Source organism: Rhizobium sp. Root274 (assembly GCF_001429245.1).
Classification (GTDB): Bacteria; Pseudomonadota; Alphaproteobacteria; order Rhizobiales; family Rhizobiaceae; genus Allorhizobium.
Genome location: NZ_LMJE01000007.1, coordinates 617,808 through 672,417, shown reverse-complemented (window position 1 = coordinate 672,417; position 54,610 = coordinate 617,808). Strand labels below are relative to the sequence as shown.

General features: G+C 61.5%; 59 protein-coding genes and 1 tRNA gene (2 of these 60 only partly in view). 27 read left to right on the top strand and 33 right to left on the bottom strand.

The features are described 5' to 3' along the window. The 5 genes from ASE36_RS12210 to ASE36_RS12190 form a co-directional block, all read right to left on the bottom strand. Positions 1–481 carry the 5' end (the start) of an ABC transporter substrate-binding protein gene (locus tag ASE36_RS12210; RefSeq protein WP_062279666.1) on the bottom strand. It extends 512 nt beyond the left edge of the window, so the window shows 481 of its 993 coding nt (coding positions 1–481); the start codon lies at positions 479–481; its stop codon lies beyond the left edge, outside the window. Positions 482–511: 30 nt separating this feature from the next. Next, positions 512–1,378, bottom strand: a complete 867-nt coding sequence (locus ASE36_RS12205) for an ABC transporter permease (RefSeq protein WP_062279664.1) — start codon at positions 1,376–1,378, stop codon at positions 512–514. Beyond that, positions 1,375–2,259: an ABC transporter permease gene (locus tag ASE36_RS12200; protein WP_062279662.1), complete on the bottom strand. Its 885-nt coding sequence runs from the start codon at positions 2,257–2,259 to the stop codon at positions 1,375–1,377. Before ASE36_RS12200 ends, ASE36_RS12205 begins: the two co-directional genes overlap by 4 nt. A 2-nt stretch (positions 2,260–2,261) precedes the next feature. Continuing rightward, positions 2,262–2,597 carry a hypothetical protein gene (locus ASE36_RS12195; RefSeq protein WP_062279660.1) on the bottom strand — a complete coding sequence of 112 codons (336 nt, stop codon included), beginning with the start codon at positions 2,595–2,597 and terminating at the stop codon, positions 2,262–2,264. A 252-nt stretch (positions 2,598–2,849) separates the two neighbouring features. Next, the gene (locus ASE36_RS12190; RefSeq protein WP_062281303.1) at positions 2,850–3,638 is read right to left on the bottom strand and encodes an ABC transporter ATP-binding protein; all 789 of its coding nucleotides are present in this window, start codon (positions 3,636–3,638) and stop codon (positions 2,850–2,852) included. Between the two features lie 121 nt (positions 3,639–3,759). On the opposite strand from ASE36_RS12190, the gene ASE36_RS12185 reads away from it, so the two are divergent. Further along, positions 3,760–4,173, top strand: coding sequence for a cupin domain-containing protein (locus ASE36_RS12185; RefSeq protein ID WP_062279658.1), 414 nt, complete (start codon positions 3,760–3,762; stop codon positions 4,171–4,173). A 344-nt stretch (positions 4,174–4,517) separates the two neighbouring features. Here ASE36_RS12185 and hydA read toward each other — a convergent pair whose 3' ends face one another. From hydA to ASE36_RS12170, 3 genes are all read right to left on the bottom strand, one after another. Further along, on the bottom strand, positions 4,518–5,975 hold the full coding sequence (gene hydA / locus ASE36_RS12180; protein ID WP_062279656.1) for a dihydropyrimidinase: 1,458 nt from the start codon (positions 5,973–5,975) through the stop codon (positions 4,518–4,520). A gap of 337 nt (positions 5,976–6,312) precedes the next feature. Then, positions 6,313–6,732 (bottom strand): endonuclease domain-containing protein, encoded by a 420-nt coding sequence (locus ASE36_RS12175; protein ID WP_062279654.1) that lies wholly within the window; start codon positions 6,730–6,732, stop codon positions 6,313–6,315. Positions 6,733–6,947: 215 nt separating this feature from the next. Then, positions 6,948–8,201 (bottom strand): Zn-dependent hydrolase, encoded by a 1,254-nt coding sequence (locus ASE36_RS12170; protein ID WP_062279652.1) that lies wholly within the window; start codon positions 8,199–8,201, stop codon positions 6,948–6,950. Between the two features lie 289 nt (positions 8,202–8,490). Here ASE36_RS12170 and ASE36_RS12165 point away from each other — a divergent pair, with 289 nt between their 5' ends. Continuing rightward, positions 8,491–9,144, top strand: coding sequence for a TetR family transcriptional regulator C-terminal domain-containing protein (locus ASE36_RS12165; protein ID WP_062279650.1), 654 nt, complete (start codon positions 8,491–8,493; stop codon positions 9,142–9,144). Here the strand turns inward: ASE36_RS12165 and ASE36_RS12160 are convergent. Then, a complete protein-coding gene (locus ASE36_RS12160) occupies positions 9,134–10,075 on the bottom strand; it encodes a DMT family transporter (RefSeq protein ID WP_062279648.1) in 942 nt (313 codons plus the stop codon). The two genes, ASE36_RS12165 and ASE36_RS12160, sit on opposite strands and share 11 nt — an antisense overlap. 144 nt (positions 10,076–10,219) lie before the next feature. Between ASE36_RS12160 and ASE36_RS12155 the strand changes: the two genes are divergently transcribed. Next, complete coding sequence (locus ASE36_RS12155) at positions 10,220–10,861, top strand: exopolysaccharide biosynthesis protein (RefSeq protein ID WP_062279646.1); 642 nt, start codon at positions 10,220–10,222, stop codon at positions 10,859–10,861. Positions 10,862–10,890: 29 nt separating this feature from the next. Here ASE36_RS12155 and ASE36_RS12150 read toward each other — a convergent pair whose 3' ends face one another. From ASE36_RS12150 to ASE36_RS12140, 3 genes are all read right to left on the bottom strand, one after another. Further along, positions 10,891–13,578 carry an EAL domain-containing protein gene (locus ASE36_RS12150; protein WP_062279644.1) on the bottom strand — a complete coding sequence of 896 codons (2,688 nt, stop codon included), beginning with the start codon at positions 13,576–13,578 and terminating at the stop codon, positions 10,891–10,893. Positions 13,579–13,745: 167 nt separating this feature from the next. Then, positions 13,746–15,059, bottom strand: a complete 1,314-nt coding sequence (gene preA, locus ASE36_RS12145; RefSeq protein ID WP_062279642.1) for an NAD-dependent dihydropyrimidine dehydrogenase subunit PreA — start codon at positions 15,057–15,059, stop codon at positions 13,746–13,748. A gap of 26 nt (positions 15,060–15,085) precedes the next feature. Next, the gene (locus tag ASE36_RS12140; protein ID WP_062279640.1) at positions 15,086–16,447 is read right to left on the bottom strand and encodes an NAD(P)-dependent oxidoreductase; all 1,362 of its coding nucleotides are present in this window, start codon (positions 16,445–16,447) and stop codon (positions 15,086–15,088) included. Between the two features lie 301 nt (positions 16,448–16,748). Between ASE36_RS12140 and ASE36_RS12135 the strand changes: the two genes are divergently transcribed. From ASE36_RS12135 to ASE36_RS12125, 3 genes are read left to right on the top strand one after another with little or no spacing between them, the layout of a single operon-like run. Continuing rightward, positions 16,749–17,144 (top strand): DUF2325 domain-containing protein, encoded by a 396-nt coding sequence (locus tag ASE36_RS12135; RefSeq protein ID WP_062281300.1) that lies wholly within the window; start codon positions 16,749–16,751, stop codon positions 17,142–17,144. Continuing rightward, positions 17,141–17,407, top strand: a complete 267-nt coding sequence (locus tag ASE36_RS12130) for a hypothetical protein (RefSeq protein WP_062279638.1) — start codon at positions 17,141–17,143, stop codon at positions 17,405–17,407. Before ASE36_RS12135 ends, ASE36_RS12130 begins: the two co-directional genes overlap by 4 nt. A 46-nt stretch (positions 17,408–17,453) precedes the next feature. Beyond that, positions 17,454–17,840 carry a glyoxalase gene (locus tag ASE36_RS12125; RefSeq protein WP_062279636.1) on the top strand — a complete coding sequence of 129 codons (387 nt, stop codon included), beginning with the start codon at positions 17,454–17,456 and terminating at the stop codon, positions 17,838–17,840. Between the two features lie 46 nt (positions 17,841–17,886). On the opposite strand, the gene ASE36_RS12120 is transcribed toward ASE36_RS12125, so the two are convergent. Then, entirely contained in the window at positions 17,887–18,249 is a 363-nt protein-coding gene (locus ASE36_RS12120) for a DUF423 domain-containing protein (protein ID WP_062279634.1), read from the bottom strand. Between the two features lie 5 nt (positions 18,250–18,254). After that, positions 18,255–18,644 (bottom strand): group II truncated hemoglobin, encoded by a 390-nt coding sequence (locus ASE36_RS12115; RefSeq protein WP_062279632.1) that lies wholly within the window; start codon positions 18,642–18,644, stop codon positions 18,255–18,257. 229 nt (positions 18,645–18,873) lie between these two features. On the opposite strand from ASE36_RS12115, the gene ASE36_RS12110 reads away from it, so the two are divergent. Continuing rightward, positions 18,874–20,496: an ABC-F family ATP-binding cassette domain-containing protein gene (locus tag ASE36_RS12110; protein ID WP_062279630.1), complete on the top strand. Its 1,623-nt coding sequence runs from the start codon at positions 18,874–18,876 to the stop codon at positions 20,494–20,496. 102 nt (positions 20,497–20,598) lie between these two features. Here ASE36_RS12110 and ASE36_RS12105 read toward each other — a convergent pair. Next, positions 20,599–20,675, bottom strand: a tRNA-Arg gene (locus ASE36_RS12105). A 306-nt stretch (positions 20,676–20,981) separates the two neighbouring features. On the opposite strand from ASE36_RS12105, the gene ASE36_RS12100 reads away from it, so the two are divergent. After that, positions 20,982–21,479: a MarR family winged helix-turn-helix transcriptional regulator gene (locus ASE36_RS12100; RefSeq protein ID WP_244474728.1), complete on the top strand. Its 498-nt coding sequence runs from the start codon at positions 20,982–20,984 to the stop codon at positions 21,477–21,479. Between the two features lie 27 nt (positions 21,480–21,506). Here ASE36_RS12100 and ASE36_RS12095 read toward each other — a convergent pair whose 3' ends face one another. The 4 genes from ASE36_RS12095 to ASE36_RS12080 all read right to left on the bottom strand — a co-directional run bounded on the left by ASE36_RS12095 (position 21,507) and on the right by ASE36_RS12080 (position 25,325). Continuing rightward, positions 21,507–21,959: a hypothetical protein gene (locus ASE36_RS12095; protein ID WP_062279628.1), complete on the bottom strand. Its 453-nt coding sequence runs from the start codon at positions 21,957–21,959 to the stop codon at positions 21,507–21,509. A 168-nt stretch (positions 21,960–22,127) separates the two neighbouring features. Continuing rightward, a complete protein-coding gene (locus tag ASE36_RS12090) occupies positions 22,128–22,952 on the bottom strand; it encodes a transglutaminase family protein (RefSeq protein ID WP_062279625.1) in 825 nt (274 codons plus the stop codon). Positions 22,953–22,966: 14 nt separating this feature from the next. Continuing rightward, on the bottom strand, positions 22,967–23,908 hold the full coding sequence (locus ASE36_RS12085) for an alpha-E domain-containing protein (RefSeq protein WP_062281295.1): 942 nt from the start codon (positions 23,906–23,908) through the stop codon (positions 22,967–22,969). A gap of 7 nt (positions 23,909–23,915) precedes the next feature. After that, the gene (locus ASE36_RS12080; protein WP_062279623.1) at positions 23,916–25,325 is read right to left on the bottom strand and encodes a circularly permuted type 2 ATP-grasp protein; all 1,410 of its coding nucleotides are present in this window, start codon (positions 25,323–25,325) and stop codon (positions 23,916–23,918) included. On the opposite strand from ASE36_RS12080, the gene ASE36_RS22780 reads away from it, so the two are divergent. Together ASE36_RS22780 and ASE36_RS12075 are read left to right on the top strand one after the other, a co-directional pair. Further along, positions 25,294–25,659 (top strand): hypothetical protein, encoded by a 366-nt coding sequence (locus ASE36_RS22780; RefSeq protein ID WP_162244208.1) that lies wholly within the window; start codon positions 25,294–25,296, stop codon positions 25,657–25,659. The two genes, ASE36_RS12080 and ASE36_RS22780, sit on opposite strands and share 32 nt — an antisense overlap. Positions 25,660–25,713: 54 nt before the next feature. Next, complete coding sequence (locus ASE36_RS12075; protein WP_062281292.1) at positions 25,714–26,598, top strand: DMT family transporter; 885 nt, start codon at positions 25,714–25,716, stop codon at positions 26,596–26,598. Positions 26,599–26,691: 93 nt separating this feature from the next. On the opposite strand, the gene ASE36_RS12070 is transcribed toward ASE36_RS12075, so the two are convergent. The 4 genes from ASE36_RS12070 to ASE36_RS12055 form a co-directional block, all read right to left on the bottom strand. After that, positions 26,692–28,116, bottom strand: coding sequence for a DEAD/DEAH box helicase (locus ASE36_RS12070; protein WP_082511036.1), 1,425 nt, complete (start codon positions 28,114–28,116; stop codon positions 26,692–26,694). Between the two features lie 315 nt (positions 28,117–28,431). Then, entirely contained in the window at positions 28,432–29,805 is a 1,374-nt protein-coding gene (locus ASE36_RS12065; RefSeq protein ID WP_062279621.1) for a sensor histidine kinase, read from the bottom strand. Beyond that, positions 29,802–30,467 (bottom strand): response regulator transcription factor, encoded by a 666-nt coding sequence (locus ASE36_RS12060; protein ID WP_062279619.1) that lies wholly within the window; start codon positions 30,465–30,467, stop codon positions 29,802–29,804. Before ASE36_RS12060 ends, ASE36_RS12065 begins: the two co-directional genes overlap by 4 nt. Beyond that, the gene (locus tag ASE36_RS12055) at positions 30,467–30,823 is read right to left on the bottom strand and encodes a PepSY domain-containing protein (protein ID WP_062279617.1); all 357 of its coding nucleotides are present in this window, start codon (positions 30,821–30,823) and stop codon (positions 30,467–30,469) included. Before ASE36_RS12055 ends, ASE36_RS12060 begins: the two co-directional genes overlap by 1 nt. A 133-nt stretch (positions 30,824–30,956) precedes the next feature. Between ASE36_RS12055 and ASE36_RS12050 the strand changes: the two genes are divergently transcribed. Next, a complete protein-coding gene (locus tag ASE36_RS12050; RefSeq protein ID WP_062279615.1) occupies positions 30,957–31,217 on the top strand; it encodes a PepSY domain-containing protein in 261 nt (86 codons plus the stop codon). Next, a complete protein-coding gene (locus ASE36_RS12045; RefSeq protein ID WP_082511034.1) occupies positions 31,217–31,792 on the top strand; it encodes a cytochrome b/b6 domain-containing protein in 576 nt (191 codons plus the stop codon). The genes ASE36_RS12050 and ASE36_RS12045 overlap by 1 nt, the downstream gene beginning before the upstream one ends. Positions 31,793–31,828: 36 nt before the next feature. On the opposite strand, the gene ASE36_RS12040 is transcribed toward ASE36_RS12045, so the two are convergent. The 3 genes from ASE36_RS12040 to ASE36_RS12030 are packed head-to-tail and all read right to left on the bottom strand — an operon-like array spanning position 31,829 to position 33,549. Next, positions 31,829–32,131: a DUF1905 domain-containing protein gene (locus ASE36_RS12040; protein ID WP_062279613.1), complete on the bottom strand. Its 303-nt coding sequence runs from the start codon at positions 32,129–32,131 to the stop codon at positions 31,829–31,831. Continuing rightward, the gene (locus ASE36_RS12035; RefSeq protein WP_062279611.1) at positions 32,128–33,243 is read right to left on the bottom strand and encodes a DNA alkylation repair protein; all 1,116 of its coding nucleotides are present in this window, start codon (positions 33,241–33,243) and stop codon (positions 32,128–32,130) included. Before ASE36_RS12035 ends, ASE36_RS12040 begins: the two co-directional genes overlap by 4 nt. Before the next feature lie 6 nt (positions 33,244–33,249). Beyond that, on the bottom strand, positions 33,250–33,549 hold the full coding sequence (locus tag ASE36_RS12030; RefSeq protein ID WP_062279609.1) for a hypothetical protein: 300 nt from the start codon (positions 33,547–33,549) through the stop codon (positions 33,250–33,252). A gap of 84 nt (positions 33,550–33,633) precedes the next feature. On the opposite strand from ASE36_RS12030, the gene ASE36_RS12025 reads away from it, so the two are divergent. Next, the gene (locus ASE36_RS12025; RefSeq protein WP_062279607.1) at positions 33,634–34,311 is read left to right on the top strand and encodes a helix-turn-helix transcriptional regulator; all 678 of its coding nucleotides are present in this window, start codon (positions 33,634–33,636) and stop codon (positions 34,309–34,311) included. Between the two features lie 4 nt (positions 34,312–34,315). Here ASE36_RS12025 and ASE36_RS12020 read toward each other — a convergent pair whose 3' ends face one another. Continuing rightward, positions 34,316–35,902, bottom strand: a complete 1,587-nt coding sequence (locus ASE36_RS12020) for a trimethylamine methyltransferase family protein (protein ID WP_062279605.1) — start codon at positions 35,900–35,902, stop codon at positions 34,316–34,318. A 238-nt stretch (positions 35,903–36,140) separates the two neighbouring features. On the opposite strand from ASE36_RS12020, the gene ASE36_RS12015 reads away from it, so the two are divergent. Further along, positions 36,141–40,157: a response regulator gene (locus ASE36_RS12015; protein ID WP_062279603.1), complete on the top strand. Its 4,017-nt coding sequence runs from the start codon at positions 36,141–36,143 to the stop codon at positions 40,155–40,157. Here ASE36_RS12015 and mnmD read toward each other — a convergent pair. Beyond that, positions 40,154–40,909, bottom strand: a complete 756-nt coding sequence (mnmD, locus tag ASE36_RS12010) for a tRNA (5-methylaminomethyl-2-thiouridine)(34)-methyltransferase MnmD (protein WP_062279601.1) — start codon at positions 40,907–40,909, stop codon at positions 40,154–40,156. The two genes, ASE36_RS12015 and mnmD, sit on opposite strands and share 4 nt — an antisense overlap. 3 nt (positions 40,910–40,912) lie before the next feature. Here mnmD and ASE36_RS12005 point away from each other — a divergent pair, with 3 nt between their 5' ends. The 3 genes from ASE36_RS12005 to puuE all read left to right on the top strand — a co-directional run bounded on the left by ASE36_RS12005 (position 40,913) and on the right by puuE (position 43,986). After that, a complete protein-coding gene (locus ASE36_RS12005) occupies positions 40,913–42,094 on the top strand; it encodes an NAD(P)/FAD-dependent oxidoreductase (RefSeq protein ID WP_062279599.1) in 1,182 nt (393 codons plus the stop codon). Between the two features lie 172 nt (positions 42,095–42,266). Further along, positions 42,267–42,974 carry a DUF1045 domain-containing protein gene (locus ASE36_RS12000; protein WP_062281281.1) on the top strand — a complete coding sequence of 236 codons (708 nt, stop codon included), beginning with the start codon at positions 42,267–42,269 and terminating at the stop codon, positions 42,972–42,974. 91 nt (positions 42,975–43,065) lie between these two features. Continuing rightward, entirely contained in the window at positions 43,066–43,986 is a 921-nt protein-coding gene (puuE, locus tag ASE36_RS11995; protein ID WP_062279597.1) for an allantoinase PuuE, read from the top strand. 12 nt (positions 43,987–43,998) lie between these two features. Here puuE and ASE36_RS11990 read toward each other — a convergent pair whose 3' ends face one another. Further along, positions 43,999–44,871 (bottom strand): DUF707 domain-containing protein, encoded by an 873-nt coding sequence (locus tag ASE36_RS11990; RefSeq protein WP_062279595.1) that lies wholly within the window; start codon positions 44,869–44,871, stop codon positions 43,999–44,001. Between the two features lie 237 nt (positions 44,872–45,108). Here ASE36_RS11990 and ASE36_RS11985 point away from each other — a divergent pair, with 237 nt between their 5' ends. Beyond that, entirely contained in the window at positions 45,109–45,966 is an 858-nt protein-coding gene (locus ASE36_RS11985) for an urea carboxylase-associated family protein (protein ID WP_062279593.1), read from the top strand. Between the two features lie 17 nt (positions 45,967–45,983). On the opposite strand, the gene ASE36_RS11980 is transcribed toward ASE36_RS11985, so the two are convergent. Then, a complete protein-coding gene (locus ASE36_RS11980; RefSeq protein WP_062279590.1) occupies positions 45,984–47,384 on the bottom strand; it encodes an MFS transporter in 1,401 nt (466 codons plus the stop codon). 68 nt (positions 47,385–47,452) lie between these two features. Here ASE36_RS11980 and ASE36_RS11975 point away from each other — a divergent pair, with 68 nt between their 5' ends. After that, complete coding sequence (locus tag ASE36_RS11975; RefSeq protein ID WP_082511031.1) at positions 47,453–47,938, top strand: helix-turn-helix domain-containing protein; 486 nt, start codon at positions 47,453–47,455, stop codon at positions 47,936–47,938. Between the two features lie 6 nt (positions 47,939–47,944). On the opposite strand, the gene ASE36_RS11970 is transcribed toward ASE36_RS11975, so the two are convergent. Next, positions 47,945–48,991, bottom strand: a complete 1,047-nt coding sequence (locus tag ASE36_RS11970) for an NAD(P)-dependent alcohol dehydrogenase (protein ID WP_062279587.1) — start codon at positions 48,989–48,991, stop codon at positions 47,945–47,947. 232 nt (positions 48,992–49,223) lie between these two features. On the opposite strand from ASE36_RS11970, the gene uraD reads away from it, so the two are divergent. Next, positions 49,224–49,721 (top strand): 2-oxo-4-hydroxy-4-carboxy-5-ureidoimidazoline decarboxylase, encoded by a 498-nt coding sequence (gene uraD / locus ASE36_RS11965; RefSeq protein WP_062279586.1) that lies wholly within the window; start codon positions 49,224–49,226, stop codon positions 49,719–49,721. 1 nt (position 49,722) lies between these two features. After that, a complete protein-coding gene (gene alc / locus ASE36_RS11960) occupies positions 49,723–50,745 on the top strand; it encodes an allantoicase (RefSeq protein ID WP_062279584.1) in 1,023 nt (340 codons plus the stop codon). Between the two features lie 150 nt (positions 50,746–50,895). Here alc and ASE36_RS11955 read toward each other — a convergent pair whose 3' ends face one another. Both ASE36_RS11955 and ASE36_RS11950 read right to left on the bottom strand, forming a co-directional pair. Next, complete coding sequence (locus ASE36_RS11955; RefSeq protein ID WP_062279582.1) at positions 50,896–51,075, bottom strand: DUF2735 domain-containing protein; 180 nt, start codon at positions 51,073–51,075, stop codon at positions 50,896–50,898. Positions 51,076–51,213: 138 nt separating this feature from the next. Continuing rightward, on the bottom strand, positions 51,214–51,480 hold the full coding sequence (locus ASE36_RS11950) for a hypothetical protein (RefSeq protein ID WP_156378637.1): 267 nt from the start codon (positions 51,478–51,480) through the stop codon (positions 51,214–51,216). On the opposite strand from ASE36_RS11950, the gene ASE36_RS11945 reads away from it, so the two are divergent. From ASE36_RS11945 to ASE36_RS11920, 6 genes are all read left to right on the top strand, one after another. Further along, complete coding sequence (locus tag ASE36_RS11945) at positions 51,473–52,513, top strand: glutamine synthetase beta-grasp domain-containing protein (RefSeq protein ID WP_062279579.1); 1,041 nt, start codon at positions 51,473–51,475, stop codon at positions 52,511–52,513. The genes ASE36_RS11950 and ASE36_RS11945 overlap by 8 nt on opposite strands. A 126-nt stretch (positions 52,514–52,639) precedes the next feature. Then, positions 52,640–52,933, top strand: coding sequence for a nucleotidyltransferase family protein (locus ASE36_RS11940; protein ID WP_062281278.1), 294 nt, complete (start codon positions 52,640–52,642; stop codon positions 52,931–52,933). Continuing rightward, on the top strand, positions 52,930–53,295 hold the full coding sequence (locus tag ASE36_RS22210) for a DUF86 domain-containing protein (RefSeq protein WP_062279577.1): 366 nt from the start codon (positions 52,930–52,932) through the stop codon (positions 53,293–53,295). Before ASE36_RS11940 ends, ASE36_RS22210 begins: the two co-directional genes overlap by 4 nt. Beyond that, positions 53,292–53,801, top strand: a complete 510-nt coding sequence (locus ASE36_RS11930) for an ureidoglycolate lyase (protein ID WP_062279575.1) — start codon at positions 53,292–53,294, stop codon at positions 53,799–53,801. The genes ASE36_RS22210 and ASE36_RS11930 overlap by 4 nt, the downstream gene beginning before the upstream one ends. Then, entirely contained in the window at positions 53,798–54,154 is a 357-nt protein-coding gene (uraH, locus tag ASE36_RS11925; protein ID WP_062279573.1) for a hydroxyisourate hydrolase, read from the top strand. Before ASE36_RS11930 ends, uraH begins: the two co-directional genes overlap by 4 nt. Next, a protein-coding gene (locus ASE36_RS11920; RefSeq protein WP_062279571.1) for a metallophosphoesterase family protein crosses the window boundary here: on the top strand, positions 54,154–54,610 show its 5' portion. 293 nt of this gene lie beyond the right edge of the window; 457 of the gene's 750 nt are visible here — the first part of the coding sequence; it begins with the start codon at positions 54,154–54,156; its stop codon lies beyond the right edge, outside the window. Before uraH ends, ASE36_RS11920 begins: the two co-directional genes overlap by 1 nt.

The following is a 54,610-nucleotide window of genomic DNA, read 5'->3' as shown; positions in this document are numbered from 1 at the left end:
TCACACCTTCCGGTGAACCATCGGTCTTGATGCCGAGCGTCGCCATCCAGGAGAGGAAGGGGTATTCGTTGCCGAAGAACCAGACGCCGAGCGTCTTGCCCTTGAAATCCTCCGGCTTGGTGATGCCGGTTTCCTTAAGGCAGGTCAGCATCATGCCCGAGGACTTGAAGGGCTGGGCGATGTTGACGAGCGGCACGCCCTTTTCGCGGGTGGCGAGGGCAGACGGCATCCAGTCGACGATCACGTCAGCGCCGCCGCCGGCAAGAACCTGCGGGGGAGCGATATCCGGACCGCCCGGCTTGATTTCGACGTCGAGGCCTTCCTCTTCGTAGAAGCCCTTGTCCTTGGCGACGTAATAACCGGCGAACTGGGCCTGCGTTACCCATTTCAGCTGGAGGGTCACCTTGTCAGCGGCGGCGGCCTGCAGGGCGGTCAGCGAGACCGCTGCGCCGAGCAGAAGGGAGGCAAGTTTGATTGTCATTTCAGTTCCCTCTTTTGTTTTTGGTTCAGTTCACGCCCGTCCACCACGGACGGACGGATGCCAGAAGGTGACCCGGCGTTCTGCCAGTGCCACCAATCCGTAGAAGACCGAGCCGGCGAGTGCGGCAACCGCAATCTCGGCCCAGACCATGTCGACATTCGAGCGTCCGACCTCGGTCGAGATCCGGAAGCCCATGCCGACAATCGGGGTGCCGAAGAATTCTGCAACGATGGCCCCGATCAGAGCCAGAGTCGAGTTGATCTTCAAGGCATTGAAGATGAAAGGCCATGCGGCGGGAAGGCGCAAGCGCACCAGCGTCTGCCACCAGGAGGCGGCATAGGTGTGCATCAGGTCGCGTTCCATGTGGCTGGCGGCGGCCAGTCCCTGCACGGTGTTCACCAGCATCGGGAAGAAGGTCATGATCACGACGACGGCCACCTTGGACTGCCAGTCGAAGCCGAACCACATGACCATGATCGGGGCGATGCCGACCACGGGAAGGGCTGAGACGAAATTGCCGATCGGCAGCAGGCCCTTCTGCAGGAAGGGCGAGCGGTCGATCAGGATTGCGACGATGAAGCCGAGGCCGCAGCCGGCGACGTAACCCGTGATCACGGATTTCAGGAAGGTCTGCTGGAAATCGGCCCAGAGGATGTGGGTGGAGGTAAGGATGCGGGCCCAGATCATCGAGGGAGCCGGAAGCAGGATCGAGGGGATCTCAAAGCCGCGAACCACGCATTCCCATATGACGAGCAGGGTGACGCCGAAGATCAGGGGGACGATAAGGCCAATGGCCCGACGAGCCGACGGATCTTTCGGGCGCTGAGCTACAAGCCACTGGTTCAGGCCCCAGGCGCCCAGCCAGAAGACGAGGGCGAAGACGAGATAAGCGTTCATGGCTTGACCCCCATGCGTGCTAGGACCCTTGTGTGGGCCATGCCGACGATCGAGACGAGCAGGGCAGCAAGCCCTGCTGCCATGAAGAGGGCAGCCCAAATCTGGATGGTCTGGCCGTAGTAGGAGCCCGAGAGAAGACGGGCGCCGAGGCCCGCCACAGCACCGGTCGGCAGCTCACCGACGATGGCGCCCACGAGCGAGATCGCGATTGCCACCTTCAGCGAGGTGAAGAGATAAGGCATGGAGGCCGGCCAGCGCAGCTTCCAGAAGGTCTGGGAGGGGCTGGCATTGTAGGTATGCATCAGGTCGAGCAGCAGCATGTCGGGGCTGCGCAGGCCCTTCACCATGCCGACGACGATTGGGAAGAAGGAAAGATAAGTGGAAATCAAAGCCTTCGGCATCAATCCGGAGATCCCGATCGAATTCAACACGACGATGATCATCGGCGCGATCGCGAGGATCGGAATGGTCTGGGAGGCGATGACCCAGGGCATCAGCGACTTGTCCATGGCGCGGTTGTGCACAATGGCAATGGCAAGCACAATGCCGAGCACGGTGCCCATGCCGAAACCCATCAGGGTTGCGGAGAGCGTGATCCAGGCATGGTAGACGAGGCTGCGCTTGGAGGTGACGGCCTTGTTGATGGTGGTGTCCCAAAGTTCGGCGACGATCTGGTGTGGCGCCGGCAGGATCGGACGCTCCTGCGCGAACGTGCGTTCGACCACCTGGCTGAAGGTGATCTCTTCACCGGCACGGGCCGCCTGGTCGCGGACGAAGGGTGCGTTCAGGTAGACGACGAAGACGTGCCAGATGACGAGGATCGCGATGATCACCGTCAGAACCGGCAGGATGCTGTCGCTTGAACGGGATGCTTTGGCCATAATCAGACGCCTCCCTTCGCCGGAAAGAGCATGAGCGCAATCGATACGACGCCGAGCGCCACACCGACCGACTGGAGCGTGGTCAGACGTTCGCCAAACAGGAAAAAGGCGATGACGTTGATCAGCAGGAGCTGGGCAACCGAGGAGGCGGAGATGGCGAGCCCGAGACCACCCTCGCGCATGAGTTTCACCATCATCAGATTGCCGATGCAATAAAGCGCGAGCGAGGCCACGAGCACCCAAAGCTTGCCGCTGTCGACATAGGCGCGGGAAACGGTGGCGGCACCGAGAAAGGTTGCCATGGCGGCGCCAAGCCAGAGGAGGAAGGTGGGGTTCATGGGGTGAGCCCTCGGGTCGAGAGTGCATTACCCCCCTCTGTCACTCCGTGACATCTCCCCCACAGGGGGGGAGAGCAGAGGCTGGCGTTGTGCCACAGGAGCGAGAAGGCGGCCGCATCCCGGTCTCCCCCCTTGTGGGGGAGATGCCCGGCAGGGCAGAGGGGGGTAACCGAGTCCTCTGCTATAAAGCGGCCTCTCCCCGCCTGCGGGGAGAGGGGCAGGGTGAGGGGCATCCTTGCCACAAGCACAACACTATTCCTCATAGCTATGCCCCGCCTTCAAACCCTCGCGCACCCGATGTGCAATCTCCAGAAATTCCGGCGTCTCGCGGATGTCGAGCGGGCGTTCCTTCGGCAGGGTCGACTCGATGATATCGGTCACGCGGCCCGGACGTGGGCTCATGACGACGATCTTGGTCGAGAGGTAGACGGCCTCGGGGATCGAGTGGGTGACGAAGCAGATCGTCTTGTTGGTGCGATCCCAGAGTTTCAGCAGTTCGGAGTTGAGGTGGTCGCGGACGATTTCGTCGAGGGCACCGAAGGGCTCGTCCATCAGCAGCAGGTCGGCATCGAAGGCGAGCGCGCGGGCGATCGAGGCGCGTTGCTGCATACCGCCCGACAGCTGCCAGGGATATTTCTTGGCAAAGCCCGAAAGGTTGACCAGTTCCAGCGTCTGTTCAATGCGCTTCTTCTTTTCCGCCGCACTGTAGCCCATGATCTCCAGCGGCAGGGCGATGTTCTTCTCGATGGTGCGCCAGGGATAGAGGGCGGCGGCTTGAAAGACATAGCCGTAGGAGCGCGCCTTGCGGGCCTCTTCGGGCGTCATGCCATTCACCGTGATCTCGCCGCCGGTGTGTTTTTCCAGATCAGCGATGACGCGCAGAAACGTGGTTTTGCCGCAGCCGGAGGGGCCGATGAAGGAAACGAAATCACCCTTCTTCACCTCCAGGTTGACGTTGGACAGGGCATTGACGGGCCCGTCATCGGTCTGAAACGTCAGACTGAGATCCCTGGCGGATACGACGGAAGTGGGTGCATTCATCGAGCGGAACCAATCGGGTTTCTTGCAAAGGCGAAAGGCCTCTTGCATGCTGTCGGACGGAGGCCGGTTGCAACCGGCAGAGAGGGAAGGGCGGCAGTGCCGCAGACGAGAGGATCAGACCATGGATGCATCATCGACACCCACCTGCCGGATCGTGAAGCCCGGCCATACCTATGAGGGCAAGCAGGGGCTGAGTTACTTCGAGGGGATCGCCGCTGAGACCGTCGGCGCCAAGGGCATCTGCATGCATGTACTGACCATGCCGCCGGGTGCCCGCGCCAAGGCGCATCTGCACGAGAGCCACGAAACGGCGATCTACATGCTCTCCGGTCAGGCGCATACCTGGTATGGCGAGCGGCTGGAGAACCATGTGATCGTGCATGCGGGCGAACTGTTCTACATTCCGGCCGGCGTGCCACATCTGCCGGCGAACCTGTCCAATGCGCCTTGCACGGCGATCATTGCGCGCACCGATCCGAACGAGCAGGAGAGCGTGGTGTTGCTGCCGGAACTGGATGGGTTGGTGGAGGTGTGACGCCTCGTCTCTGACGTTGGCGCTTGGGTTACCCCCCTCTGCCCTGCCGTGCATCTCCCCCTCAAGGGGGGAGATCGGTTGGGGCAGGTGCCGAAGCCTCACCCTCCCCTTGAGGGGGAGGGTCGGAGCGGAGCTCCGGGGTGGGGTGATGCGTAAAGCGTCAGCGTGCCCCAGCGACGTCGAACTCGTCGCCGGTGTCACCCCCACTCGCCGCGTTGCGGCGACCTCCCACCTCAAGGGGGAGGTGGGACGTGAGCACTCCGCGGCCACTCTCCCCCCTTGTGGGGGAGATGTCACGAAGTGACAGAGGGGGGTCGCCGCAAACGCCAACACCATAGACTTGCTCACACCCCCGTCGCCGGAATGCCGGTGCGTTCCACCTTGCGCGGCGCGACCAGTTCTTTCCACGTCGACAGCGCCTTGTTGACCGCCGTGAACGGCTCGCGACGCACGAACTTGCCGTGGCCCTCACGGGTCTTCACCGCGCTTTCCTCGATCGCGACATAGCCGCGGGTCAGCGTGTAGCGCGGCAGGCCCGTCACTTCCTTGCCCTCGAAAACATTGTAGTCGATCGACGACTGCTGGGTCTTGGCGGAGATGGTCTTCGAACGCTTCGGATCCCAGACCACGAGGTCGGCATCGGCGCCGACCAGGACGGCGCCCTTCTTCGGATAGATGTTGAGGATCTTGGCGATGTTGGTCGAGGTGACCGCGACGAATTCGTTCATCGTCAGGCGGCCGGTCGCAACGCCATAGGTCCAGAGCATCGGCATGCGGTCTTCAAGGCCGCCGGTGCCGTTCGGGATCTTGGCGAAGTTGCCGACGCCAAAACGCTTCTGTTCGCTGGTGAAGGCGCAGTGGTCGGTGGCGACGACCGAGAGCGAGCCCGACTGGAGCCCTGCCCAGAGGGAATCCTGATGCTGTTTGTTGCGGAACGGGGGTGACATGACGCGGCGGGCGGCGTGGTCCCAGTCCTTGTTGAAATATTCGCTTTCGTCGAGCGTCAGATGCTGGATCAGCGGCTCGCCATAGACGCGCATACCCTTCTGGCGGGCGCGGCGAATGGCTTCATGCGCCTGTTCGCAGGAGGTGTGCACGACATAGAGCGGAACGCCCGCCATATCGGCCAGCATGATGGCACGGTTGGTGGCTTCGCCCTCGACCTCCGGCGGACGGGAATAGGCATGGGCCTCCGGTCCGTTATTGCCTTCGGCCAAGAGCTTCGCCGTCATCGAGGCGACGACATCGCCGTTTTCGGCGTGCACAAGGGGAAGTGCGCCGAGTTCGGCGCAGCGCTGAAAGGAGGCGAACATCTCGTCGTCATTCACCATCAGCGCGCCCTTGTAGGCCATGAAATGCTTGAAGGTGTTGATGCCGCGATTCTGAACGACCGTCTTCATTTCGTCGAAGACCCGCTCGTTCCAGCCGGTGATCGCCATGTGGAAGGAATAGTCTGCTGTCGCACGCGAGGTCTTGTTGTCCCACATGGTGAGCGCATCGAGCAGGGATTGGTCCGGGCCCGGAAGACAGAAATCGACGACCATGGTCGTGCCGCCAGCGAGGCCGGCGCGGGTTCCGCTTTCGAAGTCGTCGGCGGAATAGGTACCCATGAAGGGCATTTCGAGATGCACATGCGGATCAATGCCACCGGGCATGACGTAACAGCCGCTTGCGTCCAATACGGTGTCACCGGAGAGGTTGGGGCCGATGTCGACGATGACCCCGCCCTCGATCTTCACGTCGGCCTTGTAGGTCAGATCGGCGGTGACGATCGTTCCGCCTTTGATGACTGTGGTGGTCATTTGCTCTCTCCCCGTATCGTGTTCTTGATGCTTGCGCGGTTGGTTAGCGTTTGTCCTCTCAGCATGTCGTGTTTGTCGCTTGCCGATAGCTTCCGCGTTTTGGCTTTCGCCTGCGGCGCCCCCTCATCCGGCGCTACGCGCCACCTTCTCCCCGCTGGGGAGAAGAGGTGACGCAGACGTAGCGCACCTCGATCTTCTGTTCGGACGCTGCGGTGAAGTGAGCGAATACCGGGGTCCGACGAGGTCGTCGCGCGCTCCCTCTTCTCTCCAGCGGGGAGAAGGTGGCCCGAAGGGCCGGATGAGGGGGCGCGAAGCGAAGGCCGTGGCAGCATGACGGTCACCGGTCCCCTCGTGAAGCTGGCGAAAACCGGATCGCGTCGCAACGTTCGACGATCTGACCTTGCAGAACGGCGAGAATTGTATCGAGGACAGCGCTGCGCCCCTGCAGGACCTCGGCGTTCCAGAACCGCAGAACGGAGTAACCCTGTCGGTTCAGCCACTCGGTTCGCCGGTCGTCGCGTTCGTTTTGCGCATGTTGGCTACCGTCGAGTTCCATCACCAACCGCTGTTCGTGGCAAACAAAATCAACAATATAGACGCCAATCGGCATCTGGCGACTGAACTTGTAGCCATTCAGCCGGCGATTGCGGATGTCGCCCCAGAGACGGTATTCGGCCTCGGTGTCGTTGGTGCGAAGGTTGCGGGCCGGGACTGTTTTTCCGGGCAACCTTTTGGTCGGATCTTGCGGGTGTGTCATGGCCGTTCGGCCCCCCTCATCCGGCGCTACGCGCCACCTTCTCCCCGAGCGGGAGAAGAGGTCACGCTGACGTCGTGCGCTCCATCCAGCGAATGCTGCGGTTCGGCAAATGGTGATGTCAACCTTGTCCCGTGTGGTTGCGTGGAGCTCCCTCTTCTCCCCAGCGGGGAGAAGGTGGCGCGTAGCGCCGGATGAGGGGGCGCGAAGCGAGTTCATCACCCGACAATCTCCGCCGTCTCCAGCACGGCGCGCAGCAGCACGTCTGCGCCTGCCGTTGCCCATTCCTTGGAAATCTCCTCCGCCTCGTTATGGCTCAAGCCGCCGACGCAGGGGCACATGATCATGGTGGCGGGCGCGACCTTCGCTGCCCAGCAGGCGTCGTGGCCGGCGCCGGAGATGATGTTCATGTGGCTATAGCCCAGATCTTCCGCCGCCTTGCGGACGGAGGAGACGAGCTTCGGATCGAAGGTGACCGGATCGAAATGGCCGACGGCTTCGACTGAGCAGCCGACGCCGAGGGCGGAACAGATTTCGGCTGCTTCCTTTTCGATACGGGCGCGCATGCCGTCGAGCTTTGCCTGTTCGGGCGAGCGGATGTCCACGGTGAAGATGACCGTGCCGGGCAGGACATTGCGGGAATTGGGCGAGAAATTCACCTGACCGACACCGCCGACGCAGCCGGGCTGGTTGTCGATGGCTACCGTCTGGACCATTTCCATGATGCGGGCCATGGCGAGACCGGCATTGACGCGGCGGTTCATCGGGGTGGATCCGGTATGGGCTTCCTTGCCGGTCAGGGTGAATTCCAGCCACCAGAGGCCCTGACAATGCGTCACCACGCCGATCTGCTTGTCCTCGGCCTCGAGGATCGGGCCCTGTTCGATGTGATATTCGAAATAGGCATGCATCTTTCTGGCGCCGACCTCTTCGTCGCCCAGCCAGCCGATGCGCTTCAGCTCGTCGCCGAAGGTCTTGCCGTCCATGTCCTTGCGGCCATAGGCGTAGTCCTGTGTCAGCACACCGGCAAAGACGCCGGAGGCGAGCATGGCGGGGGCGAAACGGGCGCCTTCCTCGTTCGTCCAGTTGGTGACGACAACAGGGTGCTTCGTCCGGATGTTGAGGTCGTTCATTGATCTGACGGCTTCGAGGCCTGCGAGGACGCCGAGCACGCCGTCATACTTGCCGCCGGTCGGCTGGGTGTCGAGGTGGCTGCCGATATAGACGGGAAGCGCGTCCGGATCCGTGCCGGCGCGGGTCATGAACATGTTGCCCATGGTGTCGACGCCCATGGAAAGCCCGGCATCCTCGCACCAGCGCTGGAACAGGCGGCGGCCTTCGGCATCTTCGTCCGTCAGGGTCTGGCGATTGTTGCCGCCAGCAATGCCGGGGCCGATCTTCGCCATCTCCATGAGCATGTCCCACAGCCGATCGCCGTTCACGCGAAGGTTCGTGCCGGATTGCGCCGTCATTGCAGATCCTCACCTGTTTATCGAGAGCTGGATCTTCCGCCCAACTCCCTTGTTCCCGAGGTCAACAACAGCGGCTTAATGTTTGTCTTTTTCCGCTGTCGTATCGGCAGTTGCCTTTATTTGACATCTGTCCAATAATTTGACCGACTGGTAAAACATTACAACTTCCATCACGGCACTCAAGACGAAATCGGCAAAATTCTGCGACAAAATATCGAGCAGATGCCCAGATTTTGAGCTTCAATTTTGCCGAGCGATTTCAGCAAGCTAGGCGGGGAACAGTTCGAACATGGCGATACCGAGGGCGGCGCAGACCCAGAGGCGGACGCGGATCCAGGAGGAGAAGGAAGAGCTTATTCTGGAAGCGGCGCTTGAGGTTTTCTCGCAGCGCGGATTCCACGGTTCGACGATCGACCAGATCGCCGAGGTCGCGGGCATGTCAAAGCCGAACTTGCTCTATTATTTCCGCACAAAGGAGGCCATGCACCGGGCGCTGATCGACCGCGTGCTGGAGAACTGGCTCGAGCCTTTGCAGGCCTTCGATGCTGATGGCGATCCGGAAGAGGAGATTCGCTCCTATATCCGGCGCAAGCTGGAAATGGCGCGGGAGTTTCCGCGCGAAAGCCGGCTGTTTGCCAATGAAGTGCTGCAGGGTGCGCCGCATATCATGTCGGTGCTGGAAGGGCCTTTGAAGGATCTCGTCGACGAGAAGGCCGAGGTCATCCGCGCCTGGATTTCGGCCGGAAAGGTGCGTGATTGCGATCCGCATCACATGATCTTCTCAATCTGGTCGACGACCCAGCATTATGCGGATTTCGACGTGCAGGTGCAGGCCGTGCTCGGGAGCGCGCGCAATGGCACCGACCGCTTCGAGGCGGCTGCGCTATTTCTGGAAAGCCTTTTCGTGAGCGGACTGATCCTGAAGCCGTCCGTCAGTCCCTGAGCAGTCCCATCACCAACAGGCCGGCCGCCGTCACAAGGGCCCCGAGGAACACGGCGGGGCTTGCCCAGCCGTGACCCAGCAGGCCTTCCAGCAGGATGATGAAGGTGGGCGTCAAATAGCCGTAGCCTAGTACCTTGGGGGCCGGCAGGCGCATGGATGCGTATTGCAGAAGCATGAAGGTGATGGCCGTCGTGACGATCGAGAGATAGGCGATCGTCGCCCAGACCGTGCCGGGCAGGGCGGCGAAATCGGTTTCAGCGAGCGGCACGGCACCGGTTGGCAGCAGCCATGGGATGGTGAAGACGACAACCCAGAAGCCGAAGGCCACCGGGTTCTCACCCTGGCCGAACTTGCGGATTAAGGGGACATAGGCGCCGTGGCAGATGACGCCGACGAAATAGATCAATTCTCCACGACCCACATCGAGGGAGAGGATGGCGCCGATATCGGCCCGGAAGATGACCCAGATAGCGCCAAGGGCCGCGATCACCAGGGCGATCATGACATCCGGCCTCGTCTTCTGGCCGATGAAGACGAGGGCGAAGCCGGCTGATATCAGAGGCATCAGGGTAAAGACGGCGCCGGTCTGGACGGGGCTGGTGAATTCGAGCGCCGCAAACATCGTCAACATGTAGATCGCGATGAGACCGCCCAGCAGGGCATAGCGCCAGACGCCACGCGGCTTTGTGAAGGGTACCCGCAGCACGCCGAAGGTGAGGATACCCATGACGACCATGGTCATCAGGTAGCGCCAGAGCGTCAGCGGGCCGGCTTCGAGATGCTGGGCCGCCATGCCGCCGAAGGAGAAGGAACCCGCGATCAGCGCTGCGAAGAGCAGCATCGCCGCATGGGCCAGAAGCTTTTCGCGACCTTTGGCATGGACAGTATGACGATTGGCGGGGGCGGCAGAAAGGTCGGGGTTTTCGGTCATGCTCAATCTCGGGGCCCGGGTCGTCGTCATCCCTAATGGCGTGACTTGACCGGCCCGGCATTCTCATTCATCTGCGGCTTGAGGTGCCGCCGCATTGCGTCGCCTCTGACAGATTCCTCCCGGAGTTAATCGAAAGCGACCCTGATGACAACGAAGATCGGCTTCCAGGATACAGACCGAAGCACCAGTGCGGTGTTGGAAGAGGTGATCGCGTCGATGGATGGCGAGCACGTCACGCTCAGGCAGATCCTGCAGACAATGGGGGAAAGCGGGCTTCTGCTGCTGTGCGGACTTCTGGCGCTTCCCTTCCTGGTTCCGGTGTCGATCCCCGGCGTTTCCACCGTCTTCGGCGCAGGCATCGTGCTCATCGGCGTGGCGATCACCTTCAATCGCTTTCCCTGGCTTCCGAACAAGGTCGCGGACCGCCAGCTCGACACTAGCCGTCTGGTGCCGGTTCTGGAGCGGGGCCTGACGATCCTGCGCAAGGTCGATCGCTATGTGCGGCCGCGCCTGCTCGGGCTCACGACCGGTGCTGTGGTGAACCGGATCAACGGACTGGTGCTGACGGCAGCCGGCATTCTTTTGATGATGCCGCTTTCCTTCATCCCGTTTTCCAACACGCTGCCGGGGGTGGCGATCCTGCTGCTCTCCACCGGGATTTCGCAGCGGGACGGAGCGGTGGTGGCTGCGGGGCATCTGATGGTGGTGTTGACGCTCATCTATTTCGGTGCGCTTGCCTATGCAGCCATGGCCGCCGGCCAGAGCCTGAACCTGTTCGGCGGCTGAGGGTTTCTTGCAGCAGATCCCGATACGCATCACGCAATGCGGGGTATCGGAATATCGCGGCTCTGTGCATGGCGCTGGGCGAATTCGGCAAAGGCGTCCGCGCTCATTGGCCGGGCAAGAGCGTAGCCCTGCAGGGTGTGGCAGCCGAGATCGCGCAGGATTGCCGCATGCTCCATTGTCTCGACGCCTTCGGCCACAATGCCGATGCCGAAGGAGCGACCGATATCGACGATCGAACTGATCAGGCGGCGCTGGGTGGCGTTGGTGACAATCGGGGCGACGAGCTGGCGGTCGATCTTCAGCCGGCTCGGCGACAGCTTGATCAGCGACAGGATCGAGGCATAGCCGGTGCCGAAATCGTCGATTTCGATAGCGATACCATGCGCTCTGATCCGTTCGAGGCTTTCAGCCACGGCATCGGCCTTGTCATCGAAGGAGATCGATTCCAGCAGCTCGAAGGACAGGCTGCCCGGCTGCAGCGACAGGGTCTCCAGCCTGTCGATCAACTTGTCCTCGAACAGGCGCTGCGCCGAGATGTTGACCGAGACATGCTCGATCCCAAGGCCCAGGGCCTTCCAGCGTGACAGCTGGGCGAGGGCCTGCTCCAGAATGGTGGCGTCGATCTGTGCGACGACGTTGAGGCTCTCGGCAATATCGAGGAACTTATCGGGTGTAAGAATGCCCTTTTTCGGGTGGTTCCAGCGGGCGAGCGCTTCGGCGCCGTTGATCTCCAGCGTATTGGCATCGAACTGCGGCTGATACCAGGCGACGAAATCTTCCTCGCCGAGCGAGCGCAGGATGGCATCGGCCGTCTGCTTCACGTTGATCGTGCGAGCGCGCAGACTGTCGTTGAAATGCTCGACGCGGTTGCGGCCTCGGCGCTTGGCCTCGTAGAGGGCAATGTCGGCATTGACCAGCAGTTGTTCGGACGGAATGGCGGCTTCCGGCTGCGTGGCGATGCCGATCGAGGCGCCGACGCGGCATTCGTGACCATTGTAGACGATGGGCTGGTTGATCGCAGCGACCATCCGCTCGCCGAGCGCGGAGGATTCATCCGAGCGCAGATGTCTGGCGCAGACAACGACGAATTCGTCTCCGCCGATGCGGGCAACGAAATCCTGCGGACCGACGCATTGCTTCAACTCGTCGGCGACATGGCGCAGGATCGCGTCGCCGGCGCCGTGACCAAGGGTATCATTGATTTCCTTGAAACGGTCGAGGTCGAGATGCAGCACCGTCAGGTGCTGTCGCTCGGTCCCGTCCTTCGGGAAGGTTGCCAGCGTCTGATCGAGGAAGCGACGGTTGGGCAGGCCCGTCAAGGCATCGTGCAGCGAATTGTACTCCATGCGGCGGCGGGCGGTATCAAGGGCGGCGTTCTGCTGCTCAGTCTGCCGCTGCGCCTCGCGCAGTTCCTCCTGAAGGGTAACATCCGCGCTGACATCCCAGTTGACGCCGAGCACGCTGATGGCCCCTTGCGGGTTGCGGAAGGCCGTGCCGACGGCACGGATATGGCGGATTTCGCCACTTTCGCGAAAGATCCTGAACTGGGTCTCATAGTTCGTTCCCTGCTCGATCGCTTGCGCAAGGCAATTGTCGGCGTGAACGAGATCATCGGGGTGAACGCAGGACTTCCAGACATCGTAACAGGTGCGGACATTGCGATCGACGCCGTAGAGCTGGAACATGCGGTCATCCCACTGGATATCGCCGGAGGCGAGATCGAGTTCCCAGATGCCGATGCTGGAGGTTTCAAGCGCAAGACCCAAGCGGTGCGATACCGCTCTCAGTTGCTCCTCCCGTTCGCGCAGGGCGCCGTAGTTTTTCTGCCGCTCCGACATGAGCAGCGCAACCCAGATGACCGTCGCGCAGATCATGGTCGCGACCAGGAGAACCATCAGGCGCAGAAAGTTTGATCGGGGTGTCCCCTTGTTCCAGCCTTCGGATGGAATTGCGGCAATCGTCCACTGATCGTTGCCGAGGTCGATCACCATGCGGACCGGGTCGTTGTCGAGCACGTAGTGGTCGCCGAAGATGATCGACGAGCGGGTGGGATCGGCGTTTTTCTTGGCGACGACGAGACGCAAGGGGAGATCATTGGCGAGCAACCCGCTGTCGTCATAAAGACGCGGCAAATCGATGACGCCGACCAGACCTCCCCAGAAGCGAGGCTCGCCAACATCGTTGATCATGCCGATGGGCAGCGTGACCAGCAGCCCCTGGGAACCATTGTTTAGCGGAGTGGGTCCTTGGATGACCGTCTCTCCGCTTCTCAACGCGCGCAGCAATCTGGCTTCCTCCGGATTGGCTAGGAGGCGCCTGCCGATGAAGCCGCGATTGCGCTCGTAAGGATAGACGAATGCGTTAACCAGATCCGGGGCTGCCACGATGTTGCGGATCTGTGAGGGGTTCTCCAGCAGGTTTTCGGAGAGCGTGCTGAAGCGGTATTGCGAGACATAGGGGTCGGTGCTGATGACGGCGACGACACCCTGGAGCAGCCGGATATTGGCGTTGATATTGCCTTCCAGCTTCGTCCGGATCAGGCCTAGCTGTTCCTGCACGGCGCTGCGGCTGTATTCGCGATCAATCTGGCGTTGCTGGCTGTCTGCATAAAACGCGAGCACCGCCACGGCGAGAAGCACCAGGACGCTCGGAATGATGATCTGCAGACGGTTGCGCCAACCGTCACGCGCAGCCGAATTGTTCGTCTTTCCCGTCATATTGCCGACGCCCGTTTAGGATGAACCCTCAAAATTGAGGGTTGTGCAGACCTTCACAGACATTGTCGGCGTCAATGGCTAAAGATTCCCTGAATCCCGCACCGAAACAACGCAATTTGGGGCAGTTTGCCCGGTCCATTAATGGATCGGGCAAACTTGTTTTTTCATTATTCTGCGGCCTGGGCGGCCATGGGGTTGTTTGGATGCGTTGTCCAGTTGGCATAGACCGGCTCGACGGGCCGGCCGGTGCGCTGGTCCATCGTCCCTGCTTCCAGGCCCACCATGGTGATGCAGTTCTCGACGGGACAGACGTTGACGCAGAGGTTGCAGCCGACGCATTCGTCTTCCATGACCTCGAAGTGGCGGATGCCATCGACCATGCTGGTGATCGCCTGGTGGGACGTGTCCTCGCAGGCGATGTGGCAGCGGCCGCATTTGATGCAGGCATCCTGATCAATGCGGGCCTTGGCAATGTAATTTAGGTTGAGATACTGCCAGTCGGTGACGTTTGGGACAGCGCGGCCGCAGATGTCGTCAAGGCTCTGATGGCCCTTGGCGTCCATCCAGTCGTTGAGACCAGAAATCATCTCCTGGACGATCTTGAAGCCATAGGTCATGGCCGCCGTGCAGACCTGGACGTTGCCGGCGCCGAGTACGAGGAATTCGGCCGCATCCCGCCAGGTGGTGACGCCGCCGATGCCTGATATCGGCAGGCCGTGGGTTTCCGGATCACGGGCGATCTCGGCCACCATGTTGAGCGCGATCGGCTTCACCGCCGGGCCGCAATAACCGCCATGCGTCCCCTTGCCGCCGACGGTGGGCGAGGGGGCAAAGCTGTCGAGATCGACCGACACGATGGAGTTGATCGTGTTTATCAGCGAGACGGCATCCGTGCCGCCGGCTTTTGCCGCGCGGGCGGGCTTGCGGATGTCGGCGATATTAGGTGTCAGCTTGGTGATGACGGGCATGCGGGTGTATTGCTTGCACCAGCGCACGACCATTTCGATGTATTCCGGCACCTGACCGACGGCAGCGCCCATGCCGCGTTCGGACATGCCGTGCGGACAGCCGAAGTTGAGTTCGATGCCGTCGGCGCCGGTCTCTTCGACCAGCGGCAGGATCGCCTTCCACTCTTCCTCGACGCAGGGGACCATGATCGAGGCGACAAGCGCCCGGTCCGGCCAGTTCATCTTGACCTGTTTCATCTCCTGCAGATTGATCTGCAGCGGACGGTCGGTGATCAGCTCGATATTGTTCAAGCCGAGGAGGCGGCGGTCCGCGCCCCAAATCGCGCCGTAACGCGGGCCGTTGACGTTGACGACCGGTGGCCCCTCGGAGCCAAGCGTCTTCCAGACGACGCCGCCCCAGCCCGCCTTGAAGGCGCGCTCGACATTGTAGGCCTTGTCGGTCGGCGGGGCGGAAGCCAGCCAGAAGGGGTTGGGCGACTTGATGCCGACGAAATTATTCCTGAGATCAGCCATTGTTCAAATCCTCTCGAGAGCGTGCGTCATGCGACGGCTGTTGCGCCCGCCGTCTGAACGGCGAGAGAGCGGTTGATGCTTTCGGCCGCGTCACGGCCCATGGCGACGGCAGAGACCGTCAGGTCCTGACCACCGAAGGCGCAGTCGCCGCCGGCCCAGACACCGGGAATCGAGGTGCGGCCCTCGGCATCGATGGCGATCTTGCCGCCTTCGATCTTCAGACCATCCAGACCCTGGGCGTCGAGCTTCTGGCCGATCGCGACCAAAATCTGATCCGCCTTGATCTCGGTCGTGTGGCCAGTACCCTTCATCATGCCGTTTTCGAGATGGGTGTATTCGAAGGTGATCGCCGAACAGTGGCCGCTGTGATGGGCCACCTCCTTCGGCTGCAGCCAATGGCGGATGTGGACGCCTTTCGAGGTCGCGAGATCCTGTTCGAAGTCCGAGGCGTTCATGTGCTCCTTGCCGCGGCGGTAGCAGATCGTGACGTTCTCGGCGCCCAGCAGCTTCGCCTGGACGGCGGCATCGATTGCGGTCATGCCGCCGCCGATGACGACGACGTCACGGCCGACAGGAACGTCGGCTTTGCTATCCGCCTGGCGCAGATGGGCGATGAATTCGACCGCATCGAGCACGCCGTTGATGCCGGCACCCGGAATGTTCAGTCCATTGACGTTGCCGAGACCGGCGCCGATGAAGACGGCATCATGCTTGGCCTGGAGGTCGGCGAGCTTGAAATCGACGCCCATTTCCTGGCCGTCCAGCACGTCGATATTGCCGAGTGATAGGATGTAGTCGACTTCCTTCTGGGCAAAATCATTGGGGGTCTTGTAGGCGGCGATGCCGTATTCATTGAGGCCGCCGGCCTTTTCCTTGGCTTCGTAGATGGTGATCTGGTGGCCATGCAGGGCAAGGCGATGGGCGGCGGCAAGACCGGCGGGGCCGGCACCGACGATGCCGACCGTTTTGCCGCTCGAGGCTGCCGGGCGATAGAACTGACGGCCTTCATCGATGGCGATGTCGGTGGCGTAGCGTTGCAGGCGGCCGATTTCGACGGGGCGTTCCTCGGCCGTGTTGCGCACACAGGCTTCTTCGCAGAGCGTTTCGGTGGGACAGACGCGAGCGCACATGCCGCCGAGGATGTTCTGGTCGAAGATGGTCTTGGCGGCGCCGAGCGGATTGCCAGTCGATATCTGCCGGATGAACATCGGGATATCGATGGCGGTGGGACAGGCCGTCATGCACGGCGCGTCGTAACAGAAGTAGCAACGATCGGAGGCGACAAGCGCCTCGTGCTCGCCCAGGCGGGGATGCAGGTCGGAGAAATTCTTCGCATAATCGGCAGCGTCAAGCCGCCCGGCCTTCAGGCCCGGTTCCAGTCTTCGCATCGCAGTTCCCTCTTTTATATTCGAAGCGATGCAGTGAAGCGTAATCCAGGTTCAAACTTTTATCAAACGGTAAAAATTTACTTCCGACGCCGGGAAAATCCCGGAAATGCTGGGTTTTGACTGATGTCAAATGAAGTGGCGAGGCGCAGGCTGATGGCCGGTTCAACGCCGCTCTTGTTCGGTGAAAACATGAGAAGTCGGTTCCACTTAATACTTTACTCCCTTTGTCATGTTTTGTATGGCTAACGGATCGGCGGAAACGACCGAGTCCAGCGACGGCCGTTCAGGGAGACAGGGCATCATGGCGAAAAAGAATAAGCGTGCGCAACAGAAGCCTTCGAGTGCCGTTGCCAGCACCCAACAGGCACAGCGTCAGCAGCCCGACGTCAAGAGTTTCCTCTATGTCGGCGGACGTGATTGCCAGGTGGCGCACCTTCGCCAGATCGCGAATAATTTTGGTGCGGAACTAATTCACCATGACGGGGGTTTACGTGAAGCGGTATCGCGGATCGACACGGTGTTGCCCTCCGTCGACTGCGTCTTCTGCCCGATCGACTGTATCAGTCACGATGCGTGTTTGCGCGTGAAGAGCGGTTGCAAGAAGTTCGGCAAGACTTTCATTCCGCTGCGAAACGGCTCGAAATCCAGTCTTGAGCGCGCATTGCAGACACTCAATGAAAGGAATTCGAACGGATGAGCAGGGACGATTTCGACAAGGGCGCGATCGGCTCGTTCCACGAGCTTGCGCGTCAGCGCGGCGAGGGGCTTCTGCCAGAGCTTGCCGAGGCAATGTTGCAACGCTTGCCAGAAAGTGAAGTGATGAAATGCGAAATCATCACTTTGCCGCTCTTGCATGAACGAAAATCCGCTACCATGTACGCAGCAGTGAACCGGGCCCCCGCCCTCGTCATCGAATTTCCCGCGCCGCGATGGCAGCGGAACGCCAACGCCAAGTCGTAGTCGTTTCGTTTGTCGGTTACATGCGGGAAGAAGAGGAACTTGCCGCATGAATGCACAGCAACCCGCAGCGAGGTCGATCCTCAACGCCGTGCCGATCCTGCCTTCCTTGAATTTTTCGGAAACACGAAACTTTTACGTCGATACGCTCGGCTTCGAGGATGTCGGTCTGGATGGGCTCGATTATCTCGTTGTCCGGCGCGGCGGCATGGAACTGCATTTCTGGCTGAGTGACGATCCGCTCCAGTGCCAGAACAGTTCCGTCTTCTTCCGCGCCAACGCCCCTGGCGAGATCTACCGTGACTTCTGTGATCGCGGGATCGAGGCGATCCGCCCGTCTGACACCTGCGGCGGCGAAATGCGCTTCCATGTGCGCGATCCGCACGGAAATCTCCTGATGTTCGGCGGCACACCTTTGAGCGCCGTATCTCACTGAGTTATTTCGCGGCGTTAGCGCCCCGCCCTGATCTTCTGCTGGACCTTCATGGGCGGCGCAGTGCCGCTCCGCCGGCCAACAGCAGCCATGAGGCGATCAGGGTCAGACCTCCTGTGGGTGCGGCCATGGGAAACAATCCGCTGCCGAGGAAATGACGGGCGACGAGATCGCCCGAAAACAGCAGCGTTCCGATGATCATGCCAAGTGCTACAAGGCCTGCCGCCCTGATCTTGTCCCCGGCGAGTGAGAGTGCGAGAAGCGCCGGTGCATGGGCAAGGCAGATGGTCGATGCCGGACGCAGCAGAGCTTCGCCGCCGGCATGGCTTGCTGCTGCCGCCAGACCCACGCCCGCTGCACCGATCAGGCCGGCGCCCAGGGCCGACCAGCGGGTCTCTGCACGGTTGGCCATCCACTTCACTCCTTGTTCTGCATGTGAAAAGCGAGCTTTTCGACCGGCGGCCAGATGATCTCCCGCAATTTCGGATTTTCGATCGTCTCGTCCATCGCCTGGCGGAAGCAGAGCAGCCACTCGTCGCGCTCCACCGGCCCGATCTCGGCGACGAAATGGCGCCGCCGCAGCATGGGATGACCGCGCTTTTCCATGTAGATCGGCGGCCCGCCGAGATAGCCGGTCAGATATTCGTAGAATTTCTCCGCGCTGCCAGAGAGATCCGGCGGGTGCACCGCCCGGCAATGGGCAGCATCTGGGAGGGTATCCATCAGTTCATAAAAGCGGTCTGTGAGCGCGCGGACCGTCGCGTCGCCGCCGATCGCTTCATAAAGGGTGATGGTGTCTTCGCTCATGTCCGATATCCCAAGCCGTTGCGGTCTTTTCGCCCGTTCAAGCGTTCCTGGCAATGGGCGGCTTTCCTCTGTGTCAATCAAACGCATCTCGACTTGCGGATCGTCAGGTGACGTGGAGCAGACAGCTCGCGCGGCTCTGACAAAAGCCATCGCGTGCGACGCAACAAATGCGGGACAATCGGCCCTTGCCATGCCATAAGGGCGCCGAATTCCAGCAGGCGCCCATCCCATGATCCGTATCGAAAACATTTCCAAGCAGCTCAGCCACCGCATCCTCTTCATCGAGGCATCCGCCGCGCTCAATCGGGGCGAGAAGATCGGCCTGGTCGGTCCGAACGGGGCGGGCAAGACCTCGCTTTTCCGGATGATCATCGGACATGAACTGCCGGATGAGGGCCAGGTCTCCGTCGATAAGGGCGTGTCGATCGGCTATTTCAATCAGGATGTCGGCGAAATGTCGGGTCGCTCGGCGGTGGCCGAAGTGATGGATGGGGCAGGGCCGGTCAGCGAAGTGGCCGCCGAACTGCGGGAACTCGAAGCCGCGATGGTCGATCCCGATCGCATGGACGAGATGGACGCCATCATCGAGCGCTACGGCGAGGTTCAGGCGCGCTACGAAGAGCTCGACGGCTATGCGCTCGACGGCCGAGCCCGTGAAGTTCTCGCCGGCCTCTCCTTTTCCGAGGCGATGATGGACGGCGATGTCGGCGCGCTCTCCGGCGGCTGGAAGATGCGCGTGGCGCTGGCCCGCATTCTCCTGATGCGCCCCGACGTCATGCTGCTCGACGAACCGTCGAACCATCTCGATCTCGAAAGCCTGATCTGGCTCGAGCAGTTCCTCAAAGGCTATGAGGGCGCGCTGCTGATGACCTCGCACGACCGCGAGTTCATGAACCGCATCGTCAACAAGATCATCGAGATCGATGCCGGCCAGCTCAACAGCTATTCCGGCGATTACGAATTCTACGAGGGCCAGCGGGCGCAGAACGAGAAGCAGCAGCAGGCGCAGTTCGAGCGGCAGCAGGCGATGCTGGCCAAGGAAATCAAGTTCATCGAACGTTTCAAGGCGCGGGCATCCCATGCCTCCCAGGTGCAGAGCCGGGTGAAGAAGCTGGAAAAGATCGACCGCGTCGAGCCGCCAAAACGCCGCCAGGTCGTCGCCTTCGAATTCCAGCCGGCGCCACGATCCGGCGAAGACGTGGTGGCGGTCAAGAATGTCTCCAAGCGCTATGGCGACAAGGTGATTTACGACGGCTTCGATTTCATGGTCCGCCGCAAGGAGCGCTGGTGCATCATGGGCATCAACGGCGCCGGAAAATCGACGCTCCTGAAGCTCGTTGCCGGAGATTCAAAGCCGGACGAAGGGACGGTCTCGATCGGCGCCAGCGTCAAGATGGGCTATTTCGCCCAGCATGCGATGGATGTGCTCGACGGCGAGATGACCATCTTCGAAATGCTGGAGACGACGTTTCCGCGCGCCGGCCAGGCACCGCTTCGCGCCCTTGCCGGCTGCTTCGGCTTTTCCGGCGATGATATCGACAAGCGGGTGCGAGTCCTCTCCGGTGGCGAAAAGGCGCGCCTCGTCATGGCGATCATGCTGTTCGACCCGCCGAACCTCTTGGTGCTCGACGAGCCGACGAACCACCTCGACCTCGACACCAAGGAAATGTTGATCAAGGCGCTGTCACAGTTCGAAGGCACCATGCTCTTCGTCAGCCACGACCGCCATTTTCTGGCAGCGCTCTCGAACCGCGTGCTGGAGATCACCCAGGACGGCGTGTTCCAGTATGGGGGTGGTTATACTGAGTATGTCGAGCGCACGGGGCATGAGGCGCCTGGTCTGAGGGGGTGAATACCATGAGCGGGTATCGCGCTGCGATATCCGCTTAAAGATGACCGGCCCCACAAAAACGCCTATGTCTTCCGACACCCATTGTCTTGGATTTGTTGAGAATGGCGCACCCGACAGGATTCGAACCTGTGACCTTTGGAATCGGAATCCAACACTCTATCCAGCTGAGCTACGGGTGCTTCCGACGGGCGAGGTTGACTCGCCCGTTCCGAAAGCGGTCATAGCGTAGTCGGCGGCGGCCTTCAATCGCAAAAAGCGGGAGGGGGCGCCTTTCTGGCGAAGCGGGCTTCGTGATTCTCGGAAATGGCCGTTCAGCGGTCAAATATCCAGAAATGGCCCCTCCAAACCTCTCTAAATTCTGGAAAATGGCTGAATAATGATCAAAATCAGGGAATTCCGGATCGGTCTTGGCTCGTGCCGTCTTGTGGTGTCACTTTTTACCGTTAAGATCGTCAAGAATTGGAGGTAACCGCCGACAAACGGTGGTGCCGGGGGCAGCAAACAATGGCGAAGCAATGCCGGAACTGGTGAATGACGAATTTGTACCGAACCCGTTGAAGCTCGACTTCTCCGTGATGGAGGATGCGGTCGGGTATCGGCTGAGGCGCGCTCAGCTGGCGGTGTTCCAGCATTTCAACGAGGCTTTTTCATCGAAGGGTCTGCGGCCGACGGATTTTGCCGTCTTGTTGCTGCTCACCCATAACGAGGGCGCCAAGCAGAGCGAGGTGGCCGAGGCTCTGGGCATTCAAAGGGCGAATTTCGTCGCAATCGTCGATGGGCTGGAGAACAAGGGCTTCATCGAACGGCGCAAGTCCGAAACGGACCGCCGGGTGCAGTCGCTCTACATGACGCCGGCCGGTGCCGATTATCTGCAGGAACTGATGCCGATCTGGAACGATCACGAGAAATGGGTGCTCGACCAGCTGGGCGGGGTGGCCGAACGCGACAGCGTCAATCGGCTGTTGAGGCGGTTCTACGACTAAGCCCACCCAGGCAGTTTTCAGTCTATATCAGCGGCAGCGGAGCAGGGCCTCGTCGACCAGAAGGTTGGCGATCTTCATGCGCGTGGTCGCCTGGTCGCGGAAATCGGCATGAATGCGGTCGGGGTGATTAAGGCGCGCAAAGGCGCGACGCTTCTCGTTTAGCGTTTCCCGATCGTCGGCCGGGGTGATGGCGAGATCGGCGATGATCTCATCGATCGAGAGCCGGCCCAGCCAGTTCGGGGGTGTCGGCTCCGGCGGTGCAGGAGGCGGTTCCGCCTCGGGCTCCTCTCCCATCAGAAAGAGATAGGCCTCGCGCCTGCGGGTCTCGTCTTCCGGTGCAACAGACACCCGCTCCGGCGCAAAGCTTGCCCCAAGACCGTCAATGCGGAAGTGCGGCTCGCGCGGACGCAGGTCTTCCTCTGGCTCTTCCTCGGCAAGCCGGTCGACGACGGACTGGAACAGGGATTTGCCAAACAGCATCGGCGGCCTTCGGAAGCGCCCGGCCGGGTTCGGCGGGCTGGTGCAACAGAGCCCAGACTTCAAGCATGTGGGGATGGCGCCGGGCTTGCGCCGGAGAGCCGGTGCGATCCCGGTTCGATCCGGAGGATCGTGCCGCCTGCCTGTTTCCCCGGTGGAGCCGCGTCTCGATCAGCTCTGCGACTGGCTCTGGCTTTGCGCTTTGTCTTCCACCACCACCTTGACTGTCAGATCTTCGGCAGCAAGTCCCATGCGCAGGCCGGAGACGGGCGCCGCATCGACATAGGACAGACCTGTGGCGATACGCACATAGCGGGTGTCCGGACAATGATTGTTGGCGGCGTCGAAGCCGACCCAGCCGAGGCCGGGCAGATGCACCTCCGCCCAGGCATGGGTCGCCGTCTGCTCGATGCGGTCGTCCATCATCAGGTAACCCGAAACATAACGGGCCGGCAGGTTCAACAGCCGGGCGGCGGCGATGAAGACATGGGCGTGGTCCTGGCAGACGCCGCGCCCGGCTTCCAGCGCCTGTTCAGCGGTGGTTTCGGTGCCGGTCGAGCCGGTCTCGTAGGCGACGGCGGCATGCAGCTTGCCCATCAGGTCGTGCATTTTTGCCAGTTCGTTTTCGCCTGAAAGGCTGCGCATCAATTCGCGGGTCAGCTTTCCCGGTTTGGTGAGCGGCGTCTCGCGCAGATAGAGCCAGAGCGGGACATAACCGATATGCTGGCCAAAGACGCCTGCCCGGTCTTGCGTCTCGACCTCGCCGCTTGCGACGATATGGACGCTGCGGCTTGGGCCTTCGGTGGAGACGAGATGGGTGTGGTTGCCGAACTGGTCGTTGAAACCGGCCTCGATTGTTGCGCCGTCGACGGCGATGTCCCAGGCCAGAACCTTCTGGCCCGGTCCGGTGACCGGGGTCAGGCGCAGCCGCTGCAGCGAATATTGCACCGGGTCGTCATAGCGATACTCGGTGGTATGGGTAATGCGCAAACGCATGGGCTCGTTCCTGCTCAGCTGTAGAACCGGTAACCCTCGGTGATTTCACTGCCCAGCTTGTTGTTGCTGGCGATGAAACCGTCGAGGAATTCGTGCAGTCCCTGGTCCATGATTGTGCCGATCGTGGTCGACTTCAGCGTCTTGACGACGCTGTCCGCCGTCTCGTGTGCCGCCAGCCTGTGATCGTAATCCCTGGCGAGATAACCGAGGTTCGAGGTGATCTTCTCGTAGCAATAGGCGAGCGAACGCGGCATCTGGCCGTTGAGAATCAGGAAGTCGGCGATGTTGGCCGCCTTGTACTCGCCGTCATAGACCCAGCGATAGGAGCGATGGGCCGAGACCGAGCGCAGGATCGATTCCCACTGCATGTTGTCGAGCGAGGAGCCGACATGGGTGATCGCTGGCAAGAGCACGTAGTATTTGACGTCGAGAATGCGGCTGGTGTTGTCGGCGCGTTCGATGAAGGTGCCGATGCGGGCGAAGTTGTAGATCTCGTTTCTGAGCATCGAGCCGTGAAAGGCGCCGCGGATGAGGCCGGCGCGGCGCTTGACCGTGTCGATGACTTCCGGAAGGTCAGCCGATTTCAGCTTGCGGGCGAGCATCTGCTTGAGCTCGATCCAGCATTCGTTGGTCGCTTCCCAGGTTTCGCGGGTGAGTGCCGTGCGCACCATGCGGGCATTGTTGCGGCCGGCGTCGATGCAGGACATGACGCTTGAGGGATTGGCCGGGTCGCGCAGCATGAAATCGATCGCATCCGAGGCGGTGACCTTGCCGTGGCGTTCGGCAAAGAGCGGCCGCACGTCGGCGCTGTTCAGGACCGCATCCCAGTCCTCGTCCGAGGCGCCTGAGCGGGTGAGGGACATTCTCAAGCCCGCATCAACGAGACGGGCGATGTTTTCGGCCCTTTCGATGTAGCGGAACATCCAGAAAAGACCGTTGGCAGTTCTTCCGAGCATGACCATGTCAGTCCTCCAATACCCAGGTGTCCTTGGTGCCGCCGCCCTGGCTGGAATTGACCACGAGCGAACCCTGCTTCAGGGCCACGCGGGTCAGGCCGCCGGGAATGATCTGCACCTTGTCGGAGACGAGGACATAAGGACGAAGGTCGACATGGCGCGGCGCGATCCCCTTATTGACGAGGATCGGCACCGTTGACAGCGACAGCGTCGGCTGGGCGATGTAGTTCGAGGGGCGGGCCTTCAGCTTTTCGGCAAAGTCGGCGCGTTCCTTCTTCGAGGCCGTCGGGCCGACCAGCATGCCGTAGCCGCCGGAGCCGTGGACTTCCTTGACCACGAGTTCTTCCAGATGCTCCAGCACGTATTTCAGGCTGTCTGCCTCCGAGCAGCGCCAGGTCGGCACGTTCTCGAGAAGCGCCTTGCGACCGGTGTAGAATTCGACGATCTCCGGCATGTAGCTGTAGATCGCCTTGTCGTCCGAGATGCCGGTGCCGGGCGCATTGGCGATGGTGATGTTGCCGGCGCGGTAGACATCCATGATGCCGGGCACGCCGAGACAGCTGTCCGGTCGGAAGGTCAAGGGATCGAGAAAGTCGTCGTCGACGCGGCGGTAGAGCACGTCGATCGCCTCATAGCCGCGCGTGGTGCGCATCTTCACCTTGCCGTCGATGACACGCAGATCCGAGCCTTCGACCAGTTCGACGCCCATCATGTCGGCGAGGAAGGAGTGTTCGTAATAGGCGGAATTGTAGATGCCTGGCGTCAGCACCGCGACGCGGGGTTTGCCCTTGCAGCCGGGAGGAGCGAGCGAGGCCAGCGACTGGCGCAGCAGATAGGGGTAATCCTCGACGCGTTGGACCTTGTTGAGCTGGAAGAGCTCCGGGAACATCTGCATCATGGTTTCCCGGTTCTCCAGCATATAGGAGACGCCGGAGGGCGTGCGGGCATTGTCTTCGAGAACGTAGAACTGGTCTTCGCCCGTTCGCACGATGTCCGTGCCGACGATATGGGTGTAGACTCCGCCCGGCGGCCGGAAGCCGATCATCTCCGGCAGGAAGGCGACGTTCTTCTCGATCAGTTCGCGCGGGATGCGGCCTGCCTTGATGATTTCCTGCTTGTGATAGATGTCGTCCAGGAAAGCATTCAGCGCCAGCACGCGCTGTTCGATGCCCTGGGCGAGCTTGCGCCATTCGCGGCCGGAAATAATGCGCGGGATGATGTCGAAGGGAATGAGCTTTTCGGAAGAGTCCTCGTGGCCATAAACGGCGAAGGTGATGCCGGTCTTGCGGAAGATGTTTTCCGCGTCCCTGGACTTCGCCAAGAGCCTTGCGGGATCCTGGCTCGAGTACCAGTCGTGGTAGTTCTGATAGGGTGCACGCGGCCCGTTGTCCGCGGTGATCATTTCATCAAATGCCAATGGCGCCGTCCCCTTTTTTTGTCATTTGAATACAACCATTTTGGCAATGCAAGCGGCCTCATCGGCAGCGGACGATTATTCTGCGAGGTGGTTTTGCGCCTCGAATTTCGGCAAAAGCACAAGTTTTGCGCTATTTAGCGCTGGCGCACGCCGCGGGTGCGCGGAGTTCGCCGTTGAATTCGGCGAGGTGGCTGTTTCCAGGGCGAGGATGTCGGTTTCGATTGCTCAAATTTTAGCCACCCATCTGCTGCAAAAATTTTTGGCCCGGATGTCTCACCGAATTGATTGGCGTCTTCATCAGAACTGTTTTGACCTTCACGCCGTGCCGCATTAACGAGCGAGCAAAGCAAACGGTCCGTTTGCCACTCCTCATCTTGCGGTGACTGCGATGACCCTTGCACGCTTTGCTCCGGTTCTGTTCGTCCTTCTCTGGTCAACGGGCTGGATCTCCGCGAAATTCGGCGCGCATTACGCCGATCCCCTGACCTTCCTCGTCGTGCGTTACGGGGTGGCCGTTGTGCTGTTCTTCATTCTCTGTCGGGTGAGCGGTGTCGCCTGGCCGAAGCACAGAAGCGGCTGGCTGCATGCCATCGTGTCGGGCGTCTTTCTGCACGGGCTCTATCTCGGCATGGTCTGGTGGGCGATCGGGCAGGGGGTGCCTGCGGCGCTTTCGGGCATCATTGCTGGTCTGCAGCCTTTGATGACTGGCGTTGCCGCCGCGTACCTGATCGGCGAGGACCTGAGCATGACCCAGCGTATCGGGCTGTTCGTCGGCTTTGTCGGTATTGCGATTGCCGTTTTGCCGAACATCGTGGTGATCGATGCCGAGACCATCCCGGTTTACGCCGTCGCGATCAACGTGCTCGCCATGGCCTGCGTGACCGCGGGCACGATCTATCAGAAGCGCTATCTGAAGGAGGGGGATCTCCGGGCGGTGGCGACGCTGCAATATGTCGGTGCTTTGCTGGTCACGGTGCCGGCTGCTTTCCTGCTGGAGGACATGCATATCGACTGGAGCTTCGGTTTCTTCGCGACGCTTGCCTGGTCGGTGCTCGGCATTTCCATGGGTGCGATCGCGCTTCTGCTCTATCTGATCCGCAAGGGAGACGTGTCGAAGGCGGCCTCGCTGATCTATTTGATCCCGCCACTTGCGGCGATCGAAGCGGCGATTGCGTTCGGCGAGCATCTGACAGTGCCGATGATTGTGGGCACCTGCGTGGTGGTGCTCGGAGTTTACCTCACCAACCGCAAGCCGGCCGTGCCGCCGGTCTGAGCGTCTCGCCAGACACATGCCCATCCCTGATCCGGAAATGAAAATGGCGCGACCGAAGCCGCGCCATTCTTTCAATGCTTTGTACGAAAAGCCTCAGGCTTCGCGACGGCGTCCGCCGGCGGTGCCGGAGCGGGCCGGGCGTGCCTGACCATTGCCGCTGCGGTTCTGGCCGTTGCCATTGGCGGAGCGATTGCCGCCATTGCCGTTGCCGCCGCCATTGCCACCCTTGCGGTGACCGGTCTTGGCCGGACGACCATCAGCCTTGGCGCCGCCTTCCGACTTGCCGCGGCCCTGGCCCTGGTGATTGCGGTTGTTGCCGCCAGCACCTGCACCACCGCCACCGCCGCGACGCTGCGGACGCGCCGGGCGTGCGAGGTTTGCCGGCGGTTCGCCAGAGGCGACCGGGATTTCGATGCTCATCAGCTTTTCGATGTCGCGCAGCAGGCGACCTTCGTCCGGACCGCAGAATGCAATCGCGATGCCGTCACGGCCGGCGCGGGCCGTACGACCGATGCGGTGGACGTAAGCGTCGGGAACTTCCGGCAAGTCGTAGTTGAAGACGTGGGAGACGGCCGGAATGTCGATGCCGCGGGCGGCAACGTCGGTGGCGATCAGCGTCTTGATCTCGCCGTCACGGAAACCCTTCAGTGCCCGCTCGCGCTGGCCCTGGCTCTTGTTGCCGTGGATCGAGGCGACCGAGTAGCCGGTGGCGTCCAAGTGCTTCATCAGCTTTTCTGCGCCATGCTTGGTGCGCAGGAAGACGATGGAGCGGCCATCCGGATTGTCGTTGAGGATCTTCTTAAGCATTTCCGTCTTGGCGTTCTGGCCGGCAACGAAATGCACGTGCTGTTCGACCTTGTCGGCGGCCTTGCCCGGAGGCGTCACGGCGACCTTCAGCGGATCGGTCAGGAAGCTTGCCGCGAGGTCTGCGATCGACGACGGCATGGTGGCGGAGAAGAGCAGGGTCTGGCGCTTCGGCGGGACCATCTTCGAGATCTTGCGCAGGTCATGAATGAAGCCGAGGTCCAGCATCTGGTCGGCTTCGTCGAGAACGAGGTAACGCACGGCGCGCAGCGAGATCGCGTTGCGGGCGATCAGGTCGAGCAGGCGGCCAGGGGTTGCGACGAGGATGTCGGTGCCCTTTTCAAGCTGCAGCTGCTGCTTGCCGATGGAAGCGCCACCGACGACCTGGTTGATCTTCAGCGGCAGGCGGCGCAGGTAGCTGCGCAGGTTGTCGCCGATCTGGTTCACCAGTTCGCGGGTCGGAGCCAGAATGAGGGCGCGGGTGGTGCGGTTGTCAGGGCGCTTCTCGTCCTTGAGAAGCATCTCGATCATCGGCAGGCCGAAAGCTGCCGTCTTGCCCGTGCCGGTCTGGGCGAGACCGATCAGGTCACGTCCACCGAGAACGACGGGGATACCCTTCTCCTGGATCGGAGTGGGGGTCGTGAAGCCGAGCGTCGTCAGCGTCGCGACGATATTCTTGGAGAGGCCAAGATCATCGAAAGTTGTCAAAGTCATACCTTTCGGGGCGCCAAATGCACAAACCCCGGAACGCGTTCTTCGCGAGCCGGTTGGCATTGGCGTCAAGAACCCCGCGTGATTTGGGAACTTGTAAGTTGGAAAAAAGCTTTCCAAGCGCATCGGCGGAATGTCCGCCCTTGATGTCATGCGCTTTATCCTTCGTCGCGTCTCAGATGTCGCTGGGCACGCTCACGCGGCGGCCGGAAGGTAAAAGCTGACCTGCAAATGGGCCTATTTGCGTCAGAAGTCAAGATTTCTTTTGCGGTGCGAAAGAACGGCCACTCATGGAGCCGCCGCCTCAGGTGCATGATGTCAGGCGATTGGAGACCTGTGCTGCGGCTGGAAATGCAGGGAAACGCGCAGTCCGGCACTCTCGCCATTGGTGATCTCGATGCCGATTCCATAGACTTCGGCGATGTCGCCGGCAATGGAAAGCCCGATGCCGGTGCCGGGCATGCGACTGTCGAGGCGCACGCCGCGTTCGGTCATGCGTTTCAGGTCGGCTGCGCCAACGCCCGGGCCGTCATCGGCAACCACCAGCGTGACACCGGCGGGAGAGGTGCTCGTTTGGATATCAATCCGGCCCTTTGCCCATTTGACGGCGTTTTCGACCATGTTGCCGATCAGTTCCTCAAGGTCGCTCGGATCGACACCGAGCTTCAGGCCTTCCGGAACCGCTATGGTCCAGGCGAGACGCTCGCCGTCGGGCGTGCGTTTCAGTGTGCGCACGATCATGGCCACACATTGGCCAAGGTCTGCATCGGCGCTGCGCAGGCTGGCGGTCGCGGCGATCCGGGCACGCGCAAGCTCGCGGTCGACATGGTTGCGCATGACAGAGGCCAGATGCGCCAGTTCCTCGCCGATCTCGACCTCGCCACGCTCCCGCAGCGTGCCTGCGTCGTTTGCCAGGACCGTGAGGGGGGTCTTGAGGCCATGGGCAAGATCGGCAGCGCGGGCGCGGGCCCGGGCGATGAGGGCGTCCTGATCATCGAGCAGGCCGTTCATGGCATCGACCATGGGCTTCAATTCGATGGGCAAGGGACCGGTGAGCCGCGTCGCCTGGCGGGCGCGGATGCGTTCAAGACCGTCGCCGATGGCGGAAAGCGGCCTGAGGCCGAAGGTGAGCTGCGCGACCGAGGCGGCAACAAGGAAGGCGGCGAGCGCCAGCAAGTAAGGAATGATGTCGGCGACGAAAGCCTGCCTGGCTTCGCTGACTGCCGCCCGATCGATCGCGACTGCGATACGCAGCGGGCGTTCGCCGTCCGGCGCCTTGGCGATGATCTTGCGCTCCTGCACGAGAAGCGACGCGGCGTCCGGACCCTGCAGATCGTAGCGGTGGACCGTACCGGTTTCCTGCTGGTCATCGGGCAGGGGCAGCGTGTAGTCCCAGAGCGAGGGTGAGCGCAGCTGCGTGCCGCGTTGGTCGTCCGTCATTTGCCAGTAAAGACCCCCATAGGGAGTTGAAAAGCGGATGTCTGTCGTTCGGTCGGGCAGACGCACTGTGCCGTCAGGGGCGAATTCGATCTGGCCGGCTATGTTGTTGAGATGGTCGGTCAGTTCCTGATCCAACCGGTGCTCGATGCTGCGGGTGAAGAGTTCGACAAAGGCGAAGGCTGCGAGCGACAGGGCGGCCGCGACACTGAGCAGCGAGACGAGGACGAAGCGGATGCGGATCGAGCGGTTCACGGTTCGGTCCCGCCCATCCTGTAGCCGAAGCCCCGGCGGGTGCTGATCGCGTCATGGCCGAGCTTGCGGCGAAGGCGGCCGATCAGGACCTCGACCGAATTGCTGTCGCGCTCGAAATCCTGGGCATAGAGCTGTTCAGTCAGCTCCGCCTGCGACACATGGCGGTCGGCGTTCAGCGCCAGATGGGTCAGGCAGCGATATTCGAGCGGGGTCATGTCGACCGGCAGGCCGGCGAGGCTGACCGTCTTGTTTCGGGTGTCGATGGTCATCTCGCCGAATTCCAGCACGGGGCTTGCCTGGCCGGCGGTGCGCCGGATGATCGCCCGCAATCGGGCGAGTAGCTCTGCCATCTGGAAGGGTTTCGGCAGATAGTCATCGGCGCCGGCATCGATGCCTTCGACGCGTTCCTGCCAGTTGCCGCGGGCGGTGAGCACGAGCACCGGCATGCGGCGGCCGGCGTTGCGCCAGCGCTTCAGAACCGCGAGCCCATCCATGCCGGGCAGGCCGAGATCAAGCACGACGGCGGCAAAGTCTTCCTCATCGCCCGTGAACCAACCGGCCTCACCATCCGCCTCGTGGACGACGACGTAACCCTCCCGTTCCAGATGGATGGTTACATCGCGGGCAATCCGCGGGTCGTCCTCGATCAGAAGGATGCGCATCAGTCGTTCTCGATCTCCCGGATCTCGCCCGTCCGGGCATCCACTTCCACTTCAACAAGACGGCCGTCTGCGCGCAAGACCCGGAACTCGTAAAGCTCCAGGCCGTGTTCCTGTTCGACGCGGGCGGAAACGATGTCTCCCGGGACACGCGCCAGGACCGTGCGCCGCAGCTCGGCCAGAGACTTGATCCGACCGCTCGCGACCCCGTCGCGCAGATGGTCTTGGGCCGTCTCACGTCGCTCGTCATCCGCCTGCGCTGGCAAGGCGGCATGAAGCGTAGCGACAAGGCCGAGCAGGGCGAGTGTCGGACCGAGGGCCGCGAGACGCGAGACGATGGAGCGCGGGATGTGGATCATCCTTCATACCTATCATCGCAAAGCTGAAATTTCGCTGACATTCGGCGTCAGCTATCGCTCAGTCGATGGTGGCTAGGGTCTCTCCAACGACGCAAGGCAATCCCGCCTCGTCGTCTTTACGAGGACTTTTCTCATGAACAAGCTCATTGCCCTCTCGCTGATCAGCGTCGCTTCCTTTGCCGGTCTCGCCCATGCCGAGGACACCAAGTGCGATGCGCCGAAGGACAAGTGGATGACCGAAGACGCCATGAAGGCCAAGGCGACCGAGATGGGCTACGACGTGCGCCAGGTGAAGGTCGAAGACGGCTGCTACGAAGTCTACGGCATCAAGGACGGCAAGAAGGTCGAGGCTATCTTCAATCCGGCCACCGGCGAACAGGTCGGAGCCGAGTGATGGCTGCCGCCGAGCACAGCGTGCCCGGCACCCTCCAGTCCGGCCGCACCCCGCGGCCGGCGCTGGTCAAGGTCTGGGACCCCTTCGTGCGCCTGTTTCACTGGGCGCTGGTCGGCTTCTTCGCCTTTTCTTTCCTGACCGGCGACGAGTGGAAGGACGCGCATATCGTGTCCGGCTACGTGATCGGAGCCCTGATCACCTTCCGGGTACTCTGGGGCCTGATCGGCACCGAACATGCGCGCTTTTCCAGCTTCATCTACAGCCCGATGACCGTCCTGCGCTTTCTGGCAGATACTGCGGCGATGCGGGCGAAGCGTTATCTCGGTCACAATCCCGCTGGCGGCGCCATGGTCATTGCGCTGCTGCTGATGATCTCCGGCATCGTGACCACCGGCTACATGATGACGACGGATGCCTATTGGGGCATCGAATGGGTCGAGGATACGCACAAGATACTTGTCTATGCGACGCTTGGTTTGATCGGCATGCACATCGCCGGCGTGTTGCTCGCAAGCCTGGAGCACGGGGAGAACCTGGTGAAAGCGATGGTCACGGGCAAGAAGCGGGCGGAATGATGCCGGCCCGACAGCGGTCGGCGTTCTTGTCCGGGGTCAGATATCAATGAGGAGGGTGACCGTGATGCGGTCGCCCTCCGTGATGTTTTCGGCGCGGCGCAAGGTCGCTTTCAAAGGCAGCAGAAAGCTGTCACGGCGCTTGTCCGGAAAGAGCGAGGTCTTGACCTCGCTTGCGCCAATCTGTGCGCGCACGGCAATGGCGCCAAGTGCATTGGCTTGGCCGAAGAAACGGGCTTCGGAGGCGGCCTCCGTCGGCAGGAAAACGCCGTGCCAGCCGCCAGGGCCGTCGAAACGGATCACTTCGGCTTCAAATCGGATACGGTGGCCGGGTTCGCTCATGTCGCCTCACCCTGGCTGAGATCGAGGTGAAAATCGGATGTTGCGACAGACATGCCGTTTAGCAGGATCTCCAGGCGGTGCAGGCCCGGATGGTAGACACGGGTGGTGATCGGGCGGAGCGAGTGGCGCTTTTCGATGATTATGTTTTGCCCGGGCGCCAAGGTCAGGCTTTTGCCCTTGAAAACTTTCGGGATGAGCGAGCCGTCCTTTTTCTGGTGGTGGATTGCGTAGTCGAGCAGCACCGCCCGGCTCGATGCTCCTATATTGTTCAGCTCGATCCGGAAGCCGAGCTCACCGGGGAAGGCGATGCGGCCCTGCCCCAATTCCAGCACCGCCGTCACATCCTGCAGTGGTTCGTAGCCGAAATTGGCAAGCGCCTTCGCGTGCCCCTTCTTCACCAGCGTGCGGGAGGCGTGTTTGAGCAGCCAAAGCCGCTCTTTCGACGCGCCCTGCCGATGTCGTTCGACGAAGTCGGCGACGAGATCCGGGTGATCCTTGCCGATGTCGTTGAGGCTGTTGGCGACCGAGCGGCGAACATAGTCCTCCGCATCATCGATCAGCGCTTCGAGGACAGGCAGGATCGGCGTCGGATCCCGGACCAGCCTCGGCAGGCTCATGGCCCAGGGCAGGCGCGGGCGGGTGCCTTCGCTCGCAAGGCGCCTGACGTGGTGGTCTGGATCGGTGACCCATTGCGAGATGATGGCGAGCGCTCTCGCCTGATCGGCGGCGATGAAGGGTCGGATGCCGAATTCTGCGGTGAAATGCGGTGTCAGCGCCTTCAGCAACCGAAGGGCGGTTTCAAGATGGCTCCGGCCATGGGCGGCGATATACTGGTTGAACGAAAGCAGCGCCCAGCCGCTCAGGCCCGTTCGGCCCTGTGTCGGCAGGCAGGCCTGGAGGATCGCCGCCGCTTCCTCAAACTCCACGGGCAGATGGCGGCGGAGCGCATCGGCAATACACTGGCCGCGTTGCATCAGTTCCAGCCGGTCGATGGCCGGCAGGATATCCGAGAGGAAAGCCGCATGGTCGAAAGCCTCCCAGGCTCGTGCAACGGCGTCCGCCGTGTCACGAGCGGTCTGCGCGCCGATCAAGTTTTTCAGTGCTTCCGCCATCTCCGCTCAGATCGTCCCTTCCGTCGCGAAATGCTCCATCACGGTAACACCCGTAATCGCTGCCATGTAAGGGGCAAAGGCCGGATCGGCCTGCACCTTCATGGCTGCCGCATCAGCGCTTTCTTTGTCGGTCCATTCGACCAGATCTGCAATCATGTCGCCCTGTTCCATTGCGGTTAGCGCCCGCCAGCTGACGAAGCCGGGATAGGCCTTGACCGCTGCCATGGCCGCGCGGCGCGCCTTTTCAGCGGCGGGCTTGTCGGCGACGGTGCAGATGGCAAGTTCAAGAACGTTGTTGAAGGACATTTCGCTCTCCTGTGGTTGATGTCGCTTGACCTAGCATGATGCAACTGACAACCTTCTGGCCACAATATTCATCGGAGGCTTCCCATGCGTCCCGCCGACCGCCTGTTCCGGATCATCCAGCTGATGCGCTCCACCGGTCGCGCCATGACGGCGTCCGAGATTGCCGAGAAGATGGAGGTGGCGCCGCGCACGATCTACCGCGACATGGACCATCTGGTCGCGTCGGGCGCGCCGATCGAAGGCGAGCGCGGTGTCGGTTACATGCTGCGCGAGGCCTTCGATGCGCCGCCGCTCACCTTCACCTTCGAACAGCTGGAGGCGCTCGCCTTTGGTCTCAGGGCCGTCGAGATGCTGGGCGATCCGCGGCTTGGTCAGGCGGCGCGGGAGGCGAAGGACAAGATGCTCGGCATGTTGCCCAAGGAGCATGCCGAGCGGCTGGTCTCGGCACCGATCCATGCCTTTCGCTCCTCGGCCCAGCCGGAGGTGCCTGCATGCCTGGGGGATGTGCGGACCGCGCTGTCGTCAAAACGCAAAGTCTGGATTGCCTATCACTCGCTGCCCGGCGAACGCAGCCAGCGCGTCGTCTGGCCGCTGGGGCTTTCCGTCTTCGGGGCGATCTGGGTGATGACCGCCTGGTGCGAGATGCGAAACGGCTTTCGCGACTTCCGGCTCGACCGGGTGGAGGACTGGAAGGTGATGGGCGACCGGTTCGAGCCCGAACCGCACCAGACCTATCAGGCGTATTTGAAGCAACTGGCCTGACAGATCAGAAATCCGTCGCAACCCCGCCTTCTTCCTTGCGTTTCGCGACGAAGGCGTCGAGCTCTTCCTCGACGGCCGGGTCGATCGGCGGGCGTTCGTAATTCGCGAGCTTTTCCTTGAAGACCCTGTTGGCGTGGTCGTAGGTGGTCGGGCGACCGGCTTCGGTCCAGGTCTCGAAATTGCGCCAGTCCGACAGGATCGGCGAATAAAAGGCTGTTTCGTATCGGGCGAGCGTGTGGGCCGTGCCGAAGAAGTGGCCGCCGGGGCCGACGTCGCGGACGGCATCAAGCGCCAGCGCATCCTGGCTGACATCGAGGGGTGTGAGGAATTCCGCCACCATCTGGAGCATGTCGACGTCGAGGATGAACTTTTCGAAGGAGGCGGTGAGGCCGCCCTCCGTCCAGCCGGCGGAATGCATGATGAAATTGCCGCCGCCTTGCGTCAGCGCCCAGAGCGAGAAGGCTGATTCATAGGCCGACTGGGCATCCAGAGTGTTGGCGGCGTTGGTGTTCGACGTGCGGTAGGGGAGCTTGTAGCGCCGGGCGAGCTGGCCGCCGGCGATGACCGCCTTCATATATTCGGGCGTGCCAAAGGCGGGGGCACCTGTCTTCATGTCGACATTCGACGTGAAGCCGCCATAGACGACGGGTGCTCCGCGCTTGACCATCTGGGTGAAGGCGATGCCGCACAGCGCTTCGGCATTCTGCTGGACGAGCGCGCCGGCGATCGTCACCGGGGCCATGGCTCCCGCCAGCGTGAACGGTGTCATGACAACGACCTGGCCACGCGACGACATTTCGATGATGCCCTGGAGCATCGGTCCGTCGAGGCGCAGCGGCGAGGACGAGTTGATGATGGTAAAGAGCGAAGGTTCGCTTTCCATTTGCTCCATCGAGACACTCCGGCCGATGCGGGCGATCTCGATGCCGTCGAGATTGCGCTGCTTGCCGAGCGAGTAGCAGTGAAACACCTTGTCGGTCAGCTTCACCATGTCGGAGAGGCAGTCGAGATGGCGCACCGAGGCGTGGATATCGACGGGCTCGACCGGATAGCCGCCCGTCGTGTGGATCACGTCGTAACACTGGGCGAGCTTGACCAGCTTGCGGAAGTCTTCCTGGTTGCCGGCGCGGCGGCCGCCCTCGCGGTCGGCGACGAAGGGGGCGGATGCGATCTGGGCAAAGACCAAATTGTTTCCGCCGATCTTCACATGCCGCTCAGGATTGCGGGCATGCATGGTGAATTCGGACGGAGCCGAGACGATCATGTCCATGATCAGGCCTCGGTCGAAGCGCACCCGGTCGGAGCCCTCGACGACATGAGCACCATGGGCCTTCATGATGGCGCGGGCATCGGGCAGCATCACGTCGATGCCGATCTCTTCCAGGATCGTCAGCGAGGCATCGTGGATGTCCTCCAGCGCCTGCGGGTCGAGAAGTTCAGTCTTGGCGAGGCGATTGACCAGATTGCGATATTTCGCGACACCCGAAACGCGGCCGCGATCCCCGCCGCGCCCGCCCGTGCGCCTGCGGCGTTCGCCGCCTGCAGAAAAGGTTTCAGTCTCGGGTAAGGAAGCGCTGGTAATGTCGCTCATGATCGATCCATTGTTTCAATCTCGACACGAAGTCTCGCAGGTTTGGCGGCGCAAACGCATTGCCATTTGCGACCGAAAACCGGCTCATCTGGAACATCGAACGCGGCAGGAGACGTCGCGAGCATGAAACTTTACATTCGTGATATCTTTTAAAGCGGAAGCAGGCATTGGGTTACGGGCTGTTTACCAATCAGCGTCATTGATTTCAGGGGTGAAACTATTGGTTCGGGGAAGCGCCTTGCTCAACTTGGTCTGCGAGAAAATCGCCGCGCTGGAGCTGCCTTCCTACGTCAAGGACAGCCAGCTCCGGTATATCGCTGTCAATGCGGCCTTCGCGCGCCTTCATGGCCTGCCGGAGGCGAGCTTTGCCGGGCGCAACGATCAGGACATCCTTGGGGCCGGTGCCAATGCCTTCCGCGACGACCGCGAGCGCCGGGTGCTGGTGTTCGGTGACGAGGAAAGTCTGCCGTTCAGCGTCGGCTCGTCCGCTCCGCACAGACTGCTGAGGATCGAGCGCTTTTTCGACGAGGACGAGCGCCTCTATCTGTTCGGTCTGATCGAAGCCGAGGCGAGATCCGAAATACCGATGCAGCCGGCGAATGACGGGCCGGTCCGCTCTGATGCGCCGCAGGCGCCGCATCTCGATGTCTTCAAGGCGGTGCTCGAGCAATATCCGCTGGCGAGCTATGTGCGCGACAGCCAGCATCGGCTGATCTTCGCCAATCCGGCCTACGTGGAGATGGCAGGACGTCCGCTTGAGGAACTGCTGGGCAGAAACGAGATCGAGAACTTCCCGGAAATGGGGGAAAGCTATCACCTCGGTAACAAGCGCGTCCTCGCCACCGGGATCACCGAGGAGGTGCACGACACCTTCGTCAGCGCCGAGGGACGCGAGATCCCGATCTTATCGCGAACCGGCGTTGTCGACGGGTCGGATGGTGCGCGCTACCTCGTCGGTTCGATCACCGACCTTTCGCAGCTTCGCCGGGGGGAGGAGAAGTTCATTGCCGCGACGCGTGCGGCAGAAGAGTTGAAGAGCAAGTTCGAGGCTCTGATGACCTCGCTGCCGGTTGGCATCCTCGTGCTCGATCCGGCCATGCATGTGGAATACATCAACGCCGCCATGGTGGAGATGTTCGAACTGGACGAAGGTATCTCCCTCCAGGGCCAGTATTACGGGGATATCCTGCGCGTGGCCTTTGCCCGCGTCCTTCGTGGCGCGACGGAACAGGAAGTCGAGGATCGCGTTGCCTTCCGGCTCGATCAGCTGCGCTGCCTCGACAACGGCCCCCTGATCGATGCGCGGACACCCTCCGGCCGGGCCCTTGCCGGCGGCAGCCGCAAGATTGCAGGTGGTCGCATCATGATCACCTTCTCCGATGTCAGCGATCTTGCCGAGCGGGAAGAAGAGACACTGCTTTATCGCACGGCGCTTGAGCAGATGCCCGTGCCGGTTTTCATCCGCGACACCGAGCGGCGGCTCATCTATGTCAACGCGGCCTATGAGCGCCTGCACGAATGTAAACGGGAAGACATCTACGGGCTGACGGTCGATGAAATGTTTCCCTCCAACACGAAGCGGATCGCCGATAACATTCGCGTGCTGGAGAAGGGCGAGACGGTCGAGAATGCCAATGACGTCGTACGCCTGAAGGATCGGGACATCCCGACCATCACCCGCCTCAATCGCATCACCACGTCGAGGAACAAGCAGTATATCGTCGGTTCTGTGACCGACGTGTCGGTCATCCGGGAGGGGCAGGCGGCCTTGGTGGCGGCCCAGGAGCGGGCCGAAGGCCTCTACCAGCAGATCCTGGCGATGCTGCACATCATGCCGGTTGGCGTGGTAATCCTCGGCCCGGACTACATGGTCGAGTTCGCCAACCGCAAGTGCCGGGATATCTGGAACTGGCCGGATGATGTGCCACTCGAAGGCCAGAGCTTCCGCTTCTACTGTGAGATCAACCATCGTGACGGCCGTGCCTGGCCGGGCATGGACTTCGAGGAAGGCTACCGCCACCGCATTGCTCAATTCGACGCGCTTGAGGGATCGCATACCACCGAGCTCGCCTACGAGGATGGCAAGCATGTGATGGCGACCGTCACGCGCCTGCACGACCGCAAGATCCTGCTCACCTATGCCGATTTGACGGAAATGCGCCAGCGCGAGCGCGAGGTCAATGCCGCGCAGCAGCAAGTGGCACGTATCGGTCAGTTTATGCGCGACACGCTGCTTCTCACGTCACAGGGGATCGCCGTCATCGAGCGAGGACGGATTGCGGAGATCAACCCGGCTTTCGTGCGCATTCTCAGTCTTCCCAATGAACTCGGACAGATCGGTACCGAGACCCAGACAATCTTCGATTTCTGCGCCGCCCGTGGTGATTTCGGCGACGAGGCGGAAGCCGTCTGGAACAATCTCAACAACAATCTGGGCAACGCGTCGGGTGCTTCGCTGACCTTCCTCGCCGATGGGCGCACCTGGGTGAAATTCAACGCCACCTTCGGGGAGAACGAGAGCTACGTCGTGATCCTGACCGACGTGACCGAGGTCAAGGCGCGCGAGGCCGAACTCGAAGTGCTGCTCGCCCGAAGCGAAGCGGCAGACAAGGCGAAGTCCGACTTCCTCGCCAATATGAGCCACGAGATCCGCACCCCGATGAACGGCGTGCTCGGCATGGCAGAGCTGTTGTCGAAATCCGAGCTCGACAGCCGGCAGAAGACCTTCGTCGACATTGTGGTGAAGTCCGGCAATGCGCTGCTCACCATCATCAACGACATTCTCGACTTTTCCAAAATCGATGCCGGCCAGATGAAGCTGCGCAAATCGCCCTTCGACCCGATCGAGGCAGTCGAGGACGTGGCGACGCTTTTGTCCGCGGCGGCGGCGGAGAAGGATATCGAACTCGTCGTTTCCGGCGAGCAGACGGTTCACCATACCTTTATGGGCGACCCCGGTCGCTTCCGCCAGATCGTCACCAACCTGCTTGGCAATGCGATCAAGTTCACCGAGCGCGGCCATGTTCATGTCGAAGTGTCGAGCCAGCCGCTTACGGACGGCATGGCACTGCTGCAACTGAGGATCGAGGACACCGGGATCGGCATTCCCGATGATATGCAGGCCAAGATCTTCGAGAAATTTTCACAAGCCGATACCTCCTCGACACGTCGGCATGAAGGCACCGGCCTCGGCCTTGCCATCACCGGGGGGCTGGTCAAGCTGTTCGGCGGGCAGATACGGGTGGAATCCGAAGTCGGTGTCGGCTCGGCCTTCATCGTCGAATTGCCGTTGCCGGTCGTGGCCGAGCGCAGCCGCAACAAGGAATTGCCGCCGAACATCAAGGGCGCGCGGGTGCTCGTCATCGACGACAACATCGTCAATCGTCGGATCATCAGCGAGCAGTTGGCGATGTGGGGATTCGACGGTCTGGCAGTTTCCGACGGGCCGGCAGGCATCGCGATCCTGGACGAGGCGCATCGCGAAGGATTGTCGATCGACCTCGTGGTGATCGACTACCAGATGCCGGAGATGAACGGGCTCGACGTGGCGCGGGCCATCCGCAATGATCCGCGTTTCGACGAGACGGCGCTGATCTTCCTCACCTCCATGGACATGGTCGGCGATGAGCGGCTTTATGAGAGCTTGCGCATCCAGGCGCATCTGATGAAGCCGGCGCGGGCCAATGTGTTGCGCGGGGCAATCATCGACGTGATCCGTAGTGCGCGCGTTCATGGCGTCGTCTCAGCCCGGTCAAGGGTTGCGGCTGAACCGCTCTCGCGACCCCTCACTGCGGCAATATCGACGCGGGTGGAGGTCCCTTCGGCAGAACAGCGTGCAGATACGGTCCTGAAGGTGCTGATTGCCGAGGACAATGCGGTGAACCAGATCGTCTTCCGCCAGATCCTGGCGGGGAGTGACATCGCCTACCGGATTGTCGAAAACGGCGCCGAGGCGTTGGACGCCTGGCGCAGCGAGCGGCCGGATCTGATTCTGATGGATGTTTCCATGCCCGTGATGAACGGCCATCGTGCAACCGAAGCGATCCGCAGCGAGGAACAGGCAGCCGGGCGGGGGGAGCATGTGCCGATCATCGGGGTCACCGCCCATGCCATGGCGAGCGACCGCGAGGCGTGTCTGGCCGCAGGCATGGACGACTATATGTCGAAGCCGATCTCGCCCGAACTCCTGATGCGCAAGATCGAAGCGTGGTCGCATGGCATGCTTCCAGACGAGAACCGGGCCGAGCGTTCCTAGACCGCCGGTTTCACACCGCAGAGCATTTCCCGCTTGCCGGCAAAGCCGGGCCGTCGTTCCAGCGCATAGCCGGCCGCGATCAGATTGCGCCGGACGAAGCCCGCTGCGGCATAGGTGGCGAAGCTGCCGCCCGGGCGTGTGTGATCGAACACCAGCTGCATGAGCTCCGCCGACCACATGGCGCTATTGCGCGAGGGCGCAAAGCCGTCGAGGAACCAGGCGTCAATACCCAGGTCGCTCGCTGCGAGACTCGCATAGGCGTCACCGCAGACGACGGTGAGGCGGGTCTGCGGGTCCAGCTGGATATCGACGTGGCCTGAGGGATCTTTCGGCCAGCGGGCGACGAGCGCCTGCCGCTCGGCATCGATCTCCGGCCAGCGCGACAGTGCCCGGTCGATATCATCGGCCTGCATCGGATAAAGCTCAAAGGAGACGAAGTGCAGTTGGCCCTCGCGGCTGCGGTGCTGCTTCCATTGTCGCCAGCTTTCGCAGGCATTCAGTCCGGTACCGAAGCCGAGTTCGCCGATACGGAATTCCGATGCGGTCTGCCAGCGCTCGGGCAGGCCATTGCCGGACAGGAAGACATGACTGCATTCCAGCCGGCCGTCCGTCTGGCAATAAAAGTGATCGCCAAAGGCGGTCGAATAGGGCATATCGCCGTCGTGCCAGGTCAGGGGCGCGGCGGTGCTGCCGTCCGACACAGATGTGTTTTCTGACGTTTCACTCGCCGGCATTTCGTTTGATTGGGTCATGACATGTCCGATAAATCGCCCGCGCGCGCCGGTCAATCATTCGCGGATGTGGTGATCGCCGGTGGCGGCATCATGGGACTTTGGGCAGCGCTCGAAGCCGATCGCGCCGGACTTACAACGCTTCTCCTCGATTCAGGACCCTTGGCCGGTGGAGCGAGCGGCGGGCTGCTCGGTGCCCTGATGCCGCATATGCCGGACAAATGGAACGAGAAGAAGCAGCTGCAATTCGACGCGCTTTCATCGCTGGAAGGCGAAATTGCTGGGCTGGAGGCCGAGACCGGGCTCTCCGCCGGCTACCGCCGTGCCGGGCGGCTGATCCCTCTGCCAAAGCCGCATCTGCGCAAGATTGCCGAGCGCCATCAGGCCAAGGCTGTAACCAACTGGAACCAGCAGGGCGTGTCTTTCGCCTGGAATGTCGTCGATCAGTCGCCGCACGGTGCTTTGTGGCCGGCATCGGAGGTGACGGCGGCGGGACTGGTGTTTGATACGTTCGCCGCGCGGGTGTCGCCGCGCGGGCTGACGGCCATGCTCGTTGCCCGGCTCAAACGGTCGTCGCGCGTGCAGATCCATGAAGGAGTTGCGGTGACGCCCATCGATGCGGCCGCATCCGTCGCACAGCTTTCCGATGGCCGTCTCGTCTCCTTCGGGCATCTCGTCATCGCGGCGGGCCATGCGTCTTTCCCGCTGTTGTCGGCTCTCGGGCCTGTTCTGGCGCGACCGCTCGGTCAGCCGGTCAAGGGGCAGGCCGCGCTTCTTTCGGCGCCCATGATCGCGTCCGACCTGCCACTCCTCTATCTCGACGGTCTCTATATCGTGCCGCACGAGGGCGGGCGGGTGGCGATCGGCAGTACCAGCGAGGACCGGTTCGATGATCCGTTTACGACGGATCAGCAGCTGGAGGACTTGCTGGCGCGCGCTGTTCGGCTTGCGCCGCAGCTTGCCCATGCCGACGTCATCGAACGCTGGGCGGGGCTCCGACCGAAGGCGATTGATCGCGATCCGATGGTCGGGCCACATCCGGCGGCGGAGCGGGTGATTGCGCTGACCGGCGGGTTCAAGGTCAGTTTCGGGCTGGCGCACGTGCTTGCCCGTGCGGCGCTTGCGCCGATCCTCGGCTTGGAGACTGCTTTGCCCGAGAGTTTTTCCACTGCGCATCACCTGTCGGTGGCGGCCAGGGTGGATTGATCAGCAACTGCGGCTGCCGGCTTCGGGACCACAAGGGGTCCTGAGGTGACGTGTCCAGATGCCGTCTCTTGTCGCCTCCCGTTTCGTCATACTGTCATGCAAATCACCTAACCACTGGGTTGCAACGGCACTTGCTAAAGTGCCCGAACCGGGCCAGGACGAGGTGCTCGACATGCGTTATGCCATCTGCTTCACGCCACCGCCCGGCGACCCGCTGACGCTTGCTGCCGCCGGCTGGCTGGGACGCAATGTCTATTCGGGCCATCAGGCCGAGCATCCTGGCCTAAAGGGGCTCGGCGTGCATGAAATCGCCTTTCACACGGCACTTCCCCGTCGGTTCGGTTTCCACGCCACCTTCAAGGCGCCGTTCCGGCTGAGCGAGGGGGCGAGCGAGGCGATCCTGCTCAGGGAATTGATGCATTTTGCCGGCACGATGGAGCCGGTGACGCTGTCCGGGCTTTCGGTGGGACGAATCGGCGAGGTCTACGGCCTCGTTCTCGACCGGCCCTGTTCTGCCGTCGACCATCTGGCTGCCTCCGTCGTGCAGGCCTTCGACGGTTATCGTGCGCCGCTTTCGGAGGCGGAAATCGAGCGGCGCAATCCGGACCGGCTGTCGGCGCCGCAATTCTCCAATCTCAGCCGCTGGGGCCATCCTTATGTGATGGACGAGTTCCGTTTCCACATGACGTTGACGGGGCCGCTTCTGGCGCGCGATTTTCCGCGAATCGAGCAGGCCTTGAAGGCGCATTTCGACCCTGTGCTGTCGGAGCCGGTCACCGTTGCCAATCTGGCGCTCTTCGTCGAGCCGGAGCAGGGGGCGCCATTCCAGGTGCATTCGCTGCATCCGCTGGGTCGCGTTTCCAGCCGCAAGATCGCCTGATCGCTTCGCGCCGCAGCAAAATCTGCATCGCGTCTCTCGACAGCCAGCGTCGTCGCCAATAGCCTCGTATCAAAACACGTGAGGTGAACCGATGACGACTGATCCCTATCCCCGCGACCTTGTTGGCTATGGCCGCGATATCCCCGATCCGAAATGGCCCGGCGATGCGCGGATCGCGGTGCAGTTCGTGGTGAATTACGAGGAGGGCGGGGAGAGCAATATTCTCGACGGCGATCCGGCTTCCGAGAACCTCCTGTCGGAAATCGTCGGCGCCCAGCCATGGCCCGGCCAGCGCAACCTGAACATGGAATCGATCTACGAATATGGCTCCCGCGCCGGCTTCTGGCGGCTCTGGCGGATGTTCACGGAGCGCAAGGTACCCGTCACAGTTTATGGCGTGACGCTTGCCATGGCGCGAAACCGGCAAGCCGTTGCCGCGATGAAAGAAGCGGACTGGGAGATCGCCAGCCACGGCTATCGCTGGCTCGAATACAAGGATTTCCCGGAAGACGTGGAGCGCGAGCATATCCGGGAGGCGGTGCGGCTGCACAAGGAACTGACCGGCTCCCACCCGCTCGGCATGTATCAGGGCAAGCCGTCCATGAACACCTTGCGCCTCGTGATGGAGGAGGGCGGTTTCCTATACTCCTCCGACAATTATTCCGACGACCTGCCGTTCTGGGTGCCGGATCTCGAGGGCAAACCCTTCCTGATCATCCCCTATACGCTCGAGACCAACGACATGCGTTTTGCCACGCCGCAGGGCTTCAACTCCGGCGACCAGTTCTTAACCTATCTCAAGGACGCCTTCGACGTGCTCTATGAGGAGGGGAAAAACGGCAGCCCGAAGATGATGTCCGTCGGCCTCCATTGCCGCCTCGTTGGCCGCCCGGGCAGGGCTGCTGCGCTGGCGCGGTTCATCGATTACGTGATGGGTCACGAGAAGGTCTGGGTGCCGAAACGGATCGAGATTGCCGAGCACTGGCACAAGCATCACAAGCCGGTTTGGTGAGGTGCGCTTCCGTCACGCGGCGCGCGCTGCCACCTTAATGTTGCGGGCAGGTCTTAAGGCGACATGCTTCAAATGCACGAGTGCTGCCCTGAACCGCCCGGACCAGGGACGCTGAAGCGGGACGGCCCAAAAGACGCTCAATGCAGTTACGAAGAACAGGAGGCGCGAGGACCTCTCGCGCCCTGATTTCGTCACGCCCGAATAGGGCGTGCAACTCAGCCATGGCAGCTGGTAGGTTTGCAGCACCGCATAAATGTCGTCCTCGTAGCGTTTGCCTTCGACAAAACCGTTCGCCGCCTTGTTGCCACCCACCGGTTCGGTGTGCCGGACGGCAACGGAATCGATAACGGCGAAGTCCCTCGGAGATTCGTAGACGAGGTTGCACCAGATCAGGTCAATTCCGCTCTCATAACCGCTGCGGTAGAGGGGAGCGATCGTCTCCAGGATATCGCGCCTGAAGATCGGACACATCATCTCGATGTAGTTCACATGACGCCATTTCCAGTAGCTCTGCTGCAGAAGGGCGGCAAAGGTGAAGTGGCTGTCCGGCGTCAGGGAAGGTTGTGCGATCTTGAAATTTTGCCCGGCTGAAATCTCAAACATTTTGTTGATCGACCGCGCATCCACCGACAGGTCTTCGTCGAGCAGCATGACGTAATCGTAGTTTTCCCAGATCGACCGCCGGTTTTCCAGGAACCAGGAGGTTCCGGAGACTTTCTTTCCCGGAATGTATTCGAAAGAGATCCCTTCGCCCTTTATCTCGGTAATGGATGGGTCATAGGAGCAGATGGCGACGTCGAATTCGCGCTCGCTTTGCGTGTCGAGCCACTGGTCGTGCAGGCTTTTCGGGCCGATGCGCGTGACCAGAAGAAACCTGCGTTTCACGTATGCAGCTCCAAAAGTGCTTGGTTTATATGTGCCATCTGCGCACACTTAGCGGAAGGGCACAAGGTTCGGTAGCTGAGCCAGATCGTCTTTAATTTGATGGGTTTTGTAATCCCGGCGCTCGCAAGTCCGCGGTGCGGGCTTGCCGGTGCGGTAAGGTCGCCTTGTTGTTGTCAGAGGACTGCAGGTCGGGCACCTTGCGGCCCGAGTCGTTTCCCGCGCCATCAGGAGCATGCCATGTCACCCCTCAACGCTTCCATTCCCGCTCCCGCCGATGCTGCTGCGCGCCGCGCGGTCAAACCCGTCGTCTGCTATCCGGTCGAGTCGCTCAAAGCCCCCGACATGCGCATTCTGGAGCGGGCGCGGGCGACGATGGAGAAGGCGGGCGAGGTGATTGTGCCGCCACGCGAGGGCAATACGTTCGAAGTTCCCAAGGGGCATTTCTTTCGCATCGTCAGCGTGGAGGGGCCGCAAGTCGGCGATCTCAATCTCTGGAATGCGAATGATCTTTCCGAGCGCTTCTTTTCCGGCAAGACGCGGGCGCTGCATGCAACCCATGTGACGACCGGCAACCGTCTCTGGAGCAATCTGCCGTCGCTCCGCCCGATGGCGACGATCAGCCATGACACGCTCGGCTGGTATGGCTTCGACGAGTTCGGCGGCGGGGTGCATGACGTGATCGGCACGCGCTGCGACCCCTATACCAACCGGCTGCTCTCAGGCGGCGACTATCACCATTGCTGTCATTCCAACCTCTGCCGGGCGCTTTCGCATCACACAGGCACCGACATCAAAGCGGCCGAGCCGCATGTGCATGACGTGTTGAACGTTTTTATGTGCACCGGTTTTACCCGCGACACGCAGCAGTATTTCATGAAGGCGAGCCCGGTTCGTCCGGGCGATTTCCTCGAGATGTTTGCCGAAATCGATCTGCTCGGCGCGCTCTCGGCCTGCCCGGGCGGCGATTGCAGCACCAGTCATTCGAGCGATGTCGCCAAGTGCTACCCGCTGAAGGTGGAGATTTACCGGCCAGATATGGAGCTTCTGGCCGATTGGCCGTTTCCAGAGCGGAATGGGTATCAGTTGCAGGTGTGAACCAATCGCGTCCGGAATTAGCCCTTGCGGAGCAACCCTTCGGCGCGCTGCCTCATGCCGCCGGCGATCAGTGCTGAAAGGGGCAGTGCCGTCGCGATCAGGAAGGTCCTCGTGAAAGCGGCCGCAATTGACGCCGGATCGGCCATGCCAATGTCGACATGGCCGAGATTGGCGGCAAACAGAGCCGACATCGCCGAGGCGCCCGTGATGAAGCCGAGGTTGCGCGACAGGCCAAGCAGTCCGGAGATCACACCACGCTGGTCTGTGGCAGCGCCTTCCATGGTAACCGTGTTGTTGGCCGCGAGGAAAATCTGGAAACCCGGTGTCAGTAGCACCAGGGCGAGGCAATAGCCCCAGAGGCCAATCCAGGCAGGCAGCGTGGCAAGGGCAACCAGCCCGAGGGCGATCTGCAAGAGGCCGACTGCAAGCATACGGCCTGCGCCGTACCGATCGGCCAGGCGGCCTGCGGGCAGGCCTGCCAGAGCTGAGGTCAGCGGTCCGACCGCCATAACCAGCCCGACCGTCGCATCATCCAGGCCAAGGCCGAGAGACAGGAAGTAGGGCCCGACCACCAGCGTCGACATCATGACCGTGGTTATGAGGAGATTCATGGTCACGGAGATGCCGATCCTGCTGTTGCGGAGGAGCGCAAGAGGTACGAGCGGGCTTGTCGTCTTCGTCTGGCGCCAGACGAACAGTGCGGTGAGCAGTGCCGTAATCGGCAGAAGCACCCAGGCCTTGGCTCCGTGACCAGCCGAGGTCATCGAGACAGCATAGGCCGACAAGGCGAGTGCGAGCAGCATGCTCCCCAGCCAGTCGATCGATCCACCTGTAGGTTTGCTCGCGCGGATCTGGCTTGCAAACGTGACAACAGCCAGTGTGAGCAGCATCAGTGCCAATAGGCCGACCGCGATGAAGCCGGCGGCCCAGCCGAAGTGGTTGATCGTCATGCCGCCAAGCGAGGGTCCAAGAGCGGTGCCGACGGCCGAGGTCGTGCCGAGAAGCCCCATGGCAGAGCCTGTCCTTTCCTTTGTCACGACACTGCGGATGATCGACATCGGCAGAGCCATCAGCACGGCGCCGCCGAGGCCCTGAAGAGTGCGGGCTGCCACGAGAAGGGACAGGCTCGGCGCGGCCGCACAGGCCAGCGAGGAGACCGAAAAGAGCGACAGCCCCAGGATCAGGACGCGTGCATGTCCGAACAGATCGCCGAGCCTGCCGACCGCGACGATGCTGGCGGTGACGGCGACGAGATAGGCGATGATGACCCATTGTACCGACTGCATGGGGGCGGCGAAGGCTCTTGCCAGCGCCGGCAGGGCGACGGTGACGAGGCTGATACCCAGCGATCCGACCAGCATGCTGCCGCCGAGGACAAAAATCTGCAGGTTTCGGGAGGTGGTTGACAGGTTTTCCATGACGTTTCTCGTTGTCTCCTTGGTGGTGGAAGGATAGCCTGCCACTTCAAGTCAACTTGAGGTCAAGGATGAAATTGCTCGATATCGGAGAGCTTGCAAAGAAGGCCGGCGTCTCGGCCTCCACCTTGCGTTATTACGAGGAGGTGGGGCTGATCCAGTCGGTCGCTAGACACGGGCTTCGCCGCCAGTTCGAGCCCCGCGCACTCATGCAGCTGTCGCTGATCACGCTCGGCAAGACGGCAGGTTTCTCACTTGAGGAAATGCGGGGCATGTTTGCACCCGACGGCATGCCGGAGCTGTCGCGGATGACCTTGCACGGCAAGGCGGAAGAACTGGATGCGCAGATCCGCAAGCTGACAACACTGCGCAATGCTTTGCGACACGTGGCGGAATGCAAGGCGCAGTCGCACATGGATTGTCCGAAGTTCCAGCGCCTGCTGCGGGTTGCCTCGACCGGTCGCAGGCAGAAATCGAAAGTAGGAGCGGTGCCGGAGGGAGCCGGCACCGCCTTTTCGTGTGACACCGTCACATCTTTTCCCCGCGGCGGGGGCTGACAGATCTCAGTCCTTGGCGAGGCTCGCGATGTCGATGACGAAGCGGTAGCGCACGTCGCTCTTGATGACGCGCTCATAGGCTTCGTTGACATCCTGGATGTCGATGATCTCGATCTCCGGGGTGATGTTGTGCTTGCCGCAGAAATCGAGCATTTCCTGCGTCTCCTGGATCGAACCGATCATCGAGCCGGCGAGCGAGCGGCGGCCGCCGATCAGCGAGAAGGCATGCACCGGCACCGGGTTTTCCGGAACGCCAAGCAGCACCATGGTGCCATCGACTTTGAGCAGGTTCAGATAGGCGTTCCAGTCGATCTCGGCGCTGACGGTGCAGAGGATCAGGTCGAAGGAGCCGGCGAGTTTCTTGAAAGTCTCGGCATCGGAGGTGGCGTAATATTCCTTGGCGCCGAAGGCGAGGCCGTCTTCCTTTTTCGACAGGCTCTGGCTGAGCACGGTCACTTCCGCGCCCATGGCCGCGCCGATCTTGACGCCCATGTGGCCGAGGCCGCCCATGCCAATCACGGCGACCTTCTTGCCGGGGCCGGCCTTCCAGTGGCTGAGCGGCGAGTAGAGCGTGATGCCGGCGCAGAGCAGGGGTGCTGCCTTGTCGAGCGGAATGTTGTCCGGGATGGAGAGAACATAATCTTCCTGCACGACGATGGAGTCGGCGTAACCGCCCTGCGTCGGCGTCACACCGTCGGCTTCGACGGAGTTATAGGTGCCGACGAGGCCTGGCATATACTGTTCGCGGTAGAGATCGCGTTCGCAATGCAGGCAGGAATTGACGAAGCAGCCAACGCCGACGCGGTCGCCGACCTTGTATCTGGAGACCTTGGAGCCGACCGATGTGACGATGCCGGCGATCTCGTGGCCGGGGACCATGGGGAAGGTCGAATTGCCCCATTCGTTGCGGGCCTGGTGGATGTCGGAATGGCAGATGCCGGAGAACTTGATGTCGATCACCACGTCGTCGGCATTCGGTTCGCGACGCTCGAAGGTGAAGGGAGCCAATGGCTTGGAGGCATCGGTTGCAGCATAGCCTTTGGCTATCGGCATGAAATATCCTTTCGAGATATGATGGGAAGCTCTTTCTAGATAGGTCGAAACGGCGGTCAGACAAGCGCGGTATCGTCGTCAGCTGCGTTGAAAGTGCCTGTCGCATGCGGAAACTCGACAAGCACTGGGGGCTCGGCTAATCCTTGTCGTCAACTGCTTCGCGCATTGCGGCGGCAGATCCTCATGCCGCGGCAGTCTTTGCCTTGGCCTCACATGATACTGGATAGATGGCATGGACAGAGCGGACTTCGTTCAACGTTTCGGCGGGGTGTTCGAACATTCGCCCTTCATCGCCGAGCGCGCCTACGATGCCGGCATGATCGAAGAGCCGCTGACGGCGCTCGATGTGCATGATGGCATGGCAATGATCTTCCGCACGGCAAGCGTGGAGGAGCGGCTCGGTGTGCTCAGGGCGCATCCGGACCTCGCGGGCAAGCTGGCAATTGCCGGCGGCCTCACCGAGGATAGCAAGCGCGAGCAGGCCGGCGCCGGGCTCGATCGTCTTTCTGCCGAGGAGCATGCCCGCTTTACCGAACTCAACACTGAGTATGTCGAGAAATTCGGCTTCCCCTTCATCATCGCGGTCAAGGGGCTGACGAAGGACGACATTCTCTCTGCCTTCGAGACGCGGATCGCCAATAGTCGCGATCAGGAATTCGACACTGCCTGCCAGCAGGTGGAAAAAATCGCCAGGCTTCGTCTCGAAAGCCTGCTTCCGGAGACACACTGACATGCTTGAGACTTCGACCGTCGTCCTGCCGGACTTCGCCGCCGGTGCCGTCAACCTCGCCTCCGCGCGCCTCGGCGCCGTCGGCGTCTATTCGACCGACGAGTTCTTCGCGCCGGTATCGCGGATGCTGAATGACGAGCCGGCAAGTTTCGATCCTGACCTCTACGACGACAACGGCAAATACATGGACGGCTGGGAAAGCCGCCGCAAGCGGGTGCCGGGGCATGACTTTGCCGTCATCCGGCTCGCCATGCCGGGTCGCATCTTTGGCTTCGACGTAGATACGCGCTTCTTCACCGGCAACTATCCGCCGCATGGCTCGATCGAGGCGGCTTTCGTCGAGAGCGGCGATCCGACAGAGGCGACGGTCTGGACCGAACTGGTCGCGAAGTCGCCGCTCGGGGCCTCGGCGCAGCATTTCTTTGCCAATGCCGATCCGTCCAAGGTCTGGACGCATCTGCGCCTGCACATCTATCCCGATGGCGGCGTGGCGCGCCTGCGCGTCTATGGCGCTGCGCATTTCGACTGGTCGAAGGTCGGGGCCTCGGAAGAGATTGACCTTGCCTATATCTTCCATGGGGCGAAGTCGCTTGCCTGGTCGGATGCCCATTATGGTCATCCCGATAAGATCCTGTCGCCCGGACGCGGCATCAACATGGGCGATGGCTGGGAGACCAAGCGTCGGCGTGGTCCCGGCCATGACTGGGCGATCATCCGGCTGGGTCATGCAGGCGTCATCAACCGCATCCTGATCGACACCCATTTCTACAAGGGCAATTACCCCGACACCTGCGAACTGCTCGGCGCCTATCTGCCGGACGCGGGCGACACGTTCAGCGAGGCGGAGATTGCTGCCTCCGAACAATGGCAGCCGATCCTGACACGGCAGAAGATGCAGATGGATGCGGAGCATTATTACGAAGGCGAGCAGATCCAGAAGATCGGACTGGTGACGCATGTGCGCATCGGCGTGCATCCAGATGGCGGTGTGATGCGCCTGCGCCTCTTCGGCACCAAAGCCTGAGCCGCTTGTTTGACGCAATTCCAGACGCAAAACCGGTTTCCAGTTTTGCTGGAATTGCTCTGAAAACGAAAAGAGCGGGCATTGGCCCGCTCGTCGCATGCTTGACGCCGTCCGCAATGCGGGCGGCTTCATTATGTGCCTAGACGGCGCTTACTGTTTCGGCACCCGTTCGGCTTCGCGGATCGCTTCTTCGTGATACCAGCTGGCCGAACCGCTTTCGTAGATCACCGGCTTGGGGGCCTGACGCTCGCGCATTGCGTTGAGCCGCGCTGCATCGCGCACCGGGAATTCGTAGATCTTCGCCGATTCCCGAACCATGTTCGTTGTCATGCTACTACCTCGCGTTTCACCGAGTGTTTTCTCGATGCTCCATGTCTAACACAGATAAAAACCAAACGCACATGAAAAGTGCAAAATGCCTAAAATATGGGCACATAAGGCGCAGAAAAAGTGATGAATTTAAAATCATCACAGTGCATTTCTGGTCTTTTCAGTCCCGGGAAACAGCTGGCGGTGCCCGAAAGTTCCGTCATTATGTCGCAGCCCATTTAAGAAATTGCTTTTATTGCCGCGTTTTTCGGTCCTGAACTTTAGAAAATTCAGCAGGGCCGCAATCGCGCGGGCAAACTGGCACGCTTCCTGCATTTTAACTCGCGACTCCCGGGCAAGCCGGAGAATCACCCCTCTGTTGCGCTCATGAATGGCGCGAGACTGAAGAGAGAGCACCATGACCAAGTTTAAGCTCGAGTATATCTGGCTCGATGGCTACAAGCCGGTAGCGAACCTGCGTGGCAAGACGCAGATCAAGGAATTCGACAGCTTCCCGACCCTGGAACAGCTGCCGCTCTGGGGCTTTGACGGCTCCTCGACGATGCAGGCCGAAGGCCACTCGTCGGATTGCGTGCTGAAGCCGGTCGCCATCTATCCTGATCCGGCTCGCACGAACGGCGCTCTCGTCATGTGCGAAGTCATGATGCCCGATGGCGTCACCCCGCATCCGTCGAACAGCCGCGCCACCATCCTCGACGACGAAGGCGCCTGGTTCGGTTTCGAACAGGAATACTTCTTCTACGAAAACGGCCGTCCGCTCGGCTTCCCGGAACAGGGCTATCCGGCTCCGCAGGGCCCGTACTACACCGGCGTCGGCTACAAGAATGTCGGCTCGGTTGCTCGTGAGATCGTCGAAGAGCATCTCGACCTCTGCCTCGAAGCCGGCATCAACCATGAAGGCATCAATGCCGAAGTGGCCAAGGGCCAGTGGGAATTCCAGGTCTTCGGCAAGGGCTCCAAGAAGGCCGCTGACCAGATCTGGATCGCGCGCTACCTGCTGCTCCGCCTTTGCGAAAAGTATGGCATCGACGTCGAATTCCATTGCAAGCCGCTCGGCGACACCGACTGGAACGGTTCGGGCATGCACTGCAACTTCTCGACCACCTTCATGCGCGAAGTGGGCGGCAAGGAATACTTCGAAGCCCTCATGGCAGCTTTCGCCAAGAACTGGCAGGAGCACATCGACGTTTACGGTCCGGACAACCATCTCCGTCTGACCGGCAAGCACGAAACCGCTCCGTGGAACAAGTTCTCCTACGGCGTTGCTGACCGTGGCGCCTCGATCCGCGTTCCGCATTCCTTCGTCAACAACGGCTACAAGGGTTACCTGGAAGATCGCCGCCCGAACTCCCAGGGCTGCCCCTACCAGATCGCCTCCGTCGTCCTGAAGACGATCGCCGAAGTGCCGACGGCCGACTACGCCAAGTCTGCTGCCTGATTTCAGGCAAAGGCTTAACAATTGCAGCGCTGGTGGAAACGCCGGCGCTGTTTTCGTTTTTGGTGTGGATACAGTTATCTTTTGTTTGTGTGGGCTCTGGCTTATATTGAGGTCAAGGAGACCATCATGCGACCTTCAGATGTGCTTGAACGAAAGAGATCTGCAATCCGCGAGGCGACGCAGCGTCACAACGCCACGAATCCGCGCGTCTTCGGTTCGGTTGCCCGAGGAGAAGACCGGTCAGATAGTGATCTCGATATTCTGGTCGATGCGCTTCCAGGTTCCTCGCTGATGACCCTTGGTGGTCTGCAGTCAGCTCTTGAGGAGCTTGCAGAAGGAGTGCCGGTGCATCTGGTAACAACCAGCGAGATCCCGCAGAAGCATCGGAGACGTATCCTGGCCGAAGCCCTGCCCATATGAAACGCGAACATCGCATCCGGTCCCTTCTTGAACGGATCCGAAGCGCATCTCTCGATGCTCACGAGCTATTAGGTGCTTCGGATCTGAGCGAGTTTCGGACAAATCTTCTCGTTCAACGCGGTGTCGGGATGAGCCTTTTGATGGCCAGCGAGAGTGTGGTCCAGCTCGAGGCGTTCTCGCCAGACTTCGTTGCAGAGCATCCGGAAATCGATTGGGTGACAATCCGTGGCATGCGTAACCGGATGGTCCACGGGTATTTCGACATCAATCTCGATTATTTGTACCAAACAGCGAAACACGAAGCGCTTGATTTGGTCCGGATCGTCGACTCCCTAATTCATATCTATCCCGAGGGAGAATGACCCCTTTGGCCGCCAATCTCACCATCCGTCCCCTGACGGCCCAAGCCTTTGCGCCTTTCGGCGAGGTCATCGAGGCCGATCCCTCGACCATGCGCTTGATCAATGGCGGCACGACCGAGCGCTTCCATGCGCTGTTTTCGCCCGAGGCAACGGGCGAGGGTGCCCGGGTGATCGTCAATATCTTCCGCGGGCAGCCGCGCGCCTTCCCATACGAGATCGCCATGATGGAGCGCCATCCTTTCGGCAGCCAGAGCTTTTCGCCGCTGTCGGGACGGCCGTTTCTGGTGGCGGTATCGCCTGATGAAGGCGGGAAGCCGGGTTTGCCGCAGGTGTTTCTGGCTTCCCCGCATCAGGGCGTGAACTATCGCCGCAACACCTGGCACCATCCCTTGATGGCAATCGGTGCGGTCAGCGATTTTCTGGTTGTTGATCGCGACGGACCCGGCAACAATCTCGAAGAGTTCTTCTTCGACACCCCCTTCACGATTCGGGAGCCCCAGATATGACCGGCCTCACCACCCATGTTCTCGATACCGGCCTTGGCAGGCCGGCCCAGGGCCTGCGAATCCAGCTGATGCGGATGAATGGCGAAGAGGCCGAACTGATCAAGACCGTTTTCACAAATGACGACGGGCGTGTCGATGGCGGGCCGATGCTTGCGGGCGACGAGTTTCAGGTTGGGCAATACCAGCTGCTGTTCCATGCCGGCGATTATCTGAAGGGTACAGGCGCGCCGCTGACCGAGCCCGCCTTCCTCGACGTCATCCCGATCCGCTTCGGTATCTCCGATACGACGGCGCATTATCATGTGCCGCTACTTCTATCGCCGTACGGCTATTCGACATATCGGGGCAGCTAATGCGTTTTGCCGCGATCGCCGATATCCATGGCAATGCACTGGCGCTGGAAGCCGTGCTCGCCGACATCGCGTCGCAGGGCATCGCCACCCCTGAAATCGTCAATCTTGGTGACTGTCTGTCGGGCCCGCTCGAAGCCGGGCGCACGGCGGACATCCTGTTGCCGCTGAATCTGCTGACCGTTTGCGGCAATCACGATCGTTACCTGATCGAACACGCCGCCGGCGATATGCATGAATGGGAGGCGGATGCTTATGCGCAGCTGTCGCCCGCGCATCTGGACTGGCTCAAGTCTCTGCCATCTGTCGCCGTGTTCCGCGATGTCGCCTATCTCTGTCATGCCACTCCCCAGAATGACAACACCTACTGGCTGGAGCAGGTCTCCAGCCAAGGCCATGTACATCTGCGCGATCGGGCGGTGATCGAGGAATGGGCGGCCGGCATAACCCATCTGCTGA

Bases quoted from the DNA above. Each gene is read 5' to 3' on its own strand.
- ASE36_RS12205 (WP_062279664.1), bottom strand. From the start codon at position 1,378: ATGAACGCTTATCTCGTCTTCGCCCTCGTCTTCTGGCTGGGCGCCTGG.
- ASE36_RS12200 (WP_062279662.1), bottom strand. From the start codon at position 2,259: ATGGCCAAAGCATCCCGTTCAAGCGACAGCATCCTGCCGGTTCTGACG.
- ASE36_RS12195 (WP_062279660.1), bottom strand. From the start codon at position 2,597: ATGAACCCCACCTTCCTCCTCTGGCTTGGCGCCGCCATGGCAACCTTT.
- ASE36_RS12190 (WP_062281303.1), bottom strand. From the start codon at position 3,638: ATGAATGCACCCACTTCCGTCGTATCCGCCAGGGATCTCAGTCTGACG.
- ASE36_RS12185 (WP_062279658.1), top strand. From the start codon at position 3,760: ATGGATGCATCATCGACACCCACCTGCCGGATCGTGAAGCCCGGCCAT.
- hydA (WP_062279656.1), bottom strand. From the start codon at position 5,975: ATGACCACCACAGTCATCAAAGGCGGAACGATCGTCACCGCCGATCTG.
- ASE36_RS12175 (WP_062279654.1), bottom strand. From the start codon at position 6,732: ATGACACACCCGCAAGATCCGACCAAAAGGTTGCCCGGAAAAACAGTC.
- ASE36_RS12170 (WP_062279652.1), bottom strand. From the start codon at position 8,201: ATGACGGCGCAATCCGGCACGAACCTTCGCGTGAACGGCGATCGGCTG.
- ASE36_RS12165 (WP_062279650.1), top strand. From the start codon at position 8,491: ATGGCGATACCGAGGGCGGCGCAGACCCAGAGGCGGACGCGGATCCAG.
- ASE36_RS12160 (WP_062279648.1), bottom strand. From the start codon at position 10,075: ATGACCGAAAACCCCGACCTTTCTGCCGCCCCCGCCAATCGTCATACT.
- ASE36_RS12155 (WP_062279646.1), top strand. From the start codon at position 10,220: ATGACAACGAAGATCGGCTTCCAGGATACAGACCGAAGCACCAGTGCG.
- ASE36_RS12150 (WP_062279644.1), bottom strand. From the start codon at position 13,578: ATGACGGGAAAGACGAACAATTCGGCTGCGCGTGACGGTTGGCGCAAC.
- preA (WP_062279642.1), bottom strand. From the start codon at position 15,059: ATGGCTGATCTCAGGAATAATTTCGTCGGCATCAAGTCGCCCAACCCC.
- ASE36_RS12140 (WP_062279640.1), bottom strand. From the start codon at position 16,447: ATGCGAAGACTGGAACCGGGCCTGAAGGCCGGGCGGCTTGACGCTGCC.
- ASE36_RS12135 (WP_062281300.1), top strand. From the start codon at position 16,749: ATGGCGAAAAAGAATAAGCGTGCGCAACAGAAGCCTTCGAGTGCCGTT.
- ASE36_RS12130 (WP_062279638.1), top strand. From the start codon at position 17,141: ATGAGCAGGGACGATTTCGACAAGGGCGCGATCGGCTCGTTCCACGAG.
- ASE36_RS12125 (WP_062279636.1), top strand. From the start codon at position 17,454: ATGAATGCACAGCAACCCGCAGCGAGGTCGATCCTCAACGCCGTGCCG.
- ASE36_RS12120 (WP_062279634.1), bottom strand. From the start codon at position 18,249: ATGGCCAACCGTGCAGAGACCCGCTGGTCGGCCCTGGGCGCCGGCCTG.
- ASE36_RS12115 (WP_062279632.1), bottom strand. From the start codon at position 18,644: ATGAGCGAAGACACCATCACCCTTTATGAAGCGATCGGCGGCGACGCG.
- ASE36_RS12110 (WP_062279630.1), top strand. From the start codon at position 18,874: ATGATCCGTATCGAAAACATTTCCAAGCAGCTCAGCCACCGCATCCTC.
- ASE36_RS12095 (WP_062279628.1), bottom strand. From the start codon at position 21,959: ATGCTGTTTGGCAAATCCCTGTTCCAGTCCGTCGTCGACCGGCTTGCC.
- ASE36_RS12090 (WP_062279625.1), bottom strand. From the start codon at position 22,952: ATGCGTTTGCGCATTACCCATACCACCGAGTATCGCTATGACGACCCG.
- ASE36_RS12085 (WP_062281295.1), bottom strand. From the start codon at position 23,908: ATGCTCGGAAGAACTGCCAACGGTCTTTTCTGGATGTTCCGCTACATC.
- ASE36_RS12075 (WP_062281292.1), top strand. From the start codon at position 25,714: ATGACCCTTGCACGCTTTGCTCCGGTTCTGTTCGTCCTTCTCTGGTCA.
- ASE36_RS12070 (WP_082511036.1), bottom strand. From the start codon at position 28,116: ATGACTTTGACAACTTTCGATGATCTTGGCCTCTCCAAGAATATCGTC.
- ASE36_RS12060 (WP_062279619.1), bottom strand. From the start codon at position 30,467: ATGCGCATCCTTCTGATCGAGGACGACCCGCGGATTGCCCGCGATGTA.
- ASE36_RS12055 (WP_062279617.1), bottom strand. From the start codon at position 30,823: ATGATCCACATCCCGCGCTCCATCGTCTCGCGTCTCGCGGCCCTCGGT.
- ASE36_RS12050 (WP_062279615.1), top strand. From the start codon at position 30,957: ATGAACAAGCTCATTGCCCTCTCGCTGATCAGCGTCGCTTCCTTTGCC.
- ASE36_RS12045 (WP_082511034.1), top strand. From the start codon at position 31,217: ATGGCTGCCGCCGAGCACAGCGTGCCCGGCACCCTCCAGTCCGGCCGC.
- ASE36_RS12040 (WP_062279613.1), bottom strand. From the start codon at position 32,131: ATGAGCGAACCCGGCCACCGTATCCGATTTGAAGCCGAAGTGATCCGT.
- ASE36_RS12035 (WP_062279611.1), bottom strand. From the start codon at position 33,243: ATGGCGGAAGCACTGAAAAACTTGATCGGCGCGCAGACCGCTCGTGAC.
- ASE36_RS12030 (WP_062279609.1), bottom strand. From the start codon at position 33,549: ATGTCCTTCAACAACGTTCTTGAACTTGCCATCTGCACCGTCGCCGAC.
- ASE36_RS12025 (WP_062279607.1), top strand. From the start codon at position 33,634: ATGCGTCCCGCCGACCGCCTGTTCCGGATCATCCAGCTGATGCGCTCC.
- ASE36_RS12020 (WP_062279605.1), bottom strand. From the start codon at position 35,902: ATGAGCGACATTACCAGCGCTTCCTTACCCGAGACTGAAACCTTTTCT.
- mnmD (WP_062279601.1), bottom strand. From the start codon at position 40,909: ATGACCCAATCAAACGAAATGCCGGCGAGTGAAACGTCAGAAAACACA.
- ASE36_RS12005 (WP_062279599.1), top strand. From the start codon at position 40,913: ATGTCCGATAAATCGCCCGCGCGCGCCGGTCAATCATTCGCGGATGTG.
- ASE36_RS12000 (WP_062281281.1), top strand. From the start codon at position 42,267: ATGCGTTATGCCATCTGCTTCACGCCACCGCCCGGCGACCCGCTGACG.
- puuE (WP_062279597.1), top strand. From the start codon at position 43,066: ATGACGACTGATCCCTATCCCCGCGACCTTGTTGGCTATGGCCGCGAT.
- ASE36_RS11985 (WP_062279593.1), top strand. From the start codon at position 45,109: ATGTCACCCCTCAACGCTTCCATTCCCGCTCCCGCCGATGCTGCTGCG.
- ASE36_RS11980 (WP_062279590.1), bottom strand. From the start codon at position 47,384: ATGGAAAACCTGTCAACCACCTCCCGAAACCTGCAGATTTTTGTCCTC.
- ASE36_RS11975 (WP_082511031.1), top strand. From the start codon at position 47,453: ATGAAATTGCTCGATATCGGAGAGCTTGCAAAGAAGGCCGGCGTCTCG.
- ASE36_RS11970 (WP_062279587.1), bottom strand. From the start codon at position 48,991: ATGCCGATAGCCAAAGGCTATGCTGCAACCGATGCCTCCAAGCCATTG.
- uraD (WP_062279586.1), top strand. From the start codon at position 49,224: ATGGACAGAGCGGACTTCGTTCAACGTTTCGGCGGGGTGTTCGAACAT.
- alc (WP_062279584.1), top strand. From the start codon at position 49,723: ATGCTTGAGACTTCGACCGTCGTCCTGCCGGACTTCGCCGCCGGTGCC.
- ASE36_RS11955 (WP_062279582.1), bottom strand. From the start codon at position 51,075: ATGACAACGAACATGGTTCGGGAATCGGCGAAGATCTACGAATTCCCG.
- ASE36_RS11945 (WP_062279579.1), top strand. From the start codon at position 51,473: ATGACCAAGTTTAAGCTCGAGTATATCTGGCTCGATGGCTACAAGCCG.
- ASE36_RS11940 (WP_062281278.1), top strand. From the start codon at position 52,640: ATGCGACCTTCAGATGTGCTTGAACGAAAGAGATCTGCAATCCGCGAG.
- ASE36_RS22210 (WP_062279577.1), top strand. From the start codon at position 52,930: ATGAAACGCGAACATCGCATCCGGTCCCTTCTTGAACGGATCCGAAGC.
- ASE36_RS11930 (WP_062279575.1), top strand. From the start codon at position 53,292: ATGACCCCTTTGGCCGCCAATCTCACCATCCGTCCCCTGACGGCCCAA.
- uraH (WP_062279573.1), top strand. From the start codon at position 53,798: ATGACCGGCCTCACCACCCATGTTCTCGATACCGGCCTTGGCAGGCCG.